The sequence below is a fragment of the Buchnera aphidicola (Myzocallis carpini) genome (genome assembly GCF_964059025.1).
GTDB lineage: Bacteria > Pseudomonadota > Gammaproteobacteria > Enterobacterales > Enterobacteriaceae > Buchnera_L > Buchnera_L aphidicola_AK.
In genome coordinates this window covers 392-58,062 of record NZ_OZ060376.1, presented here as the reverse complement: position 1 = coordinate 58,062, position 57,671 = coordinate 392, and the positions used below count along the sequence as shown (strand labels likewise).

The 57,671-nt window shown below is 24.9% G+C and carries 47 protein-coding genes and 7 tRNA genes (1 of these 54 cut by a window edge); 27 read left to right on the top strand and 27 right to left on the bottom strand.

The annotated features are described in order from the left end of the window. On the bottom strand, positions 1 to 1,027 hold the 5' portion of the coding sequence (gene gltX / locus AB4W53_RS00270) for a glutamate--tRNA ligase (RefSeq protein ID WP_367671926.1). It extends 377 nt beyond the left edge of the window; only the first 1,027 of its 1,404 coding nucleotides appear in the window; the start codon lies at positions 1,025 to 1,027; the stop codon falls past the left edge of the window. 130 nt (positions 1,028 to 1,157) lie between these two features. Between gltX and AB4W53_RS00265 the strand changes: the two genes are divergently transcribed. Next, positions 1,158 to 1,230, top strand: a tRNA-Val gene (locus AB4W53_RS00265). A 2-nt stretch (positions 1,231 to 1,232) separates the two neighbouring features. Beyond that, positions 1,233 to 1,305: transfer RNA gene (locus AB4W53_RS00260), tRNA-Lys, on the top strand. Between the two features lie 17 nt (positions 1,306 to 1,322). Here AB4W53_RS00260 and ligA read toward each other — a convergent pair. Continuing rightward, complete coding sequence (gene ligA / locus AB4W53_RS00255) at positions 1,323 to 3,332, bottom strand: NAD-dependent DNA ligase LigA (RefSeq protein WP_367671924.1); 2,010 nt, start codon at positions 3,330 to 3,332, stop codon at positions 1,323 to 1,325. A gap of 302 nt (positions 3,333 to 3,634) precedes the next feature. On the opposite strand from ligA, the gene AB4W53_RS00250 reads away from it, so the two are divergent. The 4 genes from AB4W53_RS00250 (at position 3,635) to ribB (ending at position 7,219) form a co-directional block, all read left to right on the top strand. Continuing rightward, entirely contained in the window at positions 3,635 to 3,892 is a 258-nt protein-coding gene (locus AB4W53_RS00250) for an HPr family phosphocarrier protein (protein ID WP_367671922.1), read from the top strand. A gap of 161 nt (positions 3,893 to 4,053) precedes the next feature. Beyond that, on the top strand, positions 4,054 to 5,772 hold the full coding sequence (gene ptsI, locus AB4W53_RS00245) for a phosphoenolpyruvate-protein phosphotransferase PtsI (RefSeq protein ID WP_367671921.1): 1,719 nt from the start codon (positions 4,054 to 4,056) through the stop codon (positions 5,770 to 5,772). Between the two features lie 32 nt (positions 5,773 to 5,804). After that, entirely contained in the window at positions 5,805 to 6,308 is a 504-nt protein-coding gene (crr, locus tag AB4W53_RS00240) for a PTS glucose transporter subunit IIA (RefSeq protein ID WP_367671919.1), read from the top strand. Between the two features lie 254 nt (positions 6,309 to 6,562). Continuing rightward, positions 6,563 to 7,219, top strand: coding sequence for a 3,4-dihydroxy-2-butanone-4-phosphate synthase (gene ribB, locus AB4W53_RS00235; protein WP_367671918.1), 657 nt, complete (start codon positions 6,563 to 6,565; stop codon positions 7,217 to 7,219). On the opposite strand, the gene tsaD is transcribed toward ribB, so the two are convergent. Next, a complete protein-coding gene (gene tsaD, locus AB4W53_RS00230) occupies positions 7,216 to 8,211 on the bottom strand; it encodes a tRNA (adenosine(37)-N6)-threonylcarbamoyltransferase complex transferase subunit TsaD (RefSeq protein WP_367671917.1) in 996 nt (331 codons plus the stop codon). The genes ribB and tsaD overlap by 4 nt on opposite strands. A gap of 95 nt (positions 8,212 to 8,306) precedes the next feature. On the opposite strand from tsaD, the gene rpsU reads away from it, so the two are divergent. The 3 genes from rpsU (at position 8,307) to rpoD (ending at position 12,245) form a co-directional block, all read left to right on the top strand. Next, complete coding sequence (rpsU, locus tag AB4W53_RS00225; protein WP_367671916.1) at positions 8,307 to 8,522, top strand: 30S ribosomal protein S21; 216 nt, start codon at positions 8,307 to 8,309, stop codon at positions 8,520 to 8,522. 98 nt (positions 8,523 to 8,620) lie between these two features. After that, positions 8,621 to 10,360, top strand: a complete 1,740-nt coding sequence (gene dnaG, locus AB4W53_RS00220; protein ID WP_367671914.1) for a DNA primase — start codon at positions 8,621 to 8,623, stop codon at positions 10,358 to 10,360. Positions 10,361 to 10,448: 88 nt separating this feature from the next. Next, positions 10,449 to 12,245, top strand: a complete 1,797-nt coding sequence (gene rpoD / locus AB4W53_RS00215) for an RNA polymerase sigma factor RpoD (protein ID WP_367671912.1) — start codon at positions 10,449 to 10,451, stop codon at positions 12,243 to 12,245. A gap of 110 nt (positions 12,246 to 12,355) precedes the next feature. Here rpoD and argH read toward each other — a convergent pair whose 3' ends face one another. The 4 genes from argH to metF form a co-directional block, all read right to left on the bottom strand. Next, positions 12,356 to 13,741: an argininosuccinate lyase gene (gene argH, locus AB4W53_RS00210; RefSeq protein ID WP_367672111.1), complete on the bottom strand. Its 1,386-nt coding sequence runs from the start codon at positions 13,739 to 13,741 to the stop codon at positions 12,356 to 12,358. Between the two features lie 102 nt (positions 13,742 to 13,843). Then, positions 13,844 to 15,058: an argininosuccinate synthase gene (locus AB4W53_RS00205; protein WP_367671911.1), complete on the bottom strand. Its 1,215-nt coding sequence runs from the start codon at positions 15,056 to 15,058 to the stop codon at positions 13,844 to 13,846. Positions 15,059 to 15,073: 15 nt separating this feature from the next. Beyond that, positions 15,074 to 15,859 carry an acetylglutamate kinase gene (locus tag AB4W53_RS00200; protein ID WP_367671910.1) on the bottom strand — a complete coding sequence of 262 codons (786 nt, stop codon included), beginning with the start codon at positions 15,857 to 15,859 and terminating at the stop codon, positions 15,074 to 15,076. A gap of 76 nt (positions 15,860 to 15,935) precedes the next feature. Next, positions 15,936 to 16,823: a methylenetetrahydrofolate reductase gene (metF, locus tag AB4W53_RS00195; RefSeq protein ID WP_367671909.1), complete on the bottom strand. Its 888-nt coding sequence runs from the start codon at positions 16,821 to 16,823 to the stop codon at positions 15,936 to 15,938. Between the two features lie 199 nt (positions 16,824 to 17,022). On the opposite strand from metF, the gene AB4W53_RS00190 reads away from it, so the two are divergent. The 12 genes from AB4W53_RS00190 (at position 17,023) to rpoC (ending at position 29,116) form a co-directional block, all read left to right on the top strand. Beyond that, positions 17,023 to 17,095, top strand: a tRNA-Thr gene (locus AB4W53_RS00190). A 14-nt stretch (positions 17,096 to 17,109) separates the two neighbouring features. Then, positions 17,110 to 17,192 (top strand) — tRNA-Tyr (locus AB4W53_RS00185). 12 nt (positions 17,193 to 17,204) lie between these two features. Continuing rightward, a tRNA-Gly gene (locus AB4W53_RS00180) sits at positions 17,205 to 17,279 on the top strand. 6 nt (positions 17,280 to 17,285) lie between these two features. Continuing rightward, positions 17,286 to 17,359: transfer RNA gene (locus AB4W53_RS00175), tRNA-Thr, on the top strand. A 126-nt stretch (positions 17,360 to 17,485) separates the two neighbouring features. Then, positions 17,486 to 17,863, top strand: coding sequence for a preprotein translocase subunit SecE (locus AB4W53_RS00170; RefSeq protein WP_367671907.1), 378 nt, complete (start codon positions 17,486 to 17,488; stop codon positions 17,861 to 17,863). Next, positions 17,863 to 18,411 (top strand): transcription termination/antitermination protein NusG, encoded by a 549-nt coding sequence (gene nusG, locus AB4W53_RS00165; protein ID WP_367671905.1) that lies wholly within the window; start codon positions 17,863 to 17,865, stop codon positions 18,409 to 18,411. Before AB4W53_RS00170 ends, nusG begins: the two co-directional genes overlap by 1 nt. 53 nt (positions 18,412 to 18,464) lie before the next feature. Next, positions 18,465 to 18,893 carry a 50S ribosomal protein L11 gene (gene rplK, locus AB4W53_RS00160; RefSeq protein WP_367671904.1) on the top strand — a complete coding sequence of 143 codons (429 nt, stop codon included), beginning with the start codon at positions 18,465 to 18,467 and terminating at the stop codon, positions 18,891 to 18,893. Beyond that, positions 18,894 to 19,595 carry a 50S ribosomal protein L1 gene (gene rplA / locus AB4W53_RS00155; RefSeq protein WP_367671903.1) on the top strand — a complete coding sequence of 234 codons (702 nt, stop codon included), beginning with the start codon at positions 18,894 to 18,896 and terminating at the stop codon, positions 19,593 to 19,595. A 59-nt stretch (positions 19,596 to 19,654) separates the two neighbouring features. Further along, positions 19,655 to 20,149, top strand: a complete 495-nt coding sequence (gene rplJ, locus AB4W53_RS00150; protein ID WP_367671901.1) for a 50S ribosomal protein L10 — start codon at positions 19,655 to 19,657, stop codon at positions 20,147 to 20,149. A 63-nt stretch (positions 20,150 to 20,212) separates the two neighbouring features. Beyond that, entirely contained in the window at positions 20,213 to 20,581 is a 369-nt protein-coding gene (gene rplL / locus AB4W53_RS00145; protein ID WP_367671900.1) for a 50S ribosomal protein L7/L12, read from the top strand. 228 nt (positions 20,582 to 20,809) lie between these two features. Then, a complete protein-coding gene (gene rpoB, locus AB4W53_RS00140; RefSeq protein ID WP_367672110.1) occupies positions 20,810 to 24,838 on the top strand; it encodes a DNA-directed RNA polymerase subunit beta in 4,029 nt (1,342 codons plus the stop codon). Between the two features lie 78 nt (positions 24,839 to 24,916). After that, entirely contained in the window at positions 24,917 to 29,116 is a 4,200-nt protein-coding gene (gene rpoC, locus AB4W53_RS00135) for a DNA-directed RNA polymerase subunit beta' (RefSeq protein ID WP_367671899.1), read from the top strand. A gap of 137 nt (positions 29,117 to 29,253) precedes the next feature. On the opposite strand, the gene AB4W53_RS00130 is transcribed toward rpoC, so the two are convergent. Then, complete coding sequence (locus AB4W53_RS00130) at positions 29,254 to 29,763, bottom strand: TIGR00645 family protein (RefSeq protein WP_367671897.1); 510 nt, start codon at positions 29,761 to 29,763, stop codon at positions 29,254 to 29,256. A gap of 166 nt (positions 29,764 to 29,929) precedes the next feature. On the opposite strand from AB4W53_RS00130, the gene purH reads away from it, so the two are divergent. Next, positions 29,930 to 31,504 (top strand): bifunctional phosphoribosylaminoimidazolecarboxamide formyltransferase/IMP cyclohydrolase, encoded by a 1,575-nt coding sequence (purH, locus tag AB4W53_RS00125; RefSeq protein ID WP_367671896.1) that lies wholly within the window; start codon positions 29,930 to 29,932, stop codon positions 31,502 to 31,504. Between the two features lie 53 nt (positions 31,505 to 31,557). Here the strand turns inward: purH and metE are convergent, their stop codons facing one another. From metE to ftsY, 3 genes are all read right to left on the bottom strand, one after another. Further along, positions 31,558 to 33,834 carry a 5-methyltetrahydropteroyltriglutamate--homocysteine S-methyltransferase gene (gene metE, locus AB4W53_RS00120; RefSeq protein WP_367671894.1) on the bottom strand — a complete coding sequence of 759 codons (2,277 nt, stop codon included), beginning with the start codon at positions 33,832 to 33,834 and terminating at the stop codon, positions 31,558 to 31,560. A 547-nt stretch (positions 33,835 to 34,381) separates the two neighbouring features. Further along, a complete protein-coding gene (gene rpoH / locus AB4W53_RS00115) occupies positions 34,382 to 35,242 on the bottom strand; it encodes an RNA polymerase sigma factor RpoH (protein ID WP_367671892.1) in 861 nt (286 codons plus the stop codon). 151 nt (positions 35,243 to 35,393) lie between these two features. Further along, entirely contained in the window at positions 35,394 to 36,467 is a 1,074-nt protein-coding gene (gene ftsY, locus AB4W53_RS00110; protein WP_367671890.1) for a signal recognition particle-docking protein FtsY, read from the bottom strand. Positions 36,468 to 36,563: 96 nt separating this feature from the next. Here ftsY and rsmD point away from each other — a divergent pair, with 96 nt between their 5' ends. Continuing rightward, positions 36,564 to 37,130 (top strand): 16S rRNA (guanine(966)-N(2))-methyltransferase RsmD, encoded by a 567-nt coding sequence (rsmD, locus tag AB4W53_RS00105; RefSeq protein ID WP_367671889.1) that lies wholly within the window; start codon positions 36,564 to 36,566, stop codon positions 37,128 to 37,130. Positions 37,131 to 37,176: 46 nt separating this feature from the next. Then, positions 37,177 to 37,899 carry an ATP-binding protein gene (locus tag AB4W53_RS00100; RefSeq protein WP_367671888.1) on the top strand — a complete coding sequence of 241 codons (723 nt, stop codon included), beginning with the start codon at positions 37,177 to 37,179 and terminating at the stop codon, positions 37,897 to 37,899. A 7-nt stretch (positions 37,900 to 37,906) separates the two neighbouring features. On the opposite strand, the gene efp is transcribed toward AB4W53_RS00100, so the two are convergent. The 3 genes from efp to AB4W53_RS00085 form a co-directional block, all read right to left on the bottom strand. Beyond that, positions 37,907 to 38,482 (bottom strand): elongation factor P, encoded by a 576-nt coding sequence (efp, locus tag AB4W53_RS00095; RefSeq protein WP_367671887.1) that lies wholly within the window; start codon positions 38,480 to 38,482, stop codon positions 37,907 to 37,909. A gap of 112 nt (positions 38,483 to 38,594) precedes the next feature. Then, positions 38,595 to 40,253: a chaperonin GroEL gene (gene groL / locus AB4W53_RS00090; protein ID WP_367671885.1), complete on the bottom strand. Its 1,659-nt coding sequence runs from the start codon at positions 40,251 to 40,253 to the stop codon at positions 38,595 to 38,597. A gap of 49 nt (positions 40,254 to 40,302) precedes the next feature. Beyond that, positions 40,303 to 40,596 (bottom strand): co-chaperone GroES, encoded by a 294-nt coding sequence (locus AB4W53_RS00085; RefSeq protein WP_367671884.1) that lies wholly within the window; start codon positions 40,594 to 40,596, stop codon positions 40,303 to 40,305. Positions 40,597 to 40,877: 281 nt separating this feature from the next. Between AB4W53_RS00085 and AB4W53_RS00080 the strand changes: the two genes are divergently transcribed. Further along, a tRNA-Phe gene (locus tag AB4W53_RS00080) sits at positions 40,878 to 40,950 on the top strand. Positions 40,951 to 40,979: 29 nt separating this feature from the next. Here AB4W53_RS00080 and mnmE read toward each other — a convergent pair. From mnmE to rpmH, 4 genes are all read right to left on the bottom strand, one after another. After that, the gene (gene mnmE / locus AB4W53_RS00075; protein ID WP_367671882.1) at positions 40,980 to 42,347 is read right to left on the bottom strand and encodes a tRNA uridine-5-carboxymethylaminomethyl(34) synthesis GTPase MnmE; all 1,368 of its coding nucleotides are present in this window, start codon (positions 42,345 to 42,347) and stop codon (positions 40,980 to 40,982) included. A gap of 61 nt (positions 42,348 to 42,408) precedes the next feature. Continuing rightward, positions 42,409 to 44,007 carry a membrane protein insertase YidC gene (gene yidC / locus AB4W53_RS00070; protein ID WP_367671881.1) on the bottom strand — a complete coding sequence of 533 codons (1,599 nt, stop codon included), beginning with the start codon at positions 44,005 to 44,007 and terminating at the stop codon, positions 42,409 to 42,411. 130 nt (positions 44,008 to 44,137) lie between these two features. Continuing rightward, positions 44,138 to 44,488 (bottom strand): ribonuclease P protein component, encoded by a 351-nt coding sequence (gene rnpA, locus AB4W53_RS00065; RefSeq protein ID WP_367671880.1) that lies wholly within the window; start codon positions 44,486 to 44,488, stop codon positions 44,138 to 44,140. Continuing rightward, a complete protein-coding gene (gene rpmH / locus AB4W53_RS00060) occupies positions 44,488 to 44,631 on the bottom strand; it encodes a 50S ribosomal protein L34 (RefSeq protein WP_367671879.1) in 144 nt (47 codons plus the stop codon). The genes rnpA and rpmH overlap by 1 nt, the downstream gene beginning before the upstream one ends. Positions 44,632 to 44,992: 361 nt before the next feature. Here rpmH and dnaN point away from each other — a divergent pair, with 361 nt between their 5' ends. Together dnaN and gyrB are read left to right on the top strand one after the other, a co-directional pair. After that, the gene (gene dnaN / locus AB4W53_RS00055; protein WP_367671878.1) at positions 44,993 to 46,093 is read left to right on the top strand and encodes a DNA polymerase III subunit beta; all 1,101 of its coding nucleotides are present in this window, start codon (positions 44,993 to 44,995) and stop codon (positions 46,091 to 46,093) included. A gap of 29 nt (positions 46,094 to 46,122) precedes the next feature. After that, positions 46,123 to 48,534 (top strand): DNA topoisomerase (ATP-hydrolyzing) subunit B, encoded by a 2,412-nt coding sequence (gene gyrB, locus AB4W53_RS00050; RefSeq protein WP_367671877.1) that lies wholly within the window; start codon positions 46,123 to 46,125, stop codon positions 48,532 to 48,534. Between the two features lie 27 nt (positions 48,535 to 48,561). Here gyrB and atpC read toward each other — a convergent pair whose 3' ends face one another. The 9 genes from atpC to mnmG form a co-directional block, all read right to left on the bottom strand. Further along, complete coding sequence (gene atpC, locus AB4W53_RS00045; RefSeq protein ID WP_367671876.1) at positions 48,562 to 48,972, bottom strand: ATP synthase F1 subunit epsilon; 411 nt, start codon at positions 48,970 to 48,972, stop codon at positions 48,562 to 48,564. A gap of 22 nt (positions 48,973 to 48,994) precedes the next feature. Beyond that, positions 48,995 to 50,392: a F0F1 ATP synthase subunit beta gene (atpD, locus tag AB4W53_RS00040; RefSeq protein WP_367671875.1), complete on the bottom strand. Its 1,398-nt coding sequence runs from the start codon at positions 50,390 to 50,392 to the stop codon at positions 48,995 to 48,997. A 45-nt stretch (positions 50,393 to 50,437) separates the two neighbouring features. Continuing rightward, on the bottom strand, positions 50,438 to 51,313 hold the full coding sequence (gene atpG, locus AB4W53_RS00035) for an ATP synthase F1 subunit gamma (RefSeq protein WP_367671874.1): 876 nt from the start codon (positions 51,311 to 51,313) through the stop codon (positions 50,438 to 50,440). Between the two features lie 52 nt (positions 51,314 to 51,365). Next, positions 51,366 to 52,907 (bottom strand): F0F1 ATP synthase subunit alpha, encoded by a 1,542-nt coding sequence (atpA, locus tag AB4W53_RS00030; protein ID WP_367671873.1) that lies wholly within the window; start codon positions 52,905 to 52,907, stop codon positions 51,366 to 51,368. Between the two features lie 15 nt (positions 52,908 to 52,922). Next, positions 52,923 to 53,456, bottom strand: a complete 534-nt coding sequence (atpH, locus tag AB4W53_RS00025) for an ATP synthase F1 subunit delta (RefSeq protein WP_367671872.1) — start codon at positions 53,454 to 53,456, stop codon at positions 52,923 to 52,925. A 15-nt stretch (positions 53,457 to 53,471) separates the two neighbouring features. Further along, positions 53,472 to 53,936 (bottom strand): F0F1 ATP synthase subunit B, encoded by a 465-nt coding sequence (locus tag AB4W53_RS00020; protein WP_367671871.1) that lies wholly within the window; start codon positions 53,934 to 53,936, stop codon positions 53,472 to 53,474. 52 nt (positions 53,937 to 53,988) lie between these two features. Next, positions 53,989 to 54,231, bottom strand: coding sequence for a F0F1 ATP synthase subunit C (gene atpE / locus AB4W53_RS00015; protein ID WP_367671869.1), 243 nt, complete (start codon positions 54,229 to 54,231; stop codon positions 53,989 to 53,991). A gap of 35 nt (positions 54,232 to 54,266) precedes the next feature. Then, positions 54,267 to 55,085, bottom strand: coding sequence for a F0F1 ATP synthase subunit A (gene atpB, locus AB4W53_RS00010; protein ID WP_367671868.1), 819 nt, complete (start codon positions 55,083 to 55,085; stop codon positions 54,267 to 54,269). 108 nt (positions 55,086 to 55,193) lie between these two features. Further along, positions 55,194 to 57,077 (bottom strand): tRNA uridine-5-carboxymethylaminomethyl(34) synthesis enzyme MnmG, encoded by a 1,884-nt coding sequence (gene mnmG / locus AB4W53_RS00005; RefSeq protein ID WP_367672109.1) that lies wholly within the window; start codon positions 57,075 to 57,077, stop codon positions 55,194 to 55,196. Between the last annotated feature and the right edge of the window lie 594 nt (positions 57,078 to 57,671).

The window sequence follows — 57,671 nt, the reverse complement described above, 5'->3', positions numbered from 1 at the left end:
TTTTAAACAAACTCGGACCTGATGAAAAATTAATTTTTAACTTTTTTAACTGATATTGAAAATTTTGAATCAAATAATCATTTATAGGTAATGTATTTAAATAATAATGATTAAACCATATTAATTTCTCAAAATTACATTCACTAGATGACTTACTAATTTTATGAATAGAAAATAATTTTTTCATTTCTTCTAAACTAAAAATTTCCCGATTACCATATGACCATCCTAATTTAATTAAAAAATTTAATATAGACTCTTTTAAAAATCCGTACTCTTTATATTCTAAAACACTCAAAGCATTTTTTCTTTTGGATAAATTTTGTTTTTTACTGTCAATAATCATAGAAACATGTGCATATACAGGAACTTTAGCATTTAAAGCCTGTATAATATTAATTTGTCTTGGAGTATTATTAATATGATCCTCTCCTCTAATAATGTGCGTAATCTTCATATCAATATCATCTATTACAACACAAAAATTATAAGTTGGCATACCATTTCTACGTTGAATAATCAAATCATCAAGTTCAGTATTATTAAACAAAATTCTTCCTCTAATACTATCTTGAAAAGAAACTTCTCCATTTAATGGATTTTTAAATCGTATTACATACTCTTTATTATTATAGTTATATTTTTTATTTCTACATTTTCTATCATAACACGGTTTTTCTCCTTTTAATATCTGAGAAGTACGAATTTTTGTTAATCTATTGGTAGAACAATAACATTTGTATGCAAAACCTAAATCTAACATTTCAATAATCTTTTCTTTATATATGCATATCCTATCACTTTGCAAATATGGACCTTCATCCCAAACAATCCCCAACCATTGTAATGTTTTTAATATATTATTAATAAATATTTTATTAGAACGTTTAATATCAGTATCTTCAATTCTTAAAACAAAATTACCTTGATGGTGTTTTGCAAATAACCAAGAATACAATGCTGTTCTCATACTACCTATATGTAATACACCAGTTGAACTGGGAGCAAATCTAGTTTTAACAAACATAATTCATATTTCCATATTTATAAAATATTTATATAAATTGATAATCAAAAAATGTATATCAAAATATTTTATTATAAAAATTGACTATTTTTTTTTAATGATTATAATATTAGTTAGTGGTATATAGTTTGGGTGATTAGCTCAGTTGGCAGAGCGCCTCCTTTACACGGAGGAAGTCGGCGGTTCGAATCCGTCATTACCCATAGGGTCGTTAGCTCAGTCGGTAGAGCAGTTGACTTTTAATCAATTGGTCGCAGGTTCGAATCCTGCACGACCCAAAATATTACAAAAATCTTTAAGATAATATATTCATAAACTCTTTTTCATACAAAATTTTAATATTCAATTTTGCAGCTTGAAAAACTTTATTTCCAGGACGATCACCAATAATTAATAAATCCAAATTTTTAGAAATGTTACTAAAAACAATGCCACCTAATTCAGATATTTTTTGAATTATTTCTTTTCTAGAAAATTTATTAAATCTTCCAGAAAACGCAATATTTTTTTTAGTAAAAAAACTTAATAGTGTACTACTATATTTTTTTTTATTATTCTGAAATACCAATCCAGATTCTTTGACTAATTTCTTGATATATCTAATATTATATCCATCATTCATAAAATTAAAAAAAAAATTCGCATTACTATTTCCAAAATTCTTAATACTTAATAACTGTTCTAAAGTACAAGAAAAAATATTTTCTAAAGAATGAAAATATCTTGCAATCAACCTAGAATGTTCAATACCAATATTTTGAATACCTAATGCATAAATAAATTTTTCTAAAGTAGTATATTTACAACTTTGTATTGCAGAAATAATATTATAAGCAGATGTTTTTCCAAAATCTTTTAAAACAGATATTTGATTCTGATGTAATTTAAAACAATCTATAATATTTCGTACATAACCATACAATATTAACTTTTCAATTATTAACATTCCAAAACCTTTTGCATATAATGCATGTTTGGAAAAAAAATGTCCTATAATTTTTTTTTTTTGTTCAAAACAATTCATACCAGCTAAACATTGTATTATTGTCTTACTAGTATTAATACTCAAAAATGAATTACATGAAGGACAATATTTAGGAAAAAAAATTTTTTTGGCATGAGATTTTCTATCTGAAAAAATTACAGATTGAATTTTTGGAATTACGTCTCCAACACGTAATACTATCACTGAATCATTAATATGTAAATCTAATTTATTTATAACATTTGCATTATATAATGATGCTTTCTTAATAATGACTCCTGATAATAACGTTGGCGATAAATTTGCTACTGGAGTAATAATTCCTGTTCTTCCGACTTGATAAATTATACTTAATAACTTAGATTTTGCAGAATTTGAAAAAAACTTTACAGCAATAGACCATCTAGGAAATTGATTGGTATTCCCTAATTTTTTTTGTAATTTTATTGAATCTAACTTTATTACAACCCCATCTATATTAAATGACAAAAAGTCACGTACTTTAGATATTAAACTATAAAAGTTAATAATTTTATTTAATTTAGACGATAATAAAATATATGGACTAATTGAAAACCCCAACCGATATAAAAAGTATAATTGTTCAGAATGATATTGAAAATCTTGTTTTCCTTTAATAATATTACAATGATAAGCATAAAAAAATAACTTTCTTTTTTTCACGACAAATGGATCTTTTTGACGTAATGTTCCAGCAGCAGCATTTCTTGTATTAGAAAAAACTTTTTTCTTGTCTTTAATACATTGTGTATTTAAACGATTAAAATCTTTATTTAACATACAAACTTCACCACGTACTTCAAAAAAATCCGGAGTATCTTGATCTTTCAACTCTAAAATAATATTTTGAATCATACAAGCATTATTAGTAACATCCTCCCCAAGAATACCATTACCTCTCGTTAATGCTCTAATTAATTTTTTATTTTTATATAATAAGCTAACAGCTAAACCATCAAATTTTAATTCACAAAAAAAATACAAAGTATTATTTGCATGTAATATTCTTTTTAAATGCTTATAAAATTTAATAAATTCACTAATATGAAAAATATGTTGCAAAGATAACATGGGAGTAATATGGTTTTTACATAAGAAATTATTCTTTAAGTGATAAAAAGTATTTTCTCTTTCTTTCAAAACATCCAAAGCACAATATTTTTTTTTTAAAAAGTTTAATTTATTAAATAAAAAATCATATTCATAATCAGAAATAACAGGTTGATCTAAATAAAAATATAAATAATCATAATAGTGTAATAATCTTTCTAATTTTAATATTTTATTCTTTATTAACATGATATTCACTACATCAATCACTATACATTCTTGTATTATACTAATAATACTCTTTATAATAAAATAATAAAATTCTTCTTAAATATAAACAATGTGGTATATTTCATCATCAATATCACTATTCCAATTACAATATCAATATATATAAAATATAATATTATGTTAAATAATATTTTAACATTATACCAATAAATATTATCTCACATATCATACATACTCTATCACAATTTATTATAATATAAAAAAATAATATATAAATAATAAATTTATTATATTATATTTTTTAAATAAAGGAATATTATATGTTTCAACAAAATATAAAAATCTCTTCTAAGCATGGTTTACATACTAGACCAGCAGCAAAATTTGTAAAATCTGCACAAAAATTTTTTTCTGAAATTAATATTACAGCTCATGGAAAATCAGCAAATGCAAAAAGTTTATTTAAACTACAAACTTTAGAATTATCAAAAGGAACAATTATTAATATTTCTGCAACAGGAAAAGACGAAAAAGAAGCTGTTAGCTGTTTAGTAAATATAATCACATCATTAGAATAATATTCTATATTTCCACAATAATATCATTTATTTTTAATATGAAAATGTTTATAACAATATATTGAAAATAATTTCATTAAAATATTTTTGCCTGATAATAGTAAAATATATCTTAAATCAAAATAAATGATATTCTCATATTAAAAATTAAAGGTAATATTATGATTTCAGGCATTTTAGCATCTCCAGGAATTGCTTTTGGAAAAGCACTAATTTTGAAAAAATCAACTATCAAAATTTGCAAAAAAAATATTCTTCATAAGAATATTGATCAAGAAATTACAAAATTTATAGAAGCAAAAAAAAAAACTATTGTACAAATTCAAAATATTCAAAAAAAATCAAAAATAATACTGAAAAACGAAGAAATTAGTATCTTTGAGGGACATATTATGATCCTTGAAGATATAGAATTTGAAAAAGATATAATAGAATTAATTAAAAATACTTTATGTACTGCTGATTTTGCAATTCAAAAAGTCATTTCAAAACAAATACAAAAAATCAAAAATATACCAAATGAATATCTCAAAAATAGAGCAATCGATATTCAAGATATTGGAGATCGTCTTTTAAAAAATATATTAAATATAAATATTATAAACTTAAAAGAAATTCAAGAAGATATTATTTTAGTAGCAAAAGATTTAACGCCATCTGAAACCGCACAAATGAATTTTAAATATATCAAAGGATTTATCACAGATTTAGGTGGAGAAACCTCTCACACCTCTATTATAGCAAGATCTTTAGAAATTCCTGCTATTGTTGGAACAGAAAATTGCACTAAAAAAATAAAAAATGGAGATTTTTTAATCTTAAATGCTATTGATAATCAAATATTTATTAATCCAAAACAACAAACTATCAATAGTATACAAAAAAATCAAGATCAATATTTAAAAAAAAAAAAAAAATTAACTCAACTAAAAAAATTACCTGCTATTACTATAGATAATCATAAAATTGAAATTAGTGCCAATATTAGTAATATTAATGACATATCTAATGCAAAAAAATATGGAGCAGAATCTATTGGATTGTATCGAACAGAATTTTTATTTATGGAACGAAATCAATTACCTTCTGAAGAAGAACAATTTCTGGCATATAAAGAAGTTGCTACTAAAATGCAAAATAAACCAATTAATATTCGAACTATGGATATTGGAGGAGATAAAGAAATTCCATATATGAATTTTCCAAAAGAAGAAAATCCCTTTTTGGGATGGAGAGCGATTAGAATTAGTATAGATAAAAAAGAAATATTAGAAACACAATTAAAAGCTATTTTACGAGCATCAGCATTTGGAAAAATCAGAATTCTATTTCCAATGATTATCTCAGTAGAAGAAATACAAATTTTAAAAGAAGCAATAGAAAAAATGAAACATGTATTAAATAAAAAAAAAATATTGTTCGATAAAAATATAGAAATTGGAATTATGATTGAAACACCTTCTGCAGCTATCATTGCAAAATATTTAATCAAAGAAGTTGATTTTTTTAGCATTGGAACAAACGATTTAACACAATATACCTTAGCTGTCGATCGTGGGAATAAACTTATTGCACATTTATACAATCCAATGAGTCCCGCTATATTAACATTAATAAAAAATATTATCGAAGCATCTCACCAAGCAAACAAATGGACCGGTATGTGCGGAGAATTAGCTTCTTACGAATTAGCAACAATATTATTAATCGGAATGGGTCTAGATGAATTTAGTATGAATCCATCTTGTATTCCAAAAATTAAAAAAATAATTAGAAAAATAACCTTTCAAGATGCATATCAATTATCAAAAATGATACTAAAACAACCAACTACAGAAAAAATTATAAAATTACTAAATGAAAACATTTATAATAAATAAAATATTTTATAATTACAAATTAAGGAAATCTTGTGAATTTATTTACAAAATTTTTTACAAGTACAAAATCCGAACAATGTAAAAAAACTAATATCATTGCTCCTATATCAGGAGATATTATAGATATTGAATCTGTTCCAGATGAAGTATTTTCTAAAAAAATTATTGGAGATGGTATAGCCATTAATCCTATAGGAAAAAGAATTGTGGCACCTATAACAGGTACTATTGGTAAAATCTTTAATACTATGCATGCATTTTCAATCATTTCAAAAAATAAAATAGAAATCTTTGTACATTTTGGAATAGATACAATTTTATTAAGAGGAAAAGGATTTAAAAAGATTGCGCAAGAAAACCAAGAAATAAATGTCGGTGAAACTATTATTGAATATGATTTACGATTTTTAAAAAAACATGCAAAATCTATTTTAACTCCAGTAGTAATTTCTAACATTAATGAAATTAAAAAAATTAAAAAAAATTCTGGAGAAGTAAAAGCAGGAAAAACAATAATTATGGAAATTATAAAATAATTGTAATATTATAAGAACGGTGCTCTTAAATTTTTTAGTACCGTTTTTACATCATTTGTTAAAAATATAATACATTACATTGTATAAAATATCATTATCATATAAAAATAACATCATATTTTATACTAATTTATTCAGTATTTATTTTAAAATATAAAAATATATTTTTATTTACGATATTATATAAAATATATAATACTATTTATAGTATACAATATTTTATATATTTTGTAAAAATACAACATAGGAAAAATATGGTAAATTATTTAACAAAAAAATTCGGAAATGCTAAAAACAGAATACAAAATGCCATGAATGCTTTAAAAAAAAAACAAGGAGTGATTATCATAGATCACAAAAACCGAGAAAATGAAGGTGACTTGGTTTTTTATCCCAATAATATGACAGTACAACAAATGGCATTATCAATTCGATATGGAAGTGGCATTGTTTGTTTATGTATTACAGAAAAAAAGAGAAAACAACTCAATTTACCTATGATGGTAAAAAAAAATACTAGTACTTATAAAACAGGATTTACAATTAGTATAGAAGCTGCTACCAAAATTTCTACTGGAGTATCTGCAAAAGATCGTTTACAAACCATTAAAACGGCTATTTCAGATACAGTAACACCTTCAGATATAAAAACACCAGGACATGTTTTTCCTTTATGCGCACACAGAGGAGGAGTATTATCAAGAGAAGGACATACAGAGGCATCTATTGCACTCATGGCATTATCTGGATTGCAACCAATGAGTGTAATATGTGAATTAATGAATAAAGATGGTAGTATGGCAAATATCAAAGAAATTATAAAATTTTCACAATTACATAATATGCCTATATTAAAAATCAATGATATCATTACATATATTAAAAAAAAAAATCATAAAAATCTTTTTTAAAGATCTGTTATACGCCAATTTGGACGAATAATAATTTTTGTTTTATATTTTTTAGTATAATGTACCATACCTGTATATGCAATCATAGCAGCATTATCAGTACAAAAATTACTACTTGAAAAATATAAAGTAGCATGATTTTTCTCTAATATATTTTTTAAACGATTTCTTAATTTTTTATTTGCGCTAACACCTCCTGCTATTAATAATCTTTTGAATCCTTTTTTTTTCATTGCTTTTAATGATTTATATACTAAAACATCTAATATAGAATCTTCAAAACTACAAGCAATATCATATAAATCCTGTAAATCATGTTTTTTACTCCGAATTAAATTTAAAGTAAATGTTTTTAATCCAGAAAAACTAAAATTGAAATTTTTATGATATTTCATTGGTTTTGGAAAAGTAAATTTTCCTAAATTACCATAAGTAGCAAAATCTGATAATATAGCACCTCCAGGATAACCTAAATTTAATTCTTTTGCAATTTTATCAAAAACTTCTCCTACGGCATCATCTAATGTTTCTCCTAACAACTCATATTTTCCTATTTTAGAAGCACTAATTAGTTGTGTATGTTTACCAGAAATTAATAAAGCAATTAAAGGAAATTTAACATTCTTATCTTCTAACATCGGAGACAATAAATGACCTTCCATATGATTAATAGGAATTGCAGGAATATTACAAGCATAAGCCAAAGCACAACTAACACAAGCGCCAACTAATAATGATCCTGATAAACCAGGTCCTGCAGTATATGCAATACCATCAATCGTCTTCATAGAGATTTTTCGACTCCTTAAAATATTTTTTATTAATGGAGCTAATTGATTAATATATTCTCTAGCAGCTAATTCTGGAACCACTCCTCCATATTGATTATGTATACATTGACTGTTTAATACATTGACCAAAATACCATAATGACTATCATAAATTGCTATACCAACATCATCAAAAGATGTTTCTACTCCTAGTATTCTCATACTATACCTTAAAATATATTTAATTTTTTTTAAAACATATATACTATAGTATAGTAATATAAATAATATTTTTTCAATCAAGGAATACAATATTTATGCCTATCATTACTATTCGAGAAAATGAACCTTTTGATGTAGCATTAAGAAGATTTAAAAGAGCTTGTGAAAAATCTGGAATACTTTCTGAAATTCGTAGAAGAGAATTTTATGAAAAACCAACTACACAAAGAAAAAGAGCAAAAGCGTCAGCAATTAAAAGATTAGCAAAAAAACTTTCTCGAGAAAATATGCGCCGTATGCGTATGTATTAATAAAATAATACATTATATTATATAATATTCTAACATTTACAGACCGTACTGAATGAAATATACGGTCATAAATATCTATTCAATCAAAATATATTATTATGCATACATTCATACCTCAACATTTTATTAAAGAAATATTAGATGAAATAGATATTGTTGATATTATTAAACAACGTATCCAATTAAATAAACATGGTAATAATTACCATGCACTGTGTCCATTTCACAATGAAACGAAACCATCATTTGTCATTAATCACGAAAAACAATATTTTTATTGTTTTGGTTGTAATATTTATGGAAATGCGATTGATTTTATTATGAAATACGATCAATTAAAATTTATTGAAAGTATTCAAGAACTTACTAGAATACTAGGGAAAAAAATACCAAACAATTATTTTGATTTAAAAAAAAAAAAACAATATTATTACAAAAATCAGTTTTATAAAGATATTAAAATCATTGTAAACATTTACCATAATAATATTCACACCAACCATGGAAAAATTGCAAAATGTTATTTAAAAAACAGAAAAATTAATAATACTATGATTAATTATTTTCAGATTGGATTTTCATCTAATCAAGAAAATTTTTTAAATCAAATTATTCATAATAACAGTATCCACGAAAATACTAAAAATAATATCTTTATAAAAATAAAAAATAATAAACAATATAATCAATTTTATAATAGAATTATATTTCCAATTCAAAATCAATATGGAAACACTGTTGGATTTGGAGGTAGAAGTCTTATAAATAATAAATATCCTAAATATATTAATTCTCCTACAACAGAGTTTTTTAATAAAAGTAAAGAATTATATGGTATTGAAAAAATTAAAAAAAAAAATATAGAAATAAAATATATATTAGTAGTAGAAGGGTATTTTGATGTTATATCTTTAACTCAATTTAATATTCAAAATGTTGTATCCACGCTAGGAACAATGATTACAAAATATCAAATACAAATACTATTTCAAATAACTAATAATATTCTTTATTGTTATGATGGAGATAAATCTGGAAAACAGGCATCATGGAGAACATTAAAAAATACGCTACCATATCTGTATCATAATAGAAATATAAGGTTTATATTTCTACCGGATCAAGAAGACCCAGATAGTATTATACATAAAGAAGGAAAACATTCTTTTTTTAAAAGAATGAAAAATTCTACTAGTATGATAGATTTTTTTTTCATGAAATTATGTAAAAGAATTAATTTAAGTACAATAGAAGGAAAAAATAAATTATTAAATAAATCTATTCCATTAATTCAAAAAATACCAAATACATTTCTTCAAATGTATTTAAAAAAAAAAATAGGTGAAAAAATAGGTATTATAGAAGAATACCAATTACATAAAATATTTTATAATCAAAAAAAATATTATAATAAGAAAAAAATAAAATTAAATAAAATGAGAATTTTAATTAATTTAATTATTAAAATACCGAAACTATATAATATTATTCCATATTCAATACAAGAATTACAAAAAATAAAAATATGTGGATTACCCTTATTTATAGAAATATTTAATATATGTAAAATATTTAAAAAAATTACTACTGGGCAATTAATAGAATTTTATAGAAAAAAAAAAAAACTATTTCATATAATTAAAAAAATTATTTTCTTAGATCATATGATTGAAAAAAAAAAAATAAATTTTGTATTTGTAGAATTAATAATAAATTTATATAAATTAATTTTAGAAAAAAAATATAATAATCTTATTACAAAAGATAGAATAAAAAAATTAGATAAAAAAGAAAAATATATATTATGGAAAATAAATAAAACACTACAAAAAAAATAATATTTTCTATATTATATATTATATTAATTATATAATGTATATTAAATCTAATCATCACTAATGCATTTAATAAAATGGAAAACTCATTATGGAAAAAAATCCTCACTTACCACTCAAATCACTTATCAAATATGGTAAAAATAAAGGATATTTAACCTATTTTGATATTCATCATCATTTACCAAAAAATATTATTAACTCTCATCAAATTGAAGGTATTATAAATATGATTAACGATATTGGCATTCCAATTTTGGATCACAAGTCTCATAAAGATAGTGTAAATTGTGAAGAACATAATCTTCTTAATATTGAAAATATAGAAACAGAAAATCACAATTCAGAAAATTTTGATTCAGAGATTGAATTAGGAAAAACAACAGATCCTGTTCGTATGTATATGAGAGAAATGGGAAACGTAAAATTATTAACTCGAGAAGGAGAAATACAATTAGCAAAAAAAATTGAGGAAGGTATTCATCAAGTACAATCATCAATTTCAGAATATCCTGAAGCAATTATATATATTTTAAACCAATATGAACGTGTAAAATCCGGAAAAATACGATTATCTGATGTCACATCAGGATTTACAGGACAAAAAATAAAAAAAATAAATAAAATACATTATAATAATAAAGATAAAGATGTTATTATTAATATAGATGAATATGATGTAGATCCAGTAATGGCAAAAAAATATTTTTCAAAACTAAAAAAACAATATATTAAAACAAAAAATATTATTAATAGTAGTGGTAGAAAACATACTAATTCTATAAAAGAAATAAAAAAATTATCAATCATATTTCAAAAAATTAAACTCGTTCCTAAACAATTCCATTATCTTGCTAATAGTATGCACAATATAGTAGCAAGAATTCGTAAAGAAGAGCGTATTATTATGAAATTATGTACTGAAAATTGTAAAATACCTAAAAAATTCTTTATCAACGTATTTGTTGGAAATGAAACAAACACAACATGGATAAATAAAATTCAAGAACATAACACAGTATGGTCAAAAAAAATATTTTCCTTAGAAAAAGAAATTATAGAACCAACAAAACAGTTAGAACAAATTGAAAAAGAAGCAAAACTAACAATACAAGAAATAAAAAATATTAATAAAAATATGACAGTAGGAGAAATACAAACAAAACAAGCAAAAAAAGAAATGATCGAAGCAAATTTAAGACTAGTTATTTCTATTGCTAAAAAATATACCAATCGTGGACTACAATTTCTAGATTTAATTCAAGAAGGAAATATTGGACTTATTAAAGCGGTAGAAAAATTTGAATACAAAAGAGGATATAAATTTTCAACATATGCAACATGGTGGATTAGACAAGCTATTACTAGATCTATTGCAGATCAAGCAAGAACAATTCGAATTCCAGTACATATGATCGAAACAATTAATAAATTAAATAGAATCTCACGAAGAATATTACAAAGATCAGGAAGAGAACCAACACCAGAAGAATTATCTACTAAGATGTTTGTTCCTGAAGAAAAAATTAGAAAAGTACTAAAAATCGCTAAGGAACCGATATCTATGGAAACACCAGTAGGTGATGACGAAGATTCTCAACTAAGTGATTTTCTAGAAGATAATAAATTAGACCTCCCCATTAATTTAGCTACTTCAGAAAGTTTAAAAATAGCCACCTACAATATTTTATCTGAGTTAACACCGAGAGAAGCCAAGGTTTTAAGAATGCGATTCGGTATTGATATGAAAACCGATCATACGCTTGAAGAAGTAGGGAAAAAATTTTGTGTCACCAGAGAAAGAATACGACAAATAGAAGCAAAAGCATTAAAAAAATTAAGACATCCAAGTAGAGCAGAAATATTAAGACATTTCTTAGATAAATAATACTAATAAATACTAAGCTTCCTTATTAGATATAATAAGGAAGCAGTATTCTTAAAAAAATTATATTTAATATCATAAAATCACTAATACAAAATTATTTAAGAATACAGTTAAATACTCTTAATAGACAACCTATCTTTGATCAATTGAATATTTTTAAAAATTTGATCTAATGCAACACCACCAATCGACTTTTTAGTATTAAGACAAGAAATCATGTCTAATTTTTCATATACATCGTTTTCAAATAATATATGATATTTTTTAAAAATACTAATATCTAGATTTTCTAAAGCATCATTTCTCTTAATCGCTTCTAAAACTATTTTTCCAACAATATGATGTGCTTCTCGAAACGTAATACCTTTCTGAACCAAATAATCTGTTAATTCTGTAGCATTCGAATAACCTTTTTTTGCAGCTTCTAAACAAGAAGATGTATTGATTTTAATAGATTGTAAAACTAATATTGAGATATTTAAACAATCCATCCAAATATTAATCGCAGAAAATAAATTTTCTTTATCTTCTTGTAAATCTTTATTATAGGATAAAGGTAATCCTTTTAATAAAACTAACATACTTATTAAAGCTCCATATACTTTACTTGTTTTAGCACGAATTAATTCTAAAGCATCTGGATTCTTTTTTTGTGGCATTAACGAAGAACCAGAAGTAACATCATCAGATAATTCAATAAAATTTACTTCTCCTGAATTGAAAAATATTAAATCTTCTGAAAATCTTGATAAATGCATCATGCTAATAGAAGCAATCGACAATAATTCAATGACATAATCTCGATCAGAAACAGCATCTAAACTATTTTGAGTCACTTGAGAAAAATTCATATATGATGCTAATTTTTTTCTATTAATATTGCAAAATGTACCTGATAATGCTCCTGATCCTAATGGAGAAATATCAACTCTCTTAAAAGCATCTTGTAATCTCTCTTCATCTCTTTTAAACATTTCAATATACGCTAAACACCAATAAGCAAATGTAATTGGTTGAGCTCTTTGCAGATGTGTATAACCAGGCATAATATCATGAGTAGAAGATTCCGCTTGTGTAACAAAAGTATATTGAATTTTTTTTAAACAAATTAATATATCTTGAATAATAGACTTGCACCATAATTTTAAATCTGTAGTAACTTGATCATTTCTACTACGACCGGTATGTAACTTTTTACCCAAATTACCAATCATATCCACTAGTCGAAATTCGACCCAACTATGAATATCTTCTACATTACTATCTAACATTTTTGTAGGATTGATCTTAATTTCTTCTATTAACATTTTTAATGCATTTTCAATTTTTGATTGTTCTGATATTGTGAGTATATTACACTCTAATAAAGATTTTGACCAAGCAATAGATCCAAGAATGTCATATAAAGATAAATGATAATCAATATGTAAAGAACTATTAAATTTTTGAAATAATGGATGATTTTTTTTATCAAATCTACCACCCCATAATTTCATATTTTTTGTATTACTCATAATTATAAAACCTTGATAACATTTATATAATACGATCCATTGATATACAATAAAATATAAATAAATAATGATAAATTATGTATATTATTTTTTATTATTTAGAGCACGAATTTTAGATGATAACGAAAATAATTTAATAAATCCTTCAGCATCATGTTGATTATATACATTATCTTTACTAAAAGTGGCAAATTCTTTTGAATATAACGAATTTTCAGATTTTTTTTGTACTACAATAGCATTTCCTTTATATAATTTTATAACTACTTCTCCGTTAATCATATCAAAAAAAATACGTGCAGCAGATTGTAAAGATTCTCTAATAGGAGAAAACCATAATCCATTATAAACAATTGAAGCCATTTGTAATCCTAATTGTTGTCTCCATTGAAAACTATCCCGATCTAGTACTAATTGTTCAAGAGCACGAATTGCATACATTAAAATAGTTCCTCCAGGAGTTTCATAACAGCCTCGAGATTTTATTCCAATCAAACGATTTTCAATAATATCAATACGTCCTATACCATGTTTTGCACCCAAGGTATTTAACATATTTAATACATCTACCAAATCTAATGTATTATTATTTATAGAAATTGGAAAACCCTTTTTAAATTTAATACTAATATATTCTTCTGTATCAGGAGTACAAAGAAGATCCTTCGTCCACACCCAACAATCTTTATGCGATTGATTCCAAGGATCTTCTAAAATTCCCCCTTCAGTTGAAATGTGCCAAATATTTTCATCTCTACTATATATTTTTTTCTTCGTTGCAGTAGTTGTAATCTTTTTTTTGTTAAGATAATCTAATAAATCTTCTCTAGAAGATAAATTCCATTCTCTCCATGGAGAAAGTACTTTTAATTCTGGAGCTAATGCAGCATAAGCAGTTTCAAATCTAACTTGGTCATTTCCTTTTCCAGTAGCACCATGACACACAGCAGTAGCATGAATTTTCAAAGCTAATTTAATTTGTTCTTTAGCAATAATTGGCCTTGCCATGGCTGTTCCTAATAAGTAACTACCTTCATATAGAGCACCTGTACTTAAAACAGGTAAAATATAATTTTTAATAAATTTTTTTTTTAAATCTAATACATAACAATCAATAGCTCCAGACTGTAATGCTTTTTCTTGAATACCTTCTAAATCTTTTGGAGATTGCCCAATATCTGCAACAAAAGCAACTACTTGCAAAGAATAATTTTCTTTCAGCCATGGAATAATAGCTGAAGTATCTAATCCTCCAGAATATGCTAAAACGACTTTTTCCTGATGATTTTTTTTTATCATGATATTTCTATCCAGTTATTTATTTGTACACACTAAAGTACCAATAATATCTTTAGAAAATATTTTTTTTAATTGTATAAAATTAATTAAACTCGCAATATTTACAGATTGATGTAATACCTTAGAAACCTGTATAGCAGTATTTACTTTTACTACCATTCCATGTGTAATAATCCCAGAAGAAATTAATTGGTGCGAAAGAGATTGTGTCATTACCTTAATTTCATTACCTTTACCATCTAATATACCATTAATATCAGTTAAAATAATTAATTTTGCTTTTAAAGAAATAGCTAGTAACATAGCTGCTACATCAGAATCTATACTAATTAATATATTATCTTTTGTAATACCTATGGGACTAATAACTGGAAGAATCTTACGAGAAAATAAATATCGAATTAATGAACATGAATCACTATATACAACATTTTCATAATTAATATGAGAAGAATTTAAAATAATATCATTACCATCTGTTAAACATAAACCAACAGTATTAAAATGATTTTTTTTTGCATGCAAAATAATATTTTTATTTATTGTTCCTGATAATATATCTAATTTCATCATATTACTAATCTTAGTATTGTAACATACAATATTTGAAGTACTATCTTTTGTATTCGAAAAATATGTATTATTATAATTATAATTTATCCAAGATTCTCCACCATGTATAATTAGTATATTTTGATACATAGATTGATAATAATTATACAATATTTCGAAAAACCTATGAATAATAGTATTATTATTTAATAGCATTCCTCCTAACTTAATCACTAATGTCTCTTTCATATTCAATACTCTATTTGAATTAAAAATATATTTATTATATAGATTTTATTACAAAATTTATGTTATATAATTCATTTTATATCGGATTTTTTAATATAGAACATAAAGAATAAACCATATCAAAATGATTTAGAGTATAAAAATGAAAATTATTAACACCTTCTTCACATAACTTTTTAATAATATTAACAGAAATAATTAAACCCACCATCTTATTAATGTAAGGATCATCAATTAAATTATTAAAAATATTTTCCATCCATTTTGGTATAGATACATTAGTCAATTTAATAAACCGTTTTAATTGTTTAAAATTGATAATAGGTAATATCCCTGGTATAATATCTACATAAATTCCAGCACCAAAACATTGATCTCGAAATCTTAAATATTGATTAGCATCAAAAAAAAATTGCGTAATTGCTCGGTTAGCACCAGAATCAATTTTTTTTTTTAAATACATCAAATCATGTTTTGCACTTTTAGATTCTGGATGTGCTTCAGGATATGCTGCAACTGAAATATCAAAATCAGCAACATCTTTTAACAAACTTACTAACTCGTACGCATATACTTTAGGAGATTTAGGATATGAATCTTTAACATCTCCTCTTAAAGCAACAATACTACGAATTCCAGCATTCCAATAATTTTTAGCTAAAGTTTTGATTTCAGAAATACTAGAATTTATATAAGTAATATGAGGAGCAATATTTAATTGCAAAATTTTTGGAATTTTTTTAATAGCATTATAAGTATAATCACAATGAATATTTTTTTCTGCAGTACAAGTCACAGAAATAAATTTTGGATGAAATATACTCAATTTTTCAATAGCAGTAAAAAAATTATTACTAGAAACAGTATTTTTTGGTGGAAAAAATTCAAAAGATAGATTAATATTAGCATTAATATTAAAAATATCTTGATTAATGATATCATAGTATTGATTGTCAATATTCATATATATCCTATTTTTAATAAATTTATCAGTATAATTTGCAAAAAACATAAATAAGTATTTTATGAAAATTAACAATTAGTATATAATAATAATATGTTTAATATTATCTATATGAAATATTTTATAAGAAATAAAAATTTCATGTTGCATAATTAATAATCTAACAGTAATATATATACTGTAACAAATAAATATTGCAGCCGGCTTAGCTCAGCAGGTAGAGCAACTGACTTGTAATCAGTAGGTCACCAGTTCAATTCCGGTAGCCGGCAATATTATAAAAATAGGTGGAGTTCCCGAGTGGCTAAAGGGAGCAGACTGTAAATCTGCCGTCTATCGACTTCGAAGGTTCGAATCCTTCCTCCACCATAAATCTTTTTAGCGGACATGGTATAATGGTTATTACATTAGCCTTCCAAGCTAATTATGTGGGTTCGATTCCCACTGTCCGCTCCAAAATGAGCTGATATGGCTCAGTTGGTTAGAGCGCACCCTTGGTAAGGGTGAGGTCCCCAGTTCAAATCTGGGTATCAGCATAAATTGTAAATACTATTTATGTTACAAAATTATTACAAATTACCTATAAAATTTTCAACCGTAAATATTAATAATGTAATTTAAAAATTTTAATATTTCAAAATAAAAATATGGTAGGATTTTTTATGAATATTAAAATTTATAATAAAAAAAATATTTTTTTAAAAAAAAATATTATAAAATATATTTTATTTTTTTGTATAAATATTATGATATATATCATATATAAAGAACACAAATATAATATAAAAAATTTTTCCTTAATACTACTCACAATAATAAGTATTATGTTTCTTTTACAAAAAAAAATGAAAAAAATAATTACGTCCTTAGAAGAAATACAATTAGAAACAAAAAATATTCATTGGTCTAATGTGATTGAAACAATACAAATTACAATTATAATATTTATTTCTAGTGCGATTATTTCTTTAATACTGTGGATATTAGATAGAATATCTTTCTATATAATATCATCAATTATTAATCTAAGGATTTTATAATGTATGATATTACAAAAAAAAAATGGTATATTTTACAAACATTTTCAGGATTCGAAAATCGTGTAGTAGAAAAAATACAAGAAAAAATAAAATCAAGTAATATTCAAAATTTATTTCATGATATTATCATACCTAGTGAACAAGTCATGGAAATAAAAAATGGAAAAAAAAAAAATAGCGAATATAAATTTTTTCCTGGATATATATTAATTAATATGCATATGAATGAAAATAGCTGGTATTTAGTTAGAAATGTACCAAAAGTGATAGGATTTATTGGAGGTATTACAGATAAACCAACACCAATTCAAAATTCGGAAATTGATAAAATTATCAAAAAAATCAAAAAAATTGGTAATACACCAAGACCAAAAACTATGTTCAATCCAGGAGAAAAAATACACGTAAAAAATGGTCCATTTGCTAATTTTGATGGTATTGTAGAAGAAATAGATTATGGGAAAAATCGATTACAAGTATCAGTTTCAATATTTGGAAGACCTACTCCAGTAAAATTAAATTTTAATCAAGTAGAAAAAAATTTATAATAAATATTATTCTTGTATAATAAAAAATCAACATTATGATCATGGAAAATATCATGAAAAAAAAAATACAGTCATATGTTAAATTACAAGTTTCTGCAGGAACTGCTAATCCTAGTCCCCCAATTGGTCCTGCTTTAGGGCAAAAGGGAATTAACATTATGGAGTTTTGTAAATCATTTAATAATCAGACAAAAAATTTAGAAAAAGGTATACCTATACCAGTAATTATCACTGTGTATAATGATCGATCTTTTTCTTTTATTACAAAAACACCACCAGCATCATTTTTATTAAAAAAATATGCTAATATTAAAAAAGGATCTAGTAAAACTAATATTGAATTCGTTGGAACCATTAAAAAAAGTGATATTCATATAATTGCAAAAATAAAATCAATAGATATGACAGGTTCGAATATAGAAAATATGGAAAAATCTATTCAAGGAACTGCAAAATCTATGGGTATAAAAATAGAGGGATAAATGATTAAAAAAACAAAAAAAAAAAATCTCATGAACAAAAATATTAACAAACATAAAGAATATAATATGTACGAAGCAATTGAGATACTAAAACAAAATCAAAGTAAAAATTTTATTGAAAGTGTAGATATTGCTATTAATTTAAGTATTAATCCTAAAAAATCTGAACAATCTGTACGAGGATCAACAGTGTTACCACATGGAATTGGAAGAAAAATTAAAGTTGCTGTATTTGCACAAGGAGAAAATATTCAAAAAGCAAAAAAATATGGAGCAGACTTAGCAGGAGGTAACGAAATAATTGAACATTTCAAAAATAAAAAAAACAATTTTGATATTGTTCTTGCTACTCCTGAAATAATGCCAATGATAGGAAAATTAGGACCCATATTAGGTCCAAAAGGACTTATGCCTAACCCAAAAACAGGAACCATCACTAATAATCTTAAAGAAGCGATTTTTAATGCAAAAAAAGGAAAAATAAAATACAAAAATGACAAAAATGGAATTATACATACAACTATTGGAAAAATCAATTTTTCTAATGAATATCTATATAATAACTTGAATCAATTAATTGTAGAATTAAATAAAATTAAACCAATGCATTCTAAAGGTAATTTTATCAAAAAAATTGTAATATCAACAACAATGGGAATTGGTTTAAAAATAACAAATTATAAATTACAAGAAAAATTATAATATCATTGAAAACAAATATATAATAATATAATTATAAGATATATTTTAGGAGTAAAATAATGGCATTAAATTTACAACAAAAAAAAAATATTGTTACTAAAATCAATAAAATTGCAAAATCATCAAAATCTGCAATTATTGCAAAAATTAAAAAAATTAGTGTGAATAAAATTAATAAACTACGAAAAAATAGTCGTAAAAAAAACGTTCTTATATATATAATAAAAAATACCTTATTAAAAATATCTTTACAAGATACACACCTACAATGCTTAAATAACAAAATTGCTGGATCAATCATTATTGGTTTTTCCAAAGAACATCCAGGAAGTGCAGCAAAATTATTTAATAGTTTTTCTAAAAAAAATAAAAACTTTAAAATAATTTCTGCTACATTAAATGGAAAAATACTTTCACAATCAGAAATTATTCAATTATCTAATTTACCAACATATGAAGAAGCTATTATACGTTTAATCATCACAATAAAAAACGCAACAATAGGAAAATTAATTACTGTATTACAATTAATAAAAAAAAAAATTAAAACATAAAACCTATCGATATAATTAATACTATACATAAAATAAATTTTATTGTTGCGAGGACAGTATATTATGAATATTACAAAAGAACAAATAATTAATGCAATATCAGAAATGTCTGTTATGGATGTCGTAGATCTTATTTCTACAATGGAAAAAAAATTTGGTGTATCTTCTATGATACTTCCAGAAAAAAATGTAAATCATACAAAAGAGAAGATAGAAGAAAAAACAGAATTTGATGTTATTCTAAAATCTATTGGAAAAAATAAAATTCCAGTGATTAAAGCTGTTCGTAGTGCTACTGGGTTAGGATTAAAAGAATCAAAAGATTTAGTAGAATCTGCTCCAGTAATATTAAAAGAAAAAATTAGTAAAAATGATGCAGAAACATTAAAAATTGCTTTAGAAAAAGTTGGTGCTACAATAGAAATGAAATAATATTACAATTGAAATAATAATTAATATATTTTCATAATATTTTAACTGATGATAAAAAATTCTCATCAGTTAAGTATTATTATAATAATTTTTCTTTTTTTTAAAAAACATATATTATATGATTATATATATTATATTAATAATAATATATTATTCATACAATATATTCCTCTGTCAACCCAAAAATATTATATATTTTATAATATTCAACTACATGTAAGGATTCTTATAGTGTTCTCTAAAACTGAAAAAAAGAGAATTCGTAAAGATTTTGGAAAATATCCAATCATCTTAAAGATTCCATACCTACTGGGTATTCAATTAAATTCTTTTGAAAGTTTTTTAAAAATAGACCCAAAAGGAAACAAAGGACTAGAAGCAGTTTTTAAGTCTATATTTCCTATTACCAGCTATAATAAAAGTGCAGAATTACAATATGTAACATATCGTATTGGAAATCCTACATTAAGTACTAGAGATTGCCAAATGCGAGGAGCAACATACTCTGTATCAATACGAGTTACCTTAAGATTAATAATATACGAAACAGAAGAAGAAAAACATACTATCAAAGATATTAAAGAACAAGAAGTATATATTGCTGAAATTCCAATAATGACAAATAATGGAACTTTCATAATTAATGGCACTGAAAGAGTTGTAGTTTCTCAACTACATAGAAGCCCAGGAGTATTCTTTGATAGTGATCGAGGAAAAACACATTCTTCAGGAAAAATATTATATAACGCTCGTATCATTCCATATAGAGGTTCTTGGTTAGATTTTGAATTCGATCATAAAGATCATTTATTTGCTCGTATTGATCGTCGTCGAAAAGTTCCAGTGACAATGATTTTACAGGCTTTAGGATATAATACAGAAAAAATTCTTAATCTATTTTTCAAAAAAAATAGATATCAATTTATTAATAATAAAATATATATAATTTTTAATATTCATGAATTGAAAGAAAAAGTAATATCATTTGATATTCAAAAAAATGATATCCTTTATGTTCAAAAAGGAGAACAAGTTACTAACCAACACATTCAAGAATTAAAAAAAGAAAATATTACTTGTACTGAAGTACCTATTGAACATCTTATTGGACAAACTATTTGCAAAAAATACATCGATTCAAAAACTAATCAACCAATTATATTAGCTAACACAACACTAAATATTGAAAATATAAATATTCTAAAAGAAAAAAAAATTAATACCATAGAAACAATTAATATTGATCAATCTAATCAAGGCATGTATATTTCTGAAACATTAAAAATTGATTCAATATCAGATCAAACAAGTGCTCTAATAGAAATTTACCGGATTATGCGGCCTGGAGAACCACCAACTAAAGAAACTGCAGAATATCTTTTTAAACATTTATTCTTTTCAGAAGATCGATATGATCTTTCACAAGTTGGTAGAATGAAATTTAACAAATCATTAGCTCGGATAAAAAATACAGGATCAAGTGTATTAAGTAAAAAAGATATTATTGATGTTATTAAAAAATTAATTCAAATTCGAGATGGAAAAAGTAATATTGATGATATTGACCACCTAGGAAATAGAAGAATTAGATCTATTGGAGAAATGATAGAAAATCAATTTCGAATTGGTTTAATTCGGGTTGAAAGAACTGTAAAAGAAAGATTATCACTAGGGGACTTAAATACACTAATGCCACAAGATGTTATTAATTCTAAACCAATTTCAGCAGTTGTAAAAGAATTTTTTACATCAAGTCAATTATCACAATTTATGGACCAAAATAATCCTTTATCTGAAATAACACACAAAAGAAGAATTTCTGCATTAGGATTAGGAGGATTAACGAGAGAAAGAGCAGGATTTGAAGTACGAGACGTACATCCTACACATTACGGAAGAATTTGTCCAATAGAAACGCCTGAAGGTCCAAATATTGGTTTAATAAATTCATTATCTTTATATGCTAGAATTAATGAATATGGTTTCTTAGAAACTCCATATAGAGAAGTAAAAAATGGTATCGTAAACAATAATATACACTATCTATCAGCAATAGAAGAAAGTACTTATGTTATTGCACAAGCAAATGCAAAAATTACAAAAGATGGAAATTTTATAAATGATTTAATAATTTGTAGAAATCAAGGAGAAGCAAATTTATTTCATAAAAATGACATTCATTATATGGATGTTTCTGCACAACAGATTGTTTCCGTCGGAGCATCTTTAATCCCATTTCTAGAACATGATGATGCTAATCGTGCTCTCATGGGTGCAAATATGCAAAGACAAGCTATTCCAAATCTCAAACCTGAAAAACCATTAGTTGGTACTGGAATAGAAAGAGCAGTAGCAATAGATTCTGGAGTCACAATGGTAGCTGAAAGAGGTGGAATAATTCAATACGTTGATTCCGCTAGAATTATCATTGCAATAGACAAAAACGAAACTCCACCAGAAGAATCTGAAATTGATATTTATCATTTAACTAAATATACAAGATCTAACCAAAATACTTGTATCAATCAAACACCTTGTATAACCATCGGAGAAAGAGTACAAAAAAACGATATTTTAGCAGATGGTTCTGCAACAGATCTAGGAGAACTCGCATTAGGTCAAAACATCAGAGTTGCCTTTATGCCTTGGAACGGGTATAATTTTGAAGATTCAATATTAATATCCGAAAATCTAATACATAAAGATAAATTTACTACAATTCATATACAAGAATTATCTTGTATAGCTAGAGATACAAAATTAGGACCTGAAGAAATTAGTACAGATATCCCAGGAATTAGTGCATCATCTTTATCAAAATTAGATGAATCTGGTATTGTATATATCGGAGCAGAAGTAACTGGGGGGGATATTTTAGTTGGTAAAGTCACACCAAAAAGAGAAACACAATTAGCTCCAGAAGAAAAATTATTACGAGCAATTTTTGGTGAAAAAGCTTCTGATGTAAAAGATTCTTCTTTGAGAGTACCAAGCGAAATATCAGGAACAGTAATTGATGTACAAGTATTCACAAGAGAAGGGATTGAAAAAGATAAAAGAACATTAGAAATTGAAAAAATACAAATTAAAAAAATTCAAAAAAAACTTGAAAAAGAATTTAAAATATTTCAATTTCATTTATTTAAAAGAATGGAAAGTATTTTAATAAAATCAGGAATATCCATTGAATATTTACAAACAATCAACAAAGAAAAATGGCATAAAATTAATATCAAACAAAAAGATCGATCTAAAAGAGTAAAAAACATATTTAAAAAATATAAAATGTTAAAAAAAGAATTCCAAATAAATATAGATTTTAAAAAGAAAAAATTTTTAAAAAGGGATGATTTAGCTCCAGGAGTACTAAAAACTGTGAAAATATTTTTAGCAGTGAAAAAAAAAATACAAACTGGAGATAAAATGGCTGGTAGACATGGTAATAAAGGAGTAATATCAAGAATTAATCCAGTAGAAGATATGCCGTATGATAAATATGGAATTCCTGTAGATATCGTATTAAATCCATTAGGAGTACCATCCAGGATGAATATCGGACAAATACTAGAAACACACCTAGGAATGGCAGCGAAAGGCATTGGTAATAAAATTAATACAATGTTAAAACAACAAAAAGAAATTCACCACATACGTTCTTTTATACAAAAAGCATTTAATCTTGGTAGTAAAATAAGACAAAAAATTGATTTTAATACCTTCACTGATCAAGAGATATTAATATTAGCAGAAAATTATAAAAATGGGCTCCCAATTTCAACACCAGTATTTGATGGAGCAACAGAAGAGGAAATAAAAAACCTCTTGCAATTAGGTGATTTACCAAAATCAGGAAAAATTGATTTATTTGATGGAAGAACAGGAGAAAAATTTGAAAGACCTATTACAGTAGGATATATGTATATGTTAAAACTAAACCACTTAGTTGACGATAAAATGCATGCAAGATCTACTGGTTCTTACAGTTTAATTACTCAACAACCACTAGGAGGAAAAGCACAATTTGGAGGACAAAGATTTGGAGAAATGGAAGTATGGGCACTAGAAGCCTATGGTGCTTCTTATACACTACAAGAAATGTTAACTGTAAAATCAGATGATGTACATGGAAGAAGTAATGTATACAAAAATATTGTAAAAGGAAATTACGAAATGAATCCTGGAATGCCAGAATCATTTAACGTACTATTAAGAGAAATTCGATCCTTAGGAATTAATATTGAACTTAATGATGAATAATATAATTACGATTATTATATATAAATAATATTCAAATTAATATAATTATTTTTTCTTTGAATAAAATGGAGTTTTCAGGTGAAAAATTTAATAAAATTTTTAAAAAAAAATAATTCAGTTGAAGAATTTAATTCTATTAAAATTGAACTCGCATCTCCAGAGACTATTCGTTCTTGGTCATTTGGAGAGGTTAAAAAACCAGAAACAATTAATTATCGAACTTTTAAACCCGAAAGAGATGGATTATTCTGCTCTAGAATTTTTGGTCCAATAAAAGATTATGAATGCTTATGTGGAAAATATAAAAGACTAAAACACAGAGGAGTAATTTGCGAAAAATGTGGTGTTGAAGTCACACAAAGTAAAGTACGAAGGGAAAGAATGGGGCACATAGAATTAGCAACGCCTATCGCTCACATTTGGTTTTTAAAATCTTTACCATCTAAAATCAGTATATTATTAGATCTACCTCTTCGAGATATAGAAAAGATACTATATTTCGAATCTTATATTGTAATAGAAACAGGAATGACAAACTTAGAAAAAAAACAAATATTAACCGAAGAACAATATTTACATGCACTAGAAGAATTTGGAGATGAGTTTGAAGCAAAAATAGGAGCTGAGGCAATCCAAGAATTATTAAGAGATATAGATTTATCCGAAGAATACGAAAGATTACACAGTCAACTAAAAGAACTTACTTCTGAAACAAAAAAAATAAAAATTATTAAAAGAATTAAAATTATAGAATCCTTTATTATTTCTGAAAATAAACCAGAATGGATGATTTTAACTGTTTTACCCATTTTACCTCCAGACTTAAGACCACTAGTACCATTAGATGGTGGTAGATTTGCAACATCAGATTTAAACGATTTATACCGAAGAGTAATTAATAGAAATAATAGATTAAAAAGATTATTAAATTTATTTGCACCAGATATCATAGTTCGTAATGAAAAAAGGATGTTACAAGAAGCTATAGATGCATTATTAGATAATGGACGTCGAGGAAAAGCAATTTTAGGATCTAATAAAAGACCACTAAAATCCTTAGCAGATATGATTAAAGGGAAACAAGGTAGATTCAGACAAAATTTACTTGGGAAAAGAGTAGATTACTCTGGTCGTTCTGTAATTACAGTAGGACCATACTTAAAATTAAATCAATGTGGATTACCCAAAAAAATGGCATTAGAATTATTTAAACCGTTTATATATGGAAAACTAGAAAATAAAGGTTTTGCAACTACCATTAAAGCTGCTAAAAGAATGGTAGAAGCAGAAGAACCAATTATATGGGACATGTTAGAAGAAATTACAAACAACCATCCGATTTTACTAAATCGTGCTCCAACACTACATAGACTAGGAATACAAGCATTTAACCCAATCTTAATAGAAGAAAAATCAATTCAATTACACCCATTAGTATGTGCTGCATATAATGCAGATTTTGATGGTGATCAAATGGCAGTACATATTCCTTTAACTAAAGAAGCACAATTAGAAGCAAAAGAATTAATGATGTCCACCAATAATATTCTTTCTCCTGCTAATGGAGAACCAATTATTGTACCCTCTCAAGATGTTGTATTAGGATTATACTATATGACACGAAAAAAAAAGGGGGGGAAAGGAGAAGGTAAATTCTTTAAAAATACTTTTGAAGTAGAAAAAATATACCAAATGGGAATCATTGGATTACACTCTTTAATACATGTCAAAATAACAGAATATGTGAAAATTAAAAACAATCAATTTCAAAAAAATATACATGTGATTAAAACTAGTGTTGGTAGAGCAATTTTATGGAATATAATTCCAAAAGGACTACCGTTTAGTTTAATTGATAAAACATTAAATAAACAATCTATTACAAAGATATTAAATGAATGTATACAAGTATTAGATTTAAAAGAAACAGTATTATTAGCTGACAAAATTATGTATACTGGATTTAAATATTCTACATTATCTGGAATATCAGTAGGAATAGAAGATATGATCATACCAAAAGAAAAAAATACAATTATTTCACAGGCAGAAAAAGAAGTAGTAGAAATACAAGAACAATTTCAATTGGGGATTATGACCACAGAAGAAAGATATAATAAAATCATTGATATTTGGTCCACATCAAATGAAACAGTATCACAAGCTATGATGAATACTTTATCTACTGAAGAATATTGTGATAAAAATGGAAAATTACAAAAAAATAAATCATTTAATAATATTTTTATGATGGCAGATTCTGGAGCAAGAGGTTCTACAGCACAAATCAGACAATTAGCAGGAATGCGTGGTTTAATGGCGAAACCAGATGGATCAATCATTGAAACACCAATTACAGCAAATTTTAGAGAGGGTTTGAATATACTACAATATTTTATTTCTACACATGGTGCAAGAAAAGGATTAGCAGATACTGCTTTAAAAACAGCAAATTCAGGTTATTTAACACGTAGATTAGTAGATATTGCACAAGATTTAGTAGTAACAGAACATAATTGTGGAACAACCAATGGTATTATTATGCAAGCTATTATTGAAGGAAGCGAAATTAAAGAACCAATTCGAGAAAGAGTATTAGGAAGAGTAACTGCAATAGATATTATCTCTCCTACTAGCCAAGAAATACTAATTCCTAAAAATACACTACTCGAAGAACAACAATGTCGTATCTTAGAAGAAAATTCTATTGATTGTATAACAGTAAGATCTGTTGTACATTGTGAAACAAATTTTGGAATTTGTGCATATTGCTACGGTAGAGATTTAGCACGAGGGAAATTAGTTAAAAAAGGTGAAGCCATTGGTGTAATAGCTGCTCAATCTATTGGAGAACCAGGAACCCAATTAACTATGAGAACCTTTCATATCGGAGGCGCTGCTTCTAGGTCAGTATCAGAATCTAGTATTGAGATTAAAAATTCAGGTATTATTCATATCAACAATTTAAAATCTGTTGTAAATTCTGAAGCAAAAAACATTATTACTTCTAAAAAAGTTGAATTAAAAATTATAGATAATTTTGGAAAAACTAAAGAAAGTTATAAAATACCATATGGTGCCGCTTTAGAAAAAAAACATGGAGATCATGTTCATATTGGAGATGTATTAGCAACATGGGATCCACACACAATTCCCATTATTACAGAAGTAGATGGATATATTCAATTTATAGATATGATTGAAGGACAAAGTATTGTAAATCAACACGACGAAATTACTGGTTTATCATCAATTATTGTATTGGAAATGTCAGAACGTAGTACAACAGGAAAAATTTTACGACCAACATTAAAAATTATTCAAAAAAATGGAGATGATGTATTAATACCCAATACAGATATACCCGCACAATATTTTATTCCTGGAAAAGCAATTATACAATTAAAAAATGGTACTAAAGTACAATCAGGAGATATATTAGCTAAAATCCCTCAAGAAACAGGAAGAACAAAAGATATTACTGGAGGATTACCTCGTGTTGCAGATTTATTCGAAGCAAGATATGGCAAAGAATTAGCAATTCTAGCAGAGACTAGTGGAATTGTATCATTTGGAAAAGAAACTAAAGGAAAAATTAGATTAATTATTACACCAAAAGATCATGGTGATGTATACGAAGATATGATTCCTAAATGGAGACAATTAAATATTTTTGAAGGAGAATTTGTAGAAAAAGGTGATGTTCTTTCTGATGGAATAGAATCTCCACATGATATTTTAAGATTACGAGGAGTAGAAGCAGTCACTAAATATATTCTTAATGAAGTACAAGAAGTATATAGATTACAAGGTGTTAAAATTAATGATAAACATATCGAAGTTATTATTAAACAAATGCTCAGAAAAGTAACTATTATTGAACCTGGTAACTCTAATCTTTTACAAGGTGAACAAGTAGAATACTCCCGTATAAGTAGACAAAATAAAAAATTAAAATATCTAAAACAAAAACAAGCAACGTTTTCCCGAAACTTATTAGGAATTACAAAAGCATCACTAGCAACAGAATCTTTTATCTCTGCAGCATCATTTCAAGAAACTACAAGAGTATTAACTGAAGCATCAGTTTCTGGTAAAAGAGATGAATTAAGAGGATTAAAAGAAAATGTTATTGTTGGAAGATTAATTCCCGCAGGAACAGGATATATTTATCATCTACATAGATTAAAGAAATATAAAGAGAAAATAAAAAAATCTAATCAACAAAAACAAAATCAAAAAGATAATATTATTACTGTTAAAAAAAATTATAAATAACAATATTTATGATAGTTATTAATATAATAACTATCATGATTATCATAATAAAATGGTTTATATTAATATTCTTCTTAATAAAATTTATAAATAATTTTATTAATATAAAATATTTTTAACATAACAACATATGATAATTACATTTTCCCAGGATATATTTTTTTTTTATTCATCTTATCGATATAAGACATTCCAAAAGCAGATAACACAAACGTTAAATGAATAATCACACACCACATAATTTTATCATCTAAAACTTTTTCAGCTTCCATAAATAATCTTAATAAATGTACGGAAGAAATTGCAACTATTGAAGACGCCACTTTATTTTTAATAGAGTTAACATCCATAGTTCCCATCCATCCTAATCTTTTTTTATTATCTTCAATATCCATTTTAGAAATGAAATTTTCATATCCTGAAAACATGACCATTACTAATAATCCACCCACTAATGCAATATCAATTAATGATAATACAATTAATACTAAACCTGATTCAGACATAATCAAAATTTCAGGAACAACGGAAATAATCTGTTGAAAAAATTTTAATGTCAATAGTATAAAACCAAATGATAATCCAAGGTATACAGGAAACATTAACCATCTTGAAGCATATATCGTCTTTTCAATCTTGTCTTCCATGAGTACACCTCTTACAAATATCTCAAAACATAATTAAAAATATATGCTGCATATATAATATATATTATATAATTAATCATATATAAATATTTAAATATAATATTTTCTTGAAAAATATTTCATTTACATACATTGATCCATGATTATGTATACCAGGAATCGTGATATGGAAGTTCATAAAAAAATTCAAAATGCATTAATTAGTGTATTTAATAAAAATAAAATTCTGATATTAGCAAAAGAATTAATAAAAAATAATATTACAATTTTTGCTACTAACAAAACTGAAAATCTTTTAAAAAAAAATAATATTCCTGTAAAAAATATTTTTAATATTACCAAAAAACCAGAAATACTACATGGAAAAATAAAAACTATACACCCAGAAATATTTTCAGGGATTTTAGGAAATAAAAAAGATAATACGAACGATTTTAAAAAAAAAAGTATTACTTTTTTTGATTTAGTAATTGTAAATTTCTATTTATTTGATGAGCAACAACATCACCAAAATATAGAATGTATTGATATTGGCGGACCTTCTCTTGCTAGAGCATCTGCAAAAAATTATGAAAATGTTACTATTGTAACTGATATTACAGACTATGATAATGTTATAAAAGAAATCAATACTTACGGAAGTACTACAATCTCTACTAGAATACAATTAGCAAAAAAAGCATTTCAATACACCCACCAATATGATTATTCAATCATGCAGTATTTTAATAAAAAATTAAATATTAATCAAAAAAAAAATGATATTTTTCCGAAAGAAATACATATCAAATATACAAAACAGGAAAATTTAAAATACGGAGAAAATCCTCATCAAAAAGCAGCACTATATATCAAAACAAATAAAAAGAAAATAGGTTCTATAGATTCTTTCAAACAAATCAATGGAAATAAATTATCATATAACAATATTTACGATGCTCATATAGCATATGAATGTGTTAATCAATTTGAAAAACCAACATGTATTATTGTAAAACATGGAAATCCCTGTGGTGCTTCTAGTAATCAAGATCTTGCCATAGCATACTTAAATGCTTATAGTAGTAATCCTATTTCAGCATTTGGAGGAATCATTAGTTTTAATAAAATTATTAATACAAAAATTATTTTAATAATTATTAAAAGACAATTTGTAGAAATAATTATTGGACCTGAAATTACTCAAAAAGCAAAAAATATTTTGAAACTATATCCAAAAATTAAAGTACTAATATGTGGATATCCTAATAACAACAATCATAAAAACATCGAATTTAAAACTATTGGAAATAGCTTATTAGTACAAAAAAACTATGAAAATCTAAATAATGCAAACAATTGGAATATTGTAAGTAATAAAAAACCAAGCCCTGCAGAAATAAAATATGCTATTTTTGCTTGGAAAATTACAAAATTTATTAAATCTAATGCTATTCTATATAGTGATAAATATTATACTATTGGAATTGGTTCTGGACAAACTAATCGATTAGAATCAGTAAAAATTGCAAATAAACAATACAACAGAAATAAAAATATTTTTAAATTACATAATAGAAAAATTATCATGACTTCCGACGCGTTTTTTCCTTTTCGGGATAGTATAGATACATGTATACATAAAAATATATCCTGTATTGTACAACCTGGAGGATCAATAAGAGATCAAGAAGTTATAAGAGCAGCCAATGAATACAATATCTCGATGATATTTACCAATCAAAGAATTTTTACACACTAAATTATCAATAACCACAACAAAAGGGAAAATTTACCCTTTTGTTAACAGCCATTTTACGTATTTAAAATTTTATTACGAATATTTTTTGTTGCAATAACCATATTCCTTAGAGATAACAAGGTTTCTTTCCAACTTCTTGTTTTTAAACCACAATCAGGATTTACCCATAAACGTTCTACAGGAATATATTGCATAGCAATATTTAATAAATGTTCAATTTCTGAAACAGTTGGAATATTTGGGGAGTGAATATCATAAACTCCAGGTCCAATTTCATTAGGATATTGAAATTTTTTAAAAAATTCTAATAATTCCATATCAGAACGAGCAGTTTCAATTGTTATAACATCTGCATCTAATTGTACAATAGAATCCATAATATCTTGAAATTCACAATAACACATATGTGTATGAATTTGGGTACTATCTTGTACTTTTGAACAGGATAATCTAAAAGATCTTGTTGCCCAAGATAAATAATACTTCCAATCTGATTTACGTAGTGGTAATCCTTCTCTTAAGGCAGGTTCATCAATTTGGATAATATTAATTCCAGATTTTTCTAATTCTAATACTTCTTCAGATAATGCTAATGCAATTTGATCTGATATTGTATTTTTCGGTAAATCTTCCCTTAAAAACGACCATAATAAAATAGTAACTGGTCCAGTTAACATAGCTTTCACGGGTTTTTTAGTTAAAGATTGTGAATATTTTAACCAATCAATTGTCATTGCCTTTGGTCTAGATACATCACCAATAATTATTGGTGGTTTTACACAACGAGATCCATAACTTTGTACCCATCCATATTGTGTAAAAATAAATCCGTTTAAATTTTCTCCAAAATATTCTACCATATCATTTCTTTCAGCTTCACCATGTACTAAAACATCTAAACCTAATTCTTCTTGTTGTAAAATAACATGTTGGATATGTTTTTTAATCTCATCACTATAGGTTTGAAAATCAATTTTATTATTTTTATAATTGAGACGTAAATTCCTAATTTCTATTGTTTGAGGAAAGGAACCAATGGTAGTTGTTGGTAAAATTGGTAAATTAAATTTATTTTTTTGAAGTTTCGAACGTACATTATATGGTGTACTTCTTATAGCATTATATTCATTCATTTCATACATTTTTTTTTGTACAGATTTATTATGAACATGATGAGAATATGCATGTGTATATAATAAATTACTCCAAGAATGTAATATACTTGAATTGTTATTCTTTAATGCTATAGTTAATAAATTCAATTCATAACATTTTTGTACTGCAAATGCAAACCAGTTCTTAATTTCTAATTCTATGTTATTTTCGAGATCTAAATCTACTGGACAATGTATTAAAGAACACGAAGTAGATACCCATAAATTTTTATGAAATTTTACAATTGATTGAATAATATTAAACCAATATTTTAAATCTGTTTTCCAGATATTTCTACCATTAATAATACCTAAAGATAATACCCAATGATTAGGTACCTTTTTACTGATATCAGATAAATTATATTTTCCATCAATAACGTCGATATGTAAACCATGAATTGGTAATTCAACAATCGTTTCTAGATTATGATTAATATTATCAAAATAAGTAGTTAATAATACTTTATTATTCTGAGATAATAGTTCATAAGTTTTTTGAAACTCCTGTAACCATGCATCAGGTAATTCTAATGATAAAATTGGTTCATCAATTTGTACCCATTCAACACCTTTTTTCTTTATTTTTAATAGAATCTCTTGATATACCGGTAAAATATTTTTTAATAAATCTAATCGACTAAATTTTTTACCCTTAACTTTTCCTAACCATAAATATGTCATAGGTCCTATAAGAATTGGTTTAATTTTATACCCTTTCTCTAAAGCTTCATCAATTTCTTCAAATAACTGTAACCAAGATAAACTAAATTTCTGATCTTGAGTAAATTCTGGAACAATATAATGATAATTTGTATCAAACCATTTTGTCATCTCAGAAGCTAAAACAGGATTTCTATTTGGCGCAATACCTCGAGCAATGTAAAATAACGTATCTAAATTTATTGAACCATCAGAATTTTTGTGCCTATCTGGAATATTTCCTAATAACATACTCATAGATAACACATGATCATACCAAGCAAAATCACCTACAGGTAATAAATTAATACCTAATGTTTTTTGTTTTTTCCAATTATTTAATCGTATTTGAGAACCGATTCTTAGTAACTCATTTTGTGAAATCATTCCGGACCAATAATCTTCTTGAGCTTTTTTTAATTCTCGATGCAAACCTATTCTGGGAAAACCAAGAATATGGTTAATAATATCCATAAATATATCCTAAAATTTTAAAAAAACTGTATTTTTACCAAGTAACTATTTATCATAAAAAAAATAAGTATTATAATATATGTTTTTTCATTAAATATATTTTATAATAATAATAAAATACTTTATTATATTCAATAATTATTATAAAATATAATATACTATACAATCATATATTAAACTTATTATAATATTTTAAATAATTGTAATCAATATCCATGTAAATAATTCAATATAATTTTCAAACCAATTCATTTAAAATATCAAAAATAATATTTTCAAAAAATTTAAAAATAGAAAATATTTTATACAATGTACTTGTATCATATATGTAATGTAGGTTATACAATAATATTTCATTAATACTATTGAGCCATGTGCAATAATATATCAATTATATACTTTAAAAATTTTTATGAAGAATATAATAGTTCTACAACGAATACATAATATATCTATATATTGTAAAATATCATTTTGTTAATCCATCATACATAATATTATTATATAAAACTACTAGGAATCATCCAGTACTATAAATACAAAGTATTCAATGTTGTATAGAATATTTCAATTTTTGAATAGCATATTTTTCTAATTGACGAACTCTTTCTGCAGAAATACCATAATTTTTCGCAATTTCTTGTAATGTAATTTTATTTTGATGATTAAACCATCTAGCATAAATAATATAGCGACTTCTTGCATCTAAATTTAACATAGCATAATTTAATTTGTTCATGTGATATTTTCCCCAATCTTCTTTTTCATATTTCTTAGCAAAATTAGACTTATAATCTTTTAAATATGGAATCATCTTCTTACTATTATTAAAATCATTTTGTTGATTTGTAATCACTGGATATAAAGTAACATCTTTAGTTAATAATCTTGTTTCCATTTCTTGTACATCGTTTTTTTTCACCCCTAATTTTTTTGCAACTGTTTTTAATTCACAATCACTTAACCATCCTAATGTTTTTTTTGTTTTTCGTAAATTAAAAAACAACTTTCTTTGTGACTTTGTAGTTGCAACTTTTACAATTCTCCAATTTTTCAATATATATTCATGCATTTCAGATTTTATCCAATATATAGCAAAAGATATAATGCGAACATTAATATTTGGATTAAACCTACGAACTGCTTTCATAAGTCCAATATTTCCTTCTTGAATAAGATCAGCTTGGGGTAACCCATAACCTAAATAATTACGAGAAATATGTACTACAAATCTCAAATTAGATAAAACAATCGTTCTAGCTGCTATAATATCAGAATTATAATATACTTGTTCAGATAATAATCGTTCTTCATGAACAGATAGTATCTTCCACGAAAATATATTTTGAATATAAGAACGCAAATCTTTTAAAGAAAGTACTTTGAGAAATTGTATCTTATAAACCATGTAGTTTCCTATTGAAACAAAACATTTCGTGTACTTTAATCAATTTTTATTATCTTATTAATAATAATGAATATCGAAAATTTATGAAATTATTTACATTATATAGTATATTATAATCCTGTTGATAAATATATCTTATATTTTTGAAATATTAATTATTATACTCCGAAAAAAAAGTATCAACAAATTCTTTTTTGTTAAATAGATATATATCTTGTAATTTTTCACCAATACCTATATATTTAATAGGGATATGAAATTTATTTACTATAGAAAAAACTATTCCTCCTTTCGCTGTTCCATCTAATTTTGTTAATATAATTCCTGTAATTTTTTTAATTTCTTGATAAAATATTTCTACTTGATTCATAGAATTTTGACCATTACAAGCATCCAATACTAAAAAAATTTCTTGAGGGGAATGTAAACAATTATTACGAATTACTCGAATATTTTTTTTTAATTCTTGCATCAAATGTACTTTATTGTGCAACCTACCAGATGTATCAATTAATACAATATCTATATTATTATTTTTTGCGTATTGTATAGAATCAAAAATGACAGCAGATGGATCTGTACCTAGATCACAGGAAAATACTGGAATATTAATTTTTTCTCCCCATATTTTTAATTGATCAATTGCAGCTGCTCTAAAAGTATCACTAGCAGATAACATCACAGAATATCCAATTTTTTTATATAAATATGCTAATTTAGCAATTGTTGTCGTTTTACCAACACCATTTACTCCGGCCATTAAAATAATATGAGGGATATTTTTTAATTTATTATACGAATTATATATATTCAATGATTCAACTTTCAAAGTATTACAAAGCAATTGTTTTAATATAAGATATAATTCTTTTTTTTTTTTTAATTTATTTTTTTTATGTTCTGTAATTAACATTGCGATAACTTTTTTTGTAATTTCATACCCAAAATCATACATTAATAAATTTTCTTCTAATTGTTTAAAAAAATTATCATTAATTTCGTGATACATAAAAAAATTTTTTATTTTACATGCAAAACTATCTTTATTCTTTTTAATTCCTAAATATATATTTTGAAAAAAATTATTTTTTTTTTTAGATATATTCTGAGAAGTATGCTCTATATTTTTCGAATCACCATAAAATAACTGATCCTTGATATCAACAGTTTTATCTTTTATTTTTTTAAACCAGGAAAATAAATTACTGTTTTTTTCACCAGACATATAAAATATCCTTAATTTTTTTATATACAATAAAAAATATTAATATATTTATTATAATATATAATGTATTCCATAACTATTTACACCATATATTCTATGAAAAAAAGAACATTTAATACAATAAAAATTATATCGGGATATCTCAAAGGAAGAAATATTACACTAATCAATCATGTATACTTACGTCCTACTCTACATAGAATACGGGAAACATTATTTAATTGGATAGAAAAAAAAATTTATAATGCGAACTGTTTAGATTGTTTTTCAGGTAGTGGAGCATTAAGTATAGAATCTATATCACGTTATGCAAAATATGTTACATTAATAGAAAATAATAAAAAAATTTTAAATAATATAAAAAAAAATATTAAAAAATTGAATATACAAAATATTGAAATTCTTAATGTCAATGCACTAGTATGGTTAAAAAAAACATATCAAAAATACGATATTATTTTTTTAGATCCGCCATACTATAATAATATCTTACAAAAAAGTATTACAATCATTGATAAAAATAACTTAATTAAAAATACAGGATATATATATATCGAAAAAGATAAAAAAAAAAATATTCATTATCCCAAAACATGGTATATACACAAAAAAAAAAGTACTTCTAATATTGATTATTCAATATATATTTATAGAAATGAATAATATAAGATATTTTATATTAATAAAATATTCAGTATGAGGATTGATCATGGCATATAATATAAATTTATTACAACGTTTAAAAAATATAATACCTAATCATATCCAACCGAAATTTCAATATGGAAAAGAATTACTACATTGGAATTATCAAGAAGGAATATTGTTTTCTCAAAAAACTATTCAAGAAAATGATAAAATAAAAAAAAAAAATATTTTAGAAAAATCTGGTATTCGTCAATTATATTTAAATTGTTCATTTGAAAATTATCAAATAAAAAATGAAAAACAAAAAAAAATAGTAAAACTTTCTAAACAATATGCTAAAAATTTTCATAACAGCTTTAAAAATTTTATTTTTTTAGGTACAACAGGAACTGGGAAAAATCATTTAGCTGCCGCTATAGGTAATTATTTAATTGAAAAAGGAAAGAAAATTCTCCTGATTACAATTGCAGATCTTATGTCAAATGTCAAAAAAACATTTAATAACAATAATAAAAACTTTACAGAAGAAAAAATAATTCATTATCTTAGTACTGTAGATTTATTAATATTTGATGAAATAGGGATACAAACAGAATCTAAATACGAAAAAATTATTTTACACCAAATTATTAAAAGAAGATATTCATGTAAAAAACCTATAGGAATACTTTCTAATTTGTTTTTTCCGGAATTAAAAAAAATACTCGGAGAACAAATTATAGATAGAATTAATACTAATAATAGTTTAGTACTATACTTTACATGGAATAGTCATAGAAAATAAAATATTTCTATTTATTCACTCGAGAAATATAGTTACCAGTTCGAGTATCTACTTTCACCACATCTCCAATCTTTATAAATAATGGGACTTGGATAATATGTCCAGTAGATAACTTGGATAATTTTTTCCGATTATTACTCATAACAGTATCTAAAGAAAAAGATGAAACTTCAGATATAACTTGCAAATTCACAAAATTACTAACCAAAACTGATATAGGACGATCATTCCATAAAGTAATTACATAATCATTTTGCTCTACAAGCCATTTATACTTATCTTGCATAATGTTCTGATCTATTCCAATTTGATCAAAAGTACTACGATTCATAAAATACCATATTTTTTGATCAGAATATATGTACATTAGTGTAATATCAACAACATTAGCACGCAATAAGGTATCAGTAGCACGGAACGTTTTTTCTATCAATTGTCCTGTCAATAATTTTCGTAATTTTACTCTAGAAAATACTTGTCCTTTCCCCGGTTTAACAAATTCTACAGATTCTATAGAACAGGGTTGTTGTTCAAATAATATTTTTAAACCAACTTTAAAGTTATTACTAGCATATAAGACCATAAAATATTATAATGATTATAAATAAAATATTATATAAAACTATAATAATTACCCTAATAAAAGTTGATTAGGGTAATTATTGATATGTTTTATAATTATTATATACATAAAACTACATCATTCCACCCATTCCGCCCATTCCAGGAGACATACTATTGTTCGCAGAGGAAGAATTAATATCAGATTTTTCTTCTTTTGGTAGATCTGTTACCATACACTCTGTAGTAATCATTAATCCAGCAACAGAAGCTGCATATTGTAATGCTGATCGAGTTACTTTTGTTGGATCTAAAATTCCAAAATTAATCATATCTCCATACTGGTCTGTTGCAGCATTATATCCATAATTACCTTTCCCGTCTTTTACGTTATTTGTCACTACTGAAGGTTCTTCTCCAGAATTAGAAACAATTTGTCGTAAAGGAGCTTCCATAGCCCGTAATGCAACCCTAATACCAACATTTTGATCTTCATTTTGTCCGGATAACTTAGATAATTTGCCCGCTACTCGCACTAAAGCAACTCCACCACCTGCTACAACACCCTCTTCTACTGCTGCACGAGTTGCGTGTAATGCGTCTTCTACACGAGCTTTTTTCTCTTTCATTTCCACTTCTGTAGCAGCACCAACTTTTAATACTGCAACACCACCTGATAATTTCGCTAAACGTTCATTTAATTTTTCTTTATCATATTCTGAAGTTGCTTCTTGAGATTGTGTACGAATTTGTTTAATACGATTTTTAATAGAAACTTTATTACCTAAACCACCAATAATTGTTGTTGTATCTTTAGTAATAACAACACGTTTAGATTGACCTAAATCTTCTAAAGTTGTTTTTTCTAATTCCATTGCTAATTCTTCAGAAACAACAGTACCATTAGTTAAAATCGCAACATCTTCTAACATAGATTTTCTACGATCTCCAAAACCTGGAGCCTTTACAGCAGCAACTTTTACAATACCACGCATAGAATTTACCACTAAAGTAGCTAGTGCTTCACCTTCTAAATCTTCAGAGATAATTAATAAAGGTTTATTAGATTTTGCAACAGATTCTAATAATGGTAATAACTCACGAATGTTAGATATTTTTTTATCTGCCATTAAAATGTAAGGATTATCTAATTCTACTAATCCTGATTCTGATTTATTAATAAAATATGGAGATAAATAACCACGATCAAATTGCATTCCCTTCACAACTTCTAATTCATCTTGTAATCCAGTTCCTTCTTCTACAGTTATTACGCCGTCATTACCAACTTTTTCCATAGCTTCAGCAATAAGTTTCCCTACTGTTTCATCAGCATTAGCAGAAATGGTACCAACTTGAGTAATAGATACAGAATCTGAACATGGCACTGACATATCCTTTAATACCTTAACTGCATTAATTACAGCTTTATCGATTCCTCTTTTTAAATCCATAGGATTCATACCAGCAGCTACTGCCTTTAATCCTTCGTTTACAATAGCTTGTGCTAATAACGTAGCAGTAGTGGTGCCATCTCCAGCAACATCATTAGCTTTTGATGCAACTTCTTTAACCATTTGAGCGCCCATATTTTCAAACTTATCTTCTAATTCTATTTCTCGAGCCACTGAAACACCATCTTTTGTAATACTAGGAGCACCAAAAGATTTATCTAAAATAACATTTCTTCCTTTCGGACCTAAAGTTACTTTTACTGCATCAGCTAATACATTGACCCCTCGAAGCATTTTAACACGAGCTTCATTTCCAAACTTTACATCTTTAGCTGCCATATTTAATACCCCTTAAAATATAAATATATTTCAGAGAATTGCAAATATACTATTTTTCTACAATCGCTAAAATATCACTTTCATTTAAAATTAATACTTCCTCATTATCCACTTTTTCAGTTTTAGCACCGTATCCTTCGTTAAAAATAACAGTATCACCAATTTTTACATCTAATGGTTTAGTGTTTCCATTATCTAAAATGCGGCCATTACCTACTGCAATAACTGTTCCGCGAGTAGACTTTCCTGCAGCAGATCCAGTTAAAACAATACCTCCTGCTGATTTTGATTCTACTTCTTGTTTTTTTATAATTACTCGATCGTGCAATGGACGAATTTTCATGTAATTACACTCCTTAAAAAAACATTATTTATTTCTTATCTTAAAATAATACTAGTATTTTAAATATTTTCTTAAAATCCAAATATTGTGCTATTAATTTAATTATAGGGATACATATAAAAACTTTCAAGGGTAAAATAAAACTTTCAATATCCCAGAAATCATGATAAAAATCTTATAAAAATGAATTTTTATAGTTCTAAACATAGTAAAATAAATAAAATATAAAAACAATTGACATTATCATGAATTTTATGGTTTAATAAATATATAAATAAATTGCCCGAATAGCTCAGTCGGTAGAGCAGGGGACTGAAAATCCCCGTGTCGGTGGTTCAATTCCGCCTTCGGGCATTTTATTGTTACAATAAAATATTTATATCTTATTTACCAATACAAAAATTTGAAAAAATAGAATTTAAAATAGTATCCGAAGTGACTAATCCAGTAATTTCATTTAACATATTTTGAATATTTTTTAAGTTCTCAGCTAGTATTTCGATGTTTTTATCCATCTTCCATGTATTTTGAGTATGTAAAATTTTTTGTATTACTAATTCTAAAATTTTTAAATGACGACGACGAGCTAAAAAAACTGTCTCGGAATTACAAGTAATAGAATTCAAAGACTGTTTTTTTAGGCGCATCTTTAAAATATTAATCCCCTCTCCAGTTTTTGCCGATATTCTAATTCCTATATATTTTTTTAAAAAACGCATCACTTTTGATTTTTTTTGAGAAATATCACATTTATTAAATAATATTGTAATATTTTTTTTATAAGATACCTGATTTAAAAATTGTAGAAGAATTTCTCTTTTTGTATGTTTTGGAAGTGTATTATCTACAACAAAAAGAATATGATCAGATAATTCAATTTGTTCCCAAGTTTTACTAATTCCAATTTTCTCTATAATATTGTTAGTAGGTCTAAAACCCGCGGTATCAGTTATTTGAAACGTAATTCCATCAATATATATATCATCATGTAAAACATCACGTGTTGTTCCTTGAATATCAGTAACTATAGCAGAATTATTTAATAATAATGCATTATATAAACTAGATTTTCCAGAATTTGATGGGCCAATAATAACAACTTTCATCCCTTCATGAATTTTATTTCCTAATTTTCCTGTTTTTGTAATTTCTTTGGTATTTAAAAAAATCATCTTTAATTTTTTTGCAAACCTGTGAATGTTAATATCAACATTTTCTTCAGGAAAATTAATATTTGCTTCAACAAGCATCCTCATTTCTACTATCTTTTTGATTAAATCATTAATTTTTTTTGAAAAAAAACCTTGCAAAGATCGTAATGCTGCTTTTATACTCAATTCAGAGTCTGCATGAATTAATTTTATGATAGATTCTGATTGTATAAGATCTAATTTTCCGTTTAAAAAAGCACGTTGTGTAAATTCTCCAGGATTGGCAACACGAACATTCTTAATACATAAAATATTTTTAATTAACAAATCTAAAATAACAGGATTTCCATGACCTTGTAATTCTAATATATCTTCTCCAGTAAACGAAAATGGTTTAGGATACCAAACTGCAATACCTTCATCAATAACTAAACCTGAAATATCTAAAAAAGGAGTGTAATACGCATACCTTGCTGGAGGTATTTTTTTTAATATTTTATATGCAACATATTTAGCTTGTAGACCTGATATCCTTAAAATTCCGATACCAGATCTTCCATAAGGAGTAGCTTGAGCAACAATTGTATCATAAAATTTCATATTTTTTTATTTTAAATATATACCATGAATATACAATCAAGAATATATCATATATCACTATTTATTTAAATTTATTATAAATATATAATTGTTGTATTATAATAACTATATTACTAACAGTATAGTAAAGTACTAATCCAGCAGGTAACCATAAAAAACAAAAAGATAATACTATAGGCAAATAATCTATCATTTTATTTCGAATTAATCGAGACTGTATACTAGATGGAGTCATTTTTTGCATCACAAAAATTGTTATACCCATAATAATTGGTAAAATATAATACGGATCTTTTACTGATAAATCGTGAATCCAAAATAAAAAGGGCGATTGTCTTAATTCTATTGAATTAATTAACATGTAATATAAAGATAAAAAAATTGGCATCTGAAATAATGTAGGTAATAATCCACTAAATGGACTAACATTATTTTTTTTATATAATTCTAAAACTTTCTCACTAGATTTTTGTTTATCATCTTTATATTTTTTCTTTAAAGCATTAATTTCTGGTTGTAATGATTGTATAATCATAGCTGAAATATATTGAGACTTTACTAAAGGATAACTCAGCATCCGAATTATACACGTAATTAAAATAATTGCAATTCCCCAATTGCGAAATATTAAATACAGAAAATGTAAAAAAAACAATAAGGGTTTTGATATAAACCAGAACCATCCATAATCTATTGTAAAATCAAAATAAGGAGCAAAAGATAACATCTCATGCTGAATTTTTGGCCCCATCCATAATACTGTATTAATTCTTCTTATTTGTTTATGAAAAACATTTAGTGTAGATGTATGATGACCAACAATAACTGTATGATTATCATTTACTGTAGCAGTATAAATAGTATTTTGAATATTTTTATTTAAAATCCATCCAACAGAAAAATATTTTTGTGATACAGATAACCAACCAGAGTAAGAAACAAAAGAAAAAGTATTGTTGTTAATAACATCATTCAGTAAAAATTTTTTATATTTCTGATGTTCTTTAGAAATAAATATATTATCAAATCCATTCTTTATATAATATCTATGAAAATTTATAATAGTTTTAATAGGATAAATAATTTGTTTTAAATAATTAACAAGAAAAAATGAAAATTTTTTATAATTATAATTATGTATCTTATATTCAATATTGATCTTATATGAACCTTGTTGCAAAATAAATGTTTTAGTACAGTATACACCATCTTTAATCTTTGAAATCAGAGGAACAAATAACATTTTGTTTCCATTTATTAATTCAAACCTTATACGATCAGCAGTATATTGAATATTTTTTTCATATATTAATTTTTTTTTACCATACGCAATAAATCCACTTTTAATACAATAATTATTATTATTTTTTGTATATAATAATTTTAATTTTTTCAAAAAATTTAATTTATTTTGATATTTTAATAATTCAGCTGTCTGTATTTCCCCACCCATTAAATTAATTTTCAAATACACTACATCAGTTTTGACATCAATACTATTTTTTTCAAATACAGAAAAATTATTTTTATGATGATTAATATTAAGTTGTAATTTTGTTTCTATATTTCTAATATTATTAATCTTTACAAAATATAATTTATATATTAATAAAGAAGAAAACAATAATATCAAAACCAAAAACAATCGTTTTACACCCATTCTGAATATTCTCTTAAAAAATATTTTGTAAAATACATTATATTATTTACTAATGTATATAATTTTATTTTTACTTCTTTTTTCACACAATACAATTATTTTACTAGAATTATTAAATTTTATAATAATACTATTGATAGTAATACATCCATAATAATTTTATATTTTTTATTAGTAAACATCTCTTGTAATACATAATCTTAGGTCGCACAAGAACAATATAATCCATGTTATATAAATAATTTTGAGATAATCGAAAACTTTCCCGAATAAATCTTTTTATTGTATTTCTTTTACAAGAACTTTTTGAAACCTTTTTAGAAATTATAATACCTAATCTAGGATGTGATAAATGATTTTTTGTACTTAAAACAATCATATTATATATCGAAAGTTTAATCGATTTTTGAAATATTTTTTTAAAATGATTACAATGAGATAAACGAAATTTTTTCGAAAAAGAAAATCGGATTTGGTGCATTATTTATGAGAAACCGTTAAAGAATAACGTGATTTTTTTCTCCTACGAGAAAGAATACTACGTCCATTTTTTGTAGACATACGAGACCTAAAACCATGAACACGATTTCTTTTTAATAGAGAAGGTTGAAAAGTTCGTTTCATAGCATCCCCTTATATTTTTATATTATAAATTTTTTATAATTTACATACAACTATTGTTATTTATTATATATAATAAATTTTTTATTTATAAAATATATTTTTTGAATTAAGAATATCCTGATTTTAAAAATATAATATTCACAATATTATCAATAAATTTTTTCTATTTTGAAATATAAGAAAATTTCCCAAAATTTACATTACAATACATAAACTAACATGATAACTATTTTCATGTATTATATTATAATTAATAATGTTCTTGATATATTATAAAATATAATATAATGTTTAAAAATAACATTTTTATAACTATATAAATAACCAATATAAAATATTATTTATTTTAATCATAACAACCATGAAATTTATTATAAAAAAAAACAAACTATTAAAACCATTACAAAAACTTAATAGCATTATTTGTATAAATCATGAATATCCAATGACTAGCAATATTTTACTAGAATTTCAAGAAAATTATATTTTTTTAACAAGTACAAATCTAGAATTAGAATTAACAACAAAAATTAAATTATTAAATCACCATAATAATTATTCTATTGTAATATCAGGAAAAAAAATATTTAATGTCATTCGTAGCTTCCCAAATGATATAAATCTTCAAATTACTTGCAACACTAATAATATTTATATTGCATATGAAAATATTCAATTTACACTCAATACAATAAGTGCTAATAATTTTCCAAAATTTTCACAAGAAAAAAATACAACGAATATTACATTACCGCAAGAAAAAATAAAAAATATTATTCATCATACCGCTTTTTCTATGGCAAAGCAAGATATTCGACATTATTTAAATGGTATGTATCTTGAAATCAACAAAAATAAAATTTTTGCTATTGCTACTGATGGATACCGTATGGCTTTATGTAATACTACAATTCATGAAAACAATATAAAAATATCAATTATTATACCTAGAAAAACAATTATGGAACTTATAAAAATACTACAAGACTGTAATACACCATTGAAAATATGTATTGGTTTAAAAATGGTAAAATTTGAAATTAATGAATATATTCTTTTTAGTAAATTAATTGATAATGAATTTCCAGATTATAAAAATTTATTTCTTCAAGAATTTCAAACAATACTCAAAATAAACCGAAAAAAACTTAAAACTTCTTTAATGCGAGCTGCTATACTAACAAATAGAAAATTTCCAGGAGTCAAATTATATTTTCATAAGGAAAAATGTATTCTAAGTGCAAAAAATGAAAATAATGAAATTATAAAAGAAACAATTCAAATATGTAATACAAATGATCCCATTGAATTAACTATGAATATTCATTATATTTTAGATGTTATTAATGTTCTTCAAAATGAATTTATTACAATATATTTAAATAATAATATATCCAGAATATATATCCAAAATCTCGAAAAATATCATTCATTTTACATCATTATGCCTTTAATTATCTAAAATATATAAATATAATCAAGGAAATAATCATGATGAATAATTATAATGCATCTAATATCAAAATCTTAAAAGGACTAGATGCGGTTCGAAAAAGACCAGGAATGTATATTGGTGATACAGATGATGGAAGTGGATTGCATCATATGGTTTTTGAAGTTGTAGATAATGCTATTGATGAAGCATTAGCAGGATATTGTAAAAAAATTCAAGTTATTCTACATGCAGATAATTCCGTTTCTGTACAAGATGATGGAAGAGGAATACCTACTGACATCCATCCTGAAGAAAAAATACCAACAGCAGAAGTGATTTTAACAATGCTACACGCCGGAGGTAAATTTGATAATCATACATATAAAATTTCAGGTGGTTTGCATGGTGTAGGTATTTCTGTTGTAAACGCATTATCACAAAAGTTACAACTCACAATATATCGAAATGGTAATAAATATCAACAAATATACTCTAATGGAAAACCCATCAATCAATTGAAAATTATTGGAAAAACAAAATCTACAGGAACTAAAATACATTTCTGGCCTAGTAACAAAATATTTACTAAAGTTGTTCATTTTAAATATAAAATTTTAGCGAAAAGATTAAAAGAACTATCTTTTTTAAACAATAATATTGAAATTTCTATGAAAGATATTTCGCAAAATATACAAAAAACTTATCACCATACAGGAGGATTAAAATCCTTTATTATATTTGTAAATAAAAAAAAAAAACCTATTCATACAAAAATCATACATTTACAATGTGAGAAAAAAAAAATTGCAGTAGAAATAGCTATACAATGGAATAGTTCATTTAAAGAAAATATTTATTGTTTTACAAACAATATACCACAAAAAGATGGTGGAACACATCTTTCTGGATTTCGTACTGCTATTACGCGCACAATAAATAATTACATCAATAAAGAAGGATATAATAAAAAAAATAAAATTCAAACAACAGGAGATGACACGAGGGAAGGATTAGTAGCCATAATATCTATTAAAATGTCTAACCCAAAATTTTCATCACAAACAAAAGAAAAATTAATTTCTTCCGAAGTAAAATCTGTTATTGAATCCATTATTATAGAATATTTATCAGAATTTTTATTAGAAAATCCTCAAGATTCTAAAAATATTATTAATAAAGTTCTTCATGCAGCAAAAATGAGAGAAGCTGCAAAAAGAGTACGAGAAATTAGTAAAAAAAAAGGATTATTTGATATAAATAATTTACCTGGAAAACTATCAGATTGCCAAGAAAAAAATCCAGAATTATCAGAGTTATATTTAGTAGAAGGAGATTCTGCAGGAGGATCAGCTAAACAGGGTAGAAATCGTAAAAATCAAGCTATTTTACCTTTAAAAGGAAAAATATTAAACGTAGAAAAAGCTAGATTTGAAAAAATGATTTCTTCACAAGAAATAGGGACCATTATTACTGCTTTAGGATGTGGGATTGGCAAAAAAGATCATAATCCAAAAAAATTAAGATACCATAGTATTATTATTATGACTGATGCAGATATTGATGGTTCTCATATTCGTACACTATTATTAACTTTTTTTTATCGGCAAATGCCAGAAATTATTAAGAAAGGACATATTTATATTGCTCAACCACCATTATATAAAATTAAAAAAGGGAAATTAGAACTATATATTAAAAATGATGAAGAGATGTATAAAAAGCAAATACAAATTTCTTTGCAAAATGTAACATTTGATAGCAATGATCCAAAAAAAAATAGTAATAATATTACAAAATTTAAAAAAATGATTTTAAAATATTATAACATTCAAAATCATTTAAAAACAAAATATAATCTTTCTGAAGAAATCATACATGAATTAACATATCAACCACAATTAAAAAATTTATACCAATATCATAAAGTATTCAAATGGACTCAAACAGTTGTTTTAAATCTCAATCGTCAATCACAATATATTCAATATTCTAGTAATATTATAAATAATATAGAAAAAAAAATATTCGAACCTATAATATATCAATATCATGTAATACATGCAAAAAAAAAACATTATTATATTATAAATAAATTATTATTAAGTACTCAATATCATCAATTACAAAAATTGAAAATAGCATGGAATCATTTAGTTGATCACCATGATTATCTCAAAAAAAATCACAAAATAAAAAAAATTACTAATTTTAAAGAAATTATAGAATGGTTATTTAAAGAAGTACATCAAGAAATTAATATCCAAAGATACAAAGGATTAGGAGAAATGAATCCAGATCAATTATGGAAAACAACTATGAATCCAGAAACAAGAAATATGTTACAAGTGACTATTAAAGATGCTATATCAGCTGATAAATTATTTAAAACATTAATGGGAGATTCTGTAGAACCAAGAAAAAAATTTATCGAAAAAAACGCACTAATAGTAGAAAACATTGACATTTAAATACATCAGAATATATTAAAATATTCTTTATACACATTGTTTCATAATATTAATGGTATATAATTTTGCATTAATTTTTTTTAAACTATGATACAATTCTTTTTTTTTGTTTAACTGACTGTCTTTCATAAGCATGTTAATACTATTTTTTTTTTTCATTAAAGTATCATAATTTAAATGTTCTGCAAAAATTGCTTTTTTAACAACAACTTGAATGAACATTGGTTGTACTTCTAATATACCCGAGGAAATGTAGATATATTTCTTTTTATTAAATTTGGTTAAAATATATAATGCTCCTGGTATTGTTGTAGTTAATAAAGCAGTATGCCCAGGGTAAATATTTAAAATACCATTGATCGTAGTAATATGAATTTTTTTAATATATTCAGAAAATAATATTTTTTGGATACTTACAACATTTAAATAACATTTCATGCAATACCTATTTTAAAAATTATTATAAAGACTTTGATTTTTGAATAGCTTCATCAATATTACCAATCATATAAAAAGCTTGTTCAGGTAATTCGTCAAACTCTCCATCTAAAATTCCTTTAAACCCTCTAATATTTTCTTTCAAAGTAACATATTTCCCTGGAGATCCAGTAAATATTTCAGCAACAAAAAATGGTTGTGATAAAAATCTTTGCACTTTTCTTGCTCTAGATACTAGTAACTTATCTGTATCAGATAATTCATCAATCCCTAAAATTGCAATAATATCTTTTAATTCTTCATATTTTTGTAATATAAACTGTACATTTCGTGCTGTTTGATAATGCTCTTTACCAATAATTGTAACATCTAATAACCTACTACTAGAACTTAATGGATCTACAGCAGGGTAAATACCTAACGAAGATATTTGTCTACTTAATGTAATAATACCATCTAAATGCGAAAATGTAATTGCTGGAGCTGGATCTGTAAAATCGTCTGCAGGAACATAAACTGCTTGTATTGAAGTAATAGAACCCATTTTAGTTGAAGTAATACGCTCTTGTAAAATTCCCATTTCTTCAGATAATGTTGGTTGATATCCGACTGCAGAAGGCATTCTTCCTAGTAATGCAGAAACTTCAGTTCCTGCTAAAATATACCGATATATATTGTCAATAAATAATAATACATTCTTACCTTCTTCTCTAAATTTCTCTGCAATCGTTAATCCAGTAAATGCTACCCTTAACCGATTTCCCGGAGGTTCGTTCATCTGACCATATACTAAAGAAACTTTATCTAACACTTTGGATGCTTGCATCTCATGATAAAAATCATTACCTTCTCTTGTTCTTTCTCCAACTCCAGTAAAAACAGAATATCCAGAATGTTGAATAGCAATATTTCGAATTAGTTCCATCATATTCACTGTTTTCCCTACTCCTGCGCCTCCAAATAATCCAATTTTTCCACCTTTCGAAAATGGACATATTAAATCAAGTACTTTGATACCAGTTTCTAAAATTTCTATTGAACTTGATTGTTCTTGATATTTTGGAGGAGACCGATGTATTTCCCAATACTCTGGAGTTTTTCCATTACTATTCAAAATAGGTCCTTTCATATCTATAGGTTGTCCTAAAACATTCATAATGCGACCTAATGTAGATGTTCCGACTGGAATTTTAATATAATGACCTAAATTGATAACTTTTAATCCTCTTTTTAATCCATCTGAAGAACCCATAGCAATAGTACGTACAATTCCTGATCCTAATTGTTGCTGAACTTCTAAAATCAATAATTTATTATCGTAATGTACTTCTAAAGCATGATATATCTTGGGAAGATGTTTGTTTGAAAACTCAACATCTATAACAGCACCAATAATTTGTATAATTTTACCAGTATTCATTTTATATCCTTATGTTACAAATAATATAATAATAAAATATAATTTTTATAAACAAATATTTGCTCCTGAAATAATTTCAATGAGTTCTTGTGTAATACTAAATTGTCGTATTTTATTATATAATATTCTTAAATCAGTAATAATATTTTTACTATTATCAGTAGCAGTTTTCATAGCAATCATACGAGCAGACTGTTCACTCAATTGATTTTCTAGCAGTAATTGTAATAATTGAAATATAATATACTCATTGAGTACATATTCTATTGTATATTTTTCATAGTACTCATATAAATAATCCCAATTTTTATATATTGTATATTTTGGACCTGAAAAATTTTTTTTATGTATTGGTAATATTTGAAATATTTCTGGTTTTTGAAGTATTCTACTGTAAAATTTATTACTCACAATTAATAATTTATCAAAAATATTCTTTTTATAATGTATGATTAATTTTTTCGCTAAAGGTATTAAATCAGTATATTCCAATTCATCATCTAAAAAGATTGTTTTATAATTATGATGTATATTTTGATTTTTAAAAAATAGTGAACCCCTTTTTCCTAAAATGTATAAAAAAAATTTAATATTATGATTCGTATTATTTTTCATAACTGAGTTTACAATTTTAAAAATATTATTATTTAAACTACCACATAAACCTCGATTGGAAGAAACAACTACAATTCCAATACTTTTAATTTGTTTTTTTTTTTTTAAAAAAATATTTTTTTTTAATTTACCTTGTAAAAAATGAAAAATAATTTCTTTAATAGAATTTAAATATGGTTGACTAATTAATATTTTATTTTGCATTTTTTTTATCTTAGTAATTGCAACCATTTCCATCGTTTTAGTAATCTTTTTAGTATTAGAAATACTTTTTATTTTATTACGTATCATGTTCGTATTAATCATAATTTGCCTGATTTTTTTAAAAATGATATATAAGATTAATAACTATATAATACTAATAAATATTATTCCTTTTAAATATATTGGTAATATCATATAACTTTTTTTGAATTTCTTTAGTATAATGCGTAGCATTATTAAGGATATCTAAAAAAGAACTATATTCATTTTTAAAAAAAAATAATAAATTTTTTTCAAATTCTTGTATTTTATCAACATGAATCTCATCAAGCAAACCATTTTCAGCAGAAAAAAAAATAATAACTTGTTCTGCTACAGACATTGCATGGTACTGATTTTGTTTTAAAAGTTCAGTGATTTTTTGACCATAATCTAATTGCTTTTTAGTAATTTCATCTAAATCAGAAGAAAATTGAGAAAATGCAGATAACTCTCGATACTGTGCTAATGCTGTTCGTATTTTTACAGATAATTTTTTAATAATTTCTGTTTGTGCTGCACTACCTACTCGAGAAACAGATATCCCGGGATTAATTGCAGGTCGAATACCCATATTAAATAAATTCGTTTCTAAAAATATTTGACCATCAGTAATAGAAATCACATTAGTAGGTATAAAAGAAGAAACATCACCAGACTGTGTTTCTATAATTGGAAGTGCAGTTAACGAACCTGTTTTACCAAAAACAGTTTTTTGACTTCGTTCGTAAACACTATCCATATTAATACGCGAAGCTCTTTCTAACAATCTTGAGTGTAAATAAAAAATATCTCCAGGAAATGCTTCCCTTCCAGGGGGTCTTTTTAATAATAATGAAATTTGTCGATATGAAATAGCATGTTTAGATAAATCATCATATACAATTAATGCATTTTCCCCATAATCCCTAAAGTATTCTCCCATTGCACATCCAGAATATGGTGCAAGATATTGCATCACTGGTGATTCAGCTGCTGATGCGTTTACAATAATTGTATTAGATAAAGCATTATATCTTTCTAATTTTTCTACAATATTTAATATTTTAGATTGTTGTTGGCCAATAGCAACATAAATACAAAAAACATTTGATTTTCTTTGATTTATTATTGTATCTATTGCTAATGCTGTTTTCCCAGTTTGTCGATCTCCAATAATTAATTCTCTTTGTCCCTTTCCAATAGGTACCATAGCATCTATTGCTTTATATCCAGTATGAATAGGTTCGGTAACTGATACTCTTTCAATCACTCCTGGTGCATCTTTTTCGATAGGATAATATATTGTACTATTCATTTCTTCTTTCCCATCAATAGGAATACCTAAAACATTTACTACACGTCCTAATAAATTTTTTCCAACTGGAACTTCTAACATACGACCAGTAGAATATACTTTCATACCTTCTACAATATTTAAATATGATCCCAAAACTACTGCACTAATAATATCTCTTTCTAAATTTAATACTAGAGCATACATTTTATCTGGTAATGAAATCATTTCACCAAACATAACATTATTAATTCCATAAATTCGTATAATGCCATCGCTAACAGAAATAATTACTCCTTCATGGTATATATTCTTAGAAATATCAAATTTTTCAATACGTTGTTGAATTATTTCACTAATTTCACTAGAATTTAATTGCATACTATTTGTATTCTCTTAATCCAATAAAAAGTTAGATAATGCTTTTAAACGACTTAAAATACAATCATCTATAATAGTATCTTGAAATTTAAGAATCATACCATTTAATATAGAAGATCTAACCTTAAATCGCAAATGTATTTTTTTACATAATTTTTTTTCTAACAAAGAAAAGATTTTTCTTTTTTCTTGTAAATTAATATTAATTGCAGTAATTATATGAATAGTAATAATATTATAATGTTTGTTATATAAATTAATAAAAATTTCTTGAATTTTTTTAATCAAATGCAATTTTTTATTATAAATTAAAAGATTAAGAAAATTTTTGTTATTTTGATTTAATTGTTCGTATATAGTATCTTCCAAAATGTGAAAGATATTTTTAACATCAGAAAGAAAAAAAAAGAAATGATTTATTTTTTTATTTTTAAAAATTTTATATAAAAGAGATAAAAAATTTTTTGAACATTGTAAACAATTTTTTTTGATAGAAAAATTAAATATTGCTGTAGCATAAACACGTGCTATATCCATTTCTTTTTGCACATTATCCTCAAAAAACTATAAATAATTAATAAATGATTCTATTATATTTTTATTATTATCAATATTTTTATGAATGATTTTTTTTGTTATAATAATTGCTAAATGATTAATTTCTTTCATTAATTCTTTTCGAATTTTATTTTTTTGAATTTTAATTTCAGAATTAGCTTGTAATATAATTCTTTTTTTTTCTTTTTTTGCAGTTTTTATTGCTTCCTCTAAAAAAATAATTTTTTTTCTATTTGCTTGATTAAGAATCTCTTTTGATTTTTCTTTGGCGATACAAATAATTTTTTTTGCTTGTAATTTTAATATTTTTATTTCTTCTTTAGCATTTTTCAGCTCTTGTAAACCTTTTATAATTTTTTTTTTTCTATTTTCAATAACAAGAATGATTTCAGGCCAAATATATTGCATACAAAATATAACAAATAAAATAAAAGAGATCATTTGACCTAAAATTGTTGCATTTAAATTCATAAATTATTATCTCATGATAAAATAAAATATTTAATATTAAAATTAATATACATTATTTGGAAAAAGCAAATATCATATATAATCCTAATCCTACTGCAATCATTGGAATTGCGTCTACTAACCCCATAACAACAAAAAATTGAGTACGTAATACCGGAATTAAATCTGGTTGTCTAGCCGCACCTTCCAAAAATTTTCCTCCAAGAATTCCAATTCCAATAGCGGCACCAATTGCTGCTAAACCAATCATAATAGCAGCTGATAAATGTAACATATCTAGATTTACATGTTGCATGTAATTTTCCTTTTAAAATAAATTCTTACATTAAATTAATGTTTTTGGGATGCCATTGATAAATATACTATAGTTAAAATCATAAAAATAAATGCTTGTAAAAATATAATTAAAATATGAAAAATTGCCCAAGGAACACTCAAAACCCATTGTAGCCACCAGGGTATAAAACCTGCAATTAATATAAAAACCATTTCTCCTGCATATAAATTACCAAAAAGTCGTAATGCTAAAGAAATGGGTTTAGAAAATAACGAGACAGATTCTAATGTAATGTTTATCAAATATAAAAGATAATGATGAAATGGATTAGTAATTAATTCTTTTAAAAATCCTAAAAGACCTTTTTTTGTTATACTATAATAAATAATTAATAAAAATACGACTAATGAAATTGAAAAAGTAATATTAATATCTGCAGAAGGTACGATTCTAAAAAATTTGATTCCAAAACATGTATATATTATATAAGGTATAAAATCTATTGGAATTAAATCCATAGAATTCATTAATAATATCCAAATAAAAACTGTTAAAGATAATGGTGCAATTAATTTACTTTTTGTTGTAAAAATTTCTTTTACATTTTTATTAATAAATTCTACAATTAATTCAATAAAAACTTGTAAATTGTTTGGTTGATAGTATGAAATTGTTTTAGAAACAAAAAAAAATAACATTAAAAATATACTTCCTAAAATTAAAGAAAATAAAATAGAATCAATATTTAAAATCCAAAAATTATTTTTTATATTATGATGATGTAAAAATTTCAAACTTCGAAGATCTAATTGTAGATGACATAAATGGTGTTGAATATATTTTTCTGGATACAAGATTTTTGTAAAAACCATGATAGTAGTTGCCTTAAAGAATAACAAAAGTATAAAAATACAATATTTTAACTTAAATAATGCTATTTTATTAAAAATGATTTTAATTATAAAAAATTGTATTAAAAATTATTTTTTAATATTTAACAATTTGTGAAAATAAATTAATAAAATAGATATTGCTGCTGGAGTTATACCAGAAATTCTTGAAGCTTGACCAATAGAAGTAGGTTGATAATCATTTAATTTCATTTTTACTTCATTAGATAAACCTATAATTTTATTATAATTAAAATTTTTTGGTAGAATCGTATTTTCATTTTTTTTATGTTTCATAATTTCTTTTTTTTGTTTTTTAATATAACCTTCATATTTTATTTGAGTAATTAATTCAATTAATTCATCGAATTTACTGTTTTTTGAAAAAAATATTTTAGAATTTTTAATATTTTGGAAATTAATTTCTGATCTTTTAATTAACTCGTATCCACTAATTTCATTTTTTAATTCAATGTTAAAAACTTTTTTAAGTTCTACGGAATTTTTAGAATTTGGCACAATTTTAATATTTTGAATTTTTGTTTTTTCTTTTAAAATGTTATGAATTTTTTTATTATATAATAACCATCTTTTTTCGTCAATTAATCCAAAATTTTTAGCAATTTCTGTTAATCGTAAATCTGCATTATCTTCTCTTAAAAGTAATCGATATTCTGCACGGGCAGTAAACATACGATAAGGTTCCTTTGTTCCTTTAGTACATAAATCATCTACTAAAACACCTAAATATGCTTCATTTCTTTTAGGAAACCATCCTGTTTTATTCGAAACATATAAACTAGCATTTATACCTGCTAATAATCCTTGTGCTGCTGCTTCTTCATAACCAGTAGTACCATTAATTTGTCCTGCTAAAAATAATCCTTGAATCATTTTACTTTCTAATGTTAAAGATAAACTTCTAGGATCAATAAAATCATATTCCACAGCATATCCAGGACGAAGAATTTTTGCGTTTTCAAAACCTTCTATTGAATTCACAAATTGTTTTTGAATTTCTATAGGTAAACTAGTAGATATTCCATTTGGATAAGCTTCTATACAATTTAATCCTTCTGGTTCAATAAATATTTGATGACTATTTTTTTCTTTAAAATTTACAATTTTATCTTCAATAGAAGGACAATAACGTGGTCCAATACCCGATATGATACCTGAATACATCGGGCTTTGATGTAAATTATTTTGAATAATTTGATGTGTTTTGGGATTTGTTTTTGTAATATAACAAGGTATTTGTTTGGGATGGTGTCTTATGTTACCGATAAATGAAAATATTGGTTCGGGTAAATCACCTTTTTGAATTTTTAAGTTATTAAAATTAATTGTACGAATATCAATTCTAGGTGGAGTACCAGTTTTTAATCTTCTTATTTTAAACGACAATTCTTTTAATTTTTTTGATAATATTATAGAAGAATTATCATTTATTCTACCGCCAATATAATTTTTTGAACCAATGTAGATTTTTCCTCCTAAAAAAGTACCAGTAGTCAAAATAATTGATTTTGCATATACACATTCATCATTTTTCATTTTAACACCAATAACACAATTATTTTTTATTAATAAATCATGAACTTCATTTTCTATAATAGAAATATTTTTTTGTTTTTTTAAAGTTTTAATAATAAATTGTTGATATAGTTTTCTGTCAATTTGAACACGAGTTGATTTTACAGCAGAACCTTTAGTAGCATTTAAAATACGGAATTGAATTCCAGCATGATCTGCAGCAATTGCCATAATTCCTCCCATGGCATCTACTTCTTTTACTAAATGACTTTTTCCAATTCCTCCTATTGCAGGATTACATGAAAGACATCCTATATTTTTAATTTTTTGAGTTATTAATAAAGATTTTTTATTCATACGACCGCAAGCTAATATTGCTTCTGTACCTGCATGTCCTCCCCCAACTACAATAACATCAAATTCTTTTTGTATCATAATAATTCCTTATTTTATAATATAAAAAATTTTTATAAATCTTTTAATTGGAGTTTTTATTTTCTAAATATTTTTAAAAGCAAAAATGCAAAAAATATTGCAATTATTATATAATATGTTATAATCCTAACTACAAATATTTTACTAAGGTACATATATCACCATTATACATACTCCCCTATAGAAGACAACACCTGGGTTTGTTCATGACTCATCTTGGTTGTAAGTATTTGTACTAAGGTACATATATCACCATTATACATACTCCCCTATAGAAGACAACACCTGGGTTTGTTCATGACTCATCTTGATTGTAAGTATTTGTACTAAGGTACATATATCACCATTATACATACTCCCCTATAGAAGACAACACCTGGGTTTGTTCATGACTCATCTTGGTTGTAAGTATTTGTACTAAGGTACATATATCACCATTATACATACTCCCCTATAGAAGACAACACCTGGGTTTGTTCATGACTCATCTTGATTGTAAGTATTTGTACTAAGGTACATATATCACCATTATACATACTCCCCTATAGAAGACAACACCTGGGTTTGTTCATGACTCATCTTGGTTGTAAGTATTTG

Bases quoted from the DNA above. Each gene is read 5' to 3' on its own strand.
- ligA (WP_367671924.1), bottom strand. From the start codon at position 3,332: ATGTTAATAAAGAATAAAATATTAAAATTAGAAAGATTATTACACTAT.
- AB4W53_RS00250 (WP_367671922.1), top strand. From the start codon at position 3,635: ATGTTTCAACAAAATATAAAAATCTCTTCTAAGCATGGTTTACATACT.
- ptsI (WP_367671921.1), top strand. From the start codon at position 4,054: ATGATTTCAGGCATTTTAGCATCTCCAGGAATTGCTTTTGGAAAAGCA.
- ribB (WP_367671918.1), top strand. From the start codon at position 6,563: ATGGTAAATTATTTAACAAAAAAATTCGGAAATGCTAAAAACAGAATA.
- tsaD (WP_367671917.1), bottom strand. From the start codon at position 8,211: ATGAGAATACTAGGAGTAGAAACATCTTTTGATGATGTTGGTATAGCA.
- rpsU (WP_367671916.1), top strand. From the start codon at position 8,307: ATGCCTATCATTACTATTCGAGAAAATGAACCTTTTGATGTAGCATTA.
- dnaG (WP_367671914.1), top strand. From the start codon at position 8,621: ATGCATACATTCATACCTCAACATTTTATTAAAGAAATATTAGATGAA.
- rpoD (WP_367671912.1), top strand. From the start codon at position 10,449: ATGGAAAAAAATCCTCACTTACCACTCAAATCACTTATCAAATATGGT.
- argH (WP_367672111.1), bottom strand. From the start codon at position 13,741: ATGAAATTATGGGGTGGTAGATTTGATAAAAAAAATCATCCATTATTT.
- AB4W53_RS00205 (WP_367671911.1), bottom strand. From the start codon at position 15,058: ATGATAAAAAAAAATCATCAGGAAAAAGTCGTTTTAGCATATTCTGGA.
- AB4W53_RS00200 (WP_367671910.1), bottom strand. From the start codon at position 15,859: ATGAAAGAGACATTAGTGATTAAGTTAGGAGGAATGCTATTAAATAAT.
- metF (WP_367671909.1), bottom strand. From the start codon at position 16,823: ATGAATATTGACAATCAATACTATGATATCATTAATCAAGATATTTTT.
- AB4W53_RS00170 (WP_367671907.1), top strand. From the start codon at position 17,486: ATGAATATTAAAATTTATAATAAAAAAAATATTTTTTTAAAAAAAAAT.
- nusG (WP_367671905.1), top strand. From the start codon at position 17,863: ATGTATGATATTACAAAAAAAAAATGGTATATTTTACAAACATTTTCA.
- rplK (WP_367671904.1), top strand. From the start codon at position 18,465: ATGAAAAAAAAAATACAGTCATATGTTAAATTACAAGTTTCTGCAGGA.
- rplA (WP_367671903.1), top strand. From the start codon at position 18,894: ATGATTAAAAAAACAAAAAAAAAAAATCTCATGAACAAAAATATTAAC.
- rplJ (WP_367671901.1), top strand. From the start codon at position 19,655: ATGGCATTAAATTTACAACAAAAAAAAAATATTGTTACTAAAATCAAT.
- rplL (WP_367671900.1), top strand. From the start codon at position 20,213: ATGAATATTACAAAAGAACAAATAATTAATGCAATATCAGAAATGTCT.
- AB4W53_RS00130 (WP_367671897.1), bottom strand. From the start codon at position 29,763: ATGGAAGACAAGATTGAAAAGACGATATATGCTTCAAGATGGTTAATG.
- purH (WP_367671896.1), top strand. From the start codon at position 29,930: ATGGAAGTTCATAAAAAAATTCAAAATGCATTAATTAGTGTATTTAAT.
- metE (WP_367671894.1), bottom strand. From the start codon at position 33,834: ATGGATATTATTAACCATATTCTTGGTTTTCCCAGAATAGGTTTGCAT.
- rpoH (WP_367671892.1), bottom strand. From the start codon at position 35,242: ATGGTTTATAAGATACAATTTCTCAAAGTACTTTCTTTAAAAGATTTG.
- ftsY (WP_367671890.1), bottom strand. From the start codon at position 36,467: ATGTCTGGTGAAAAAAACAGTAATTTATTTTCCTGGTTTAAAAAAATA.
- rsmD (WP_367671889.1), top strand. From the start codon at position 36,564: ATGAAAAAAAGAACATTTAATACAATAAAAATTATATCGGGATATCTC.
- AB4W53_RS00100 (WP_367671888.1), top strand. From the start codon at position 37,177: ATGGCATATAATATAAATTTATTACAACGTTTAAAAAATATAATACCT.
- efp (WP_367671887.1), bottom strand. From the start codon at position 38,482: ATGGTCTTATATGCTAGTAATAACTTTAAAGTTGGTTTAAAAATATTA.
- groL (WP_367671885.1), bottom strand. From the start codon at position 40,253: ATGGCAGCTAAAGATGTAAAGTTTGGAAATGAAGCTCGTGTTAAAATG.
- AB4W53_RS00085 (WP_367671884.1), bottom strand. From the start codon at position 40,596: ATGAAAATTCGTCCATTGCACGATCGAGTAATTATAAAAAAACAAGAA.
- mnmE (WP_367671882.1), bottom strand. From the start codon at position 42,347: ATGAAATTTTATGATACAATTGTTGCTCAAGCTACTCCTTATGGAAGA.
- yidC (WP_367671881.1), bottom strand. From the start codon at position 44,007: ATGGGTGTAAAACGATTGTTTTTGGTTTTGATATTATTGTTTTCTTCT.
- rnpA (WP_367671880.1), bottom strand. From the start codon at position 44,488: ATGCACCAAATCCGATTTTCTTTTTCGAAAAAATTTCGTTTATCTCAT.
- rpmH (WP_367671879.1), bottom strand. From the start codon at position 44,631: ATGAAACGAACTTTTCAACCTTCTCTATTAAAAAGAAATCGTGTTCAT.
- dnaN (WP_367671878.1), top strand. From the start codon at position 44,993: ATGAAATTTATTATAAAAAAAAACAAACTATTAAAACCATTACAAAAA.
- gyrB (WP_367671877.1), top strand. From the start codon at position 46,123: ATGATGAATAATTATAATGCATCTAATATCAAAATCTTAAAAGGACTA.
- atpC (WP_367671876.1), bottom strand. From the start codon at position 48,972: ATGAAATGTTATTTAAATGTTGTAAGTATCCAAAAAATATTATTTTCT.
- atpD (WP_367671875.1), bottom strand. From the start codon at position 50,392: ATGAATACTGGTAAAATTATACAAATTATTGGTGCTGTTATAGATGTT.
- atpG (WP_367671874.1), bottom strand. From the start codon at position 51,313: ATGATTAATACGAACATGATACGTAATAAAATAAAAAGTATTTCTAAT.
- atpA (WP_367671873.1), bottom strand. From the start codon at position 52,907: ATGCAATTAAATTCTAGTGAAATTAGTGAAATAATTCAACAACGTATT.
- AB4W53_RS00020 (WP_367671871.1), bottom strand. From the start codon at position 53,936: ATGAATTTAAATGCAACAATTTTAGGTCAAATGATCTCTTTTATTTTA.
- atpE (WP_367671869.1), bottom strand. From the start codon at position 54,231: ATGCAACATGTAAATCTAGATATGTTACATTTATCAGCTGCTATTATG.
- atpB (WP_367671868.1), bottom strand. From the start codon at position 55,085: ATGGTTTTTACAAAAATCTTGTATCCAGAAAAATATATTCAACACCAT.